Source organism: Dialister sp. i34-0019-2H8 (assembly GCF_042846925.1).
Classification (GTDB): domain Bacteria; phylum Bacillota; class Negativicutes; order Veillonellales; family Dialisteraceae; genus Dialister.
On the sequence record NZ_BAABYQ010000001.1, the window covers coordinates 1,046,374 to 1,104,044 of the forward strand.

Sequence of the window (57,671 nt, forward strand, 5' to 3'; positions counted from 1 at the left end):
TCAGGATGACCGCGTGCTCTGTCCTTTCAGCACCGTGCAGGAACGTATGCTGCACATCACCTATGTGAATAACATCGTCATCTCGGCGGATAACAGCAGCGATCTTTCACAGATCGAGTCTGATGTGACGAACCTGCTCCGCACGCGCCACCGCGTCTCCGGGACGGATGATGATTTCTCCATTCAAAATTCGCAGGATCTCATCAAGACCATGGAGTCGACCACGCAGACACTGACCATCTTCCTTGGCAGTGTGGCGGCGATCTCCCTCCTTGTTGGCGGTATCGGCATCATGAATATCATGCTCGTCTCTGTCACGGAGCGTACGAAGGAGATCGGCATCCGCAAAGCGCTGGGCGCGACATACCAGATGATCATTGTCCAGTTCCTGATCGAGTCCATCACCGTCAGTCTTGCCGGCGGCTTCCTGGGGGTCGCTCTTGGCGTCGGCATTGCGCTCGTGACGCCGCAGCTGTCACAGATCCCGACCGTCATCGCAGCGGGACCCATCGTCGGTTCCTTCGTTTTCTCGGTCCTGATTGGCCTTATTTTCGGTCTCTATCCGGCACAGAAGGCGGCGAAGCTGAATCCGATCGATGCACTGCATTATGAATAAGGCAAATAAAAAAGACCTGACAAGAGTCAGGCCTTTTTATTTTGGGGGTTCAGGGTTCAGGATTAGCCTCGGGGACGTGCTGTCTCCCTTGTTTGTGGATGAAAGCCTCTCTTGAATGAGAAATGAGAAATGCGAAATGGTGGTGCGGCGCATAAAAATCAGAAGCGCCGCAGAGGGTTGGAACCAGCGGTTTTCTCGTATCGCAAACCTAATCCCTAGCTACTAATCCCTAGTCACTAGTCGCCAGTCCCTATTTTCTCACATGAGACAGGTTCACATACAGCTCTTTTGCCTCTGCATCGAGCTTGCGATTTTTCTTCACATCCGAGAGATGATCATACTTGCTGACAGCCTTTCCTTTCGCATCATACATCGCGATGAGGGCGTGATCCATGGAGTATTCTCTTTCACGCTTATCGGCATGGAGATTGATCTTGAATTCACGAATGCGGGTCGTGAGATTTCCATCCGCGAAGTCATAGTCGCTGGGGTTCTTTTTGAGGCTTTCCACGTAGAGGGTGAAGTCTACATTTTCGATGCTTCCCGGGAAATCCATGGTCTGCATGCCGGAGAGGGACTGCATGTCTGCGTAGAAGATCTCTTCATCGTCTGCATGAATGACGCGATAACGGTCAGGATGGGCGAGGAGTGTCGCAGAATCCATCGCCATCGCAGAAGTCGCAGTAAGCATAGTGAAAGCAGCGAGTGCCAGTGCAAATTTTTTCATGATATCCTCCTTAAAATTGACTTAGGTTCATTTCGATATGATTCGATTATACTATGGAAGAGACAGAAACGCAAGCCGAATTTTCCTAGGGAAACGCTGATTAAATCGTTGTCAGATTTTACTCTTGAATTTTTATACATAGCGAGGAATAACCTGACGCGAATAGTTAAGGAAGGCTATGACGAAGCTATGTATAAAAATTCTTGTGGAATCTGACTCTGCGATTGAATCCGTGTTTCCCTAAGGGAAATACGGATTCTTTGGCTGCATCAGCATTTCCTGAGACTTGGACGCAAAAAAACCGCTGCCGTGAAATTCACAGCAGCGGTTTTTCTATTTTTATTTCGACAGCGCGAGGGCTTTTTCGAAGGTCTTCTTGATGCTTTCAGACGGCTCCTTATCCATGAGACTCACGACGACGATCGCGATGACAGAGAAGAGGAAGCCGGGGACGAGCTCATAGAGGTCAAACCAGGCAAACTGTTTCCAGATGAGGACGGTGAGGCCGCCGACGATGACACCGGCGTAGGCGCCTTTGAGCGTCATGCGTTTCCAGTAGAGGGAGAGGAGCACAGTCCCGCCGAAGCAGGCACCGAAGCCGGCCCATGCGTAGGAAACGATGGAGAAGATATAGCTGTTCGGATCTGAGCCGAGGTAGACGGCGATGCAGGAGACGAGAAGAACCGAGATACGGCTGACGCGGATCAGCGTTTTTTCCGAGGCATCCTTGCAGAGGAAGGCTTGGAAGAGGTCACGGGAGACCGCCGAGGATGTGACGAGCAGCTGCGAGGAGCTGGTACTCATGATGGCCGCGAGGATCGCAGACCAGATGATGCCCGTGATGAAAGGCGCAGAGAGCGACTCTGCCATCAGGACGAAGACGCGCTCTGCATTCGCATTCTCAAGCGGGGTCGTGAGGTATGCCTTGCCGATGACGCCCATGGCGATGGCGAAGGCGAGAGACAGGATGACCCATGTCATGGCGATGTGTGTCGATTTTTTCAGGTCTTTGGCATCCGAGATCGCCATGAATTTGACGAGGATATGCGGCTGTCCGAAATAGCCGAGCCCCCAGCCGAGGGAGGAGACCATCATGATGGCAAGAGCGCCCATGCCGGTGGAGTCCGGGAAAAAGGAGAAGAAGTCGGGCCCTTCTTTCGCCAGGATATCCATGGTCGGAGCGGGGCCGCCCAGTGCGATGGCCGCAGCGACCGGTACATAGAGGACGGTGAAGAACATCATCGTTCCCTGAATGAGGTCAGTCAGAGCGACGGCGGAGAAGCCGCCGAGGAAGGTGTAGAATACGACGACGAAGGCGCCGATCAGAAGGGACTCGAAGTAGGGCAGACCGAAGATGGTATTGAAAAGCTTGCCGGCTGCAACGAATCCGGAGGATGTATAAATGATGAAGAAAAGAATGATGAAGAGGGCGCAGATGAGGCGCAGGCCATTCTTCTTTTCTTCGAAGCGGTTCGACAAATAGTCCGGGATGGTGAGCGAATTATTCGCGACTTCCGTGTAGTGACGAAGGCGTGTGGAGACGAGGACCCAGTTCGCCCATGTACCGATGATGAGGCCGATGCCTGTCCAGAAAGCAGAGAGCCCGTGCAGGTACGCATAGCCCGGCAGCCCCATCAGCATCCAGCCGCTCATATCCGAGGCTTCCGCACTCATGGATGTCAGCCATGGTCCCAGTTTGCGGTCTCCCAGGATATAAGACGATAAATTTTTCTGCTGTCTCGAGTAATAGAGCCCGATGCACATCATGCCTGCCAGATAGAGGATGAAGGCCAGGGCGATCGGCCAGCTCCATTCTTCACTCATTTCCATATTATTTCCTCCCCTGTATAATCATTCCATTTTTTTGAAAATATCTTGAACATTATAACATAAAAAAGAAAGAAATACGATAGGAAAAGGAAATAGGAGACCAAGAGACTCATAGTCTTCCGGTCTATCCGTCTGCCAGTCTTTTAGTCCACGATCACCGGCGATGTATAGAAATCCATTTTGCCCTTCCTGTATCTTTTTTCCTTCTGGCAGAAGGACTGCACATCGCTGGCGCGGATGTCCATCTCGAGCATGGCGGCGGCTTCCTTGGGAAGCGTTTTCATTGCTTTCGCCGTGCTGGTGATGATGGGGAGGGGAAGATCTCTGAGGAGGGTACTCTTTTCTCTCTTGAGTGCGAGGAGGCGGGCGTAGGAGGGATCGGGCGGTGCGAGGAAGGGGGAGGAAAGAGCGGCGGGGGAAAGGAGCAGCTCTGCGCCAAGGCGTTTCAGACTGCTTCGAAGATAGCGTTTGCTCTTCGTGGCGGAGAGCATTTCTTCATAGGAGATCCGCTGGCTTTCCTTAGCCCATTTGTATTCGAGCCCTTCTTTGAAAAGCCCGATCGCCTGCAGGGCTTCTCGTGGCATCAGGCGGGAGAGGAGGTGGCAGCAGTCTTCATAGCGGGCGGGATCCGTGTAGTGGCCTTCTTCCATGAGCTTGGCGGCTTGCTTTGCGTCCGAAGGAGAAAGAAATGCCGTCCTTTTTTGAGACAGGAGTTCACGCCGCGCACTCGTCGCGGAGACGGGATGCTCCATGTCTCGGGGAATGACGAGGATGTCCATGTCGTAGTGCTTTCGAAGGATCGTCTCCGTGTAGCGAAATCCCAAAAGATTGTTCGGCTTCGTAAGCTCGTCAGCAAGATACGGCGAAGCGGCTGCCATCGCTTCATGGGCGGCTTCTCCGTAAGACAGACCGTCCGCAATTCTTTCGTGGAGGAGATGTTCATAGTCCTCTGAGATCGCCCAGCTGGCAGCGCTTATGAGCTCATCCTTCGTGAGAGATTCTGCGCCGAAGGCGATCATGTTCACGCCCATGGCATGGAGCATGGAGGCGGCATGGCAGGAGAAACGGTCTGCGCTCTGAAGGGCGTAGAGGGCTGGAAATTCGAAGACGGCGTCCACGCCGGAGCGGACGGCCCATCCGGCGCGCGTCCATTTATCAAAAAGGGCAGGCTCGCCCCTCTGCACGAACGCACCGCTCATGATGGCGATGAGGGAGGCTTGCGGATAGGCTTTTTTGATGATATCGATCATGGCGGAATGACCGGCATGAAAAGGATTCCACTCGGCTGTGATGCCGATGAGGGGAGAGGTGGTAGACATGGGGACTCCTTATTCAGAAATTGTAAGATCTTGAGACGCAGACATCAGGCTTTAGACGGCAGACATCAGACGTTAGGCATAAGGCACCTGACATCTGATATCTCGTCGTCTGAAGATTTTCGGTCTCTGAGTCTTCCCTATTCTATCACAAAAGTGAGCGGAAACAGGAAATCTGCCCTCCTCTATGATATAATATGAAAAATCAATGAGCGAAGTTTGATCTCGCTACTACAACCAAAGGAATGATACATATGTATAATCATTGGCAGAAAAAATGGGCGCTGTCTCTGGGCCTTCTGGCGCTCGCCATGCTGCCCGCAGGCTGCGGAAACAGCATAGACGATCAGTTTCCCTTCGGGAAGAACCGCATTCACTGTGGCGGCGAGACTATCACGGTGGCAACGCCGTTTGAGCTGATCTCTAATGGCAGGCAGGTCGATCTCGGCGATCGTCAGGCGGAGACGGTCCACGCAGAAGGACACAATGCGAATATGCAGCTCCTTGTGACCGGCACGAAAGAGGGGGAAGGAAAGGATGCGAAAACGCTGGCGGAAGAGGCGAAGAGCATCCTCGCCGATAATCCAAATCTGAAAAATGTGAGATCCCAGCAGAAGGAGATCACGTTGGGGGATGTGAAGGCACAGCAGCTTTCCTTCTCTTTCACCGAGACCGCCCGCGGCAAGAATATAGAGCTCTCTGTAGAAGAATATATTTTCCTCCGGAAGGGTGTCGTCTGGCGCGTCATTTACCAGTATCGCAGTCAGGACGAGGTGGGCAAAGCTCTCACACAAAAAGTCGCCGGACAGATCGCGATGGGGAGTACGTTCTAGGGAGACTAAGAGACTGGAAGATGTCAGAAATCATACGATAGACTTAGGAGACCATAAGTCTAATGTCTCCAGGTCTATAGTCTTTACGTCTACGCCCTCTGATTTTTTAACAACGAGGAATCTATGCGATTTTCAAAAGGATTTTTTTCACTACTTTTATTTTTAGCCGCCGGTGCTTTGATCGGCGGCATCTTGGGACAGGTGCTCGGCAGTGCGAACCTTGTGGGCCTCATGCCTTTCCTGACGGAGACCTATGAGATCTTCCATATACAGAACATCGCCCTGAATCTGGGAATCATGCAGATCCATTTTGGCATCCGTTTTGCGCCGAATCTCATCAGCATCCTCGGCATCCTTGTCGCATGGTGGCTGTATGAGAAGTTTTGAGACCGGAAGATGAGAAGATGTCTCTGCGGTCTCTGTTTCCCGATATCGGTCAATGACATTTGAAACACCGGATTTTCAGTAAAGTGAGGATACGATGATGCTCATCCGTGAAATGCGAAGCGAAGACAAGCCAAGAGAGCGTTTTCAGGAATCCCCGAAGATGGCCAGCATGACGGATCTCGTTGCGATCCTTTTGCGAACGGGGCGGCAGGGGTATTCCGTCATGCAGCTGGCGCAGGATGTCGTGGACCAGCTCGAGCAGACGGTGGGCATCAATGGCTATGAGGATCTTCACTGGCGGGATCTTACGGATATTAAAGGCATCGGCCCCGATAAGGCAGTCACCATCTGTGCAGCGATCGAGCTCGGGCGGCGTCTGACCTATATATATGATAAAAGAAAACTGGAGAATTTCAGTACGCCGGAGAATGTCTCTGCCTTTTTCATGGAGCGTCTCCGTCACGAGACGCAGGAGCATTTCCTCATCGCCTTTGTCAATGTGAAGAACCGACTTCTGGGCTACAAAGAGGTCTCCATCGGTGGGTTGAATGAGACGCCCGTCGACATCAAGGAAGCGATGAAGTGGGCGATCCGTTACAAAGCCTTCGGCCTCATCCTCCTGCACAATCACCCTTCCGGCTATCCGGAGCCGTCGAAGGAGGACATCGAGATGACGAAGACCTTCGCCAAGGCCGCGAAGCTCCTTGATATGGTGGTGCTGGATCATGTGATCATAGGAGACGGGATCTACGTGAGTCTGCATGAGAGAGGCGTGATTTGAGGCTTTTGAGACTAGGAGACGTCAGACATTAGACTTCAGATATCAGATTCAGATTTCATAAAGCAGGCGTCTCATGGTCGCTCTCAACGGGAAGGAAGAGAAGATACTTTGGCCTAGTCACCAGTCACTAGTCACCTCTAATCCCTAGCTACTAATCCCTAGTCTCCTTCGTTCCCAGATATGCTATAATATATGAGATATAGAAAATTTTAGTAAAGGACAGGTGTGAGCCATGGAAGAAATGGAAAAAGGAAAACGTTATTCCGCAGAAGACAAGGGTTATACCAGCAAGATCTATGAGATCCGCTGGATCCCCGTCACGGAAAGAGAAGAATATCAGGAAGGCCCGACCAGAGACGCGCTCCTGAAGCTCAAGGAAAAAATGGCGGAAAAGGATTTTGACAAATACATCGAAAACGGTGTCATCCGTGTGACCTATGATGAGGGCCGTCTGATGATCATCGTGAAGTCGGAGATCTACCGCACCATGCTGATGGGACCCTTCTACAATGCCATCTGTGAAGCCTTTGATGTGGGACATTTCCGTGTCGTCAGCCAGGTGAATGGGTACTGATCGGAGTGGGAAAGCGGCTCTGATCGAGAGGAAAAGGATAGGCGAGCCGGATGGCCCGCCTTTTTCTTGCGAACTTTTCCACTATTCGCTATAATTTTCATGGTTTAATGAAATACTCAGTCACCTATCCGAGGCTTCTTATGAGATTCCGATTTCTTCTTATCCTTTGTATCGTCCTTTTCACTAGCCTTCTTCCGGCAGAATGCCGCGGGGAGGCTCTTTTGCGTGCGGCGTTTCCTTACAGTCTGACGAAAGAGGCGGGCGTGGCGCATGCGGGCAGCACGCAGCTTCTTTATATTTCCGTGCAGAACTTCGGCAATGAAGAGGAAGCCGCCGAGATCACCGCGGCATTGCCGGAGGGATTCACGGCACTCGCCGGAGACGGTTGGGAGGTGGACGGGCAGGAGGTGCGTATCCACTGGACGCTTCCTGCGGACTATGGTGAGCAGTTCCTCGCAGTCCCGGTGAAATGCAGCGAAGAGGCGGGGGAGGGCGCCCTCGAGATACCGGTCTCCCTTCGGACGAAAGAGGGCGTGAAAGAGGAGAAGATCTCCTTCTCGACGGGACCGGCGGAAGAGGAGCAGGATCAGAAGGCAGCGCAGACATGGTATATCCAGTCGGTGCTGCTTCCGGTGAATGAGGACGGGGAGCGGGATGCGAGACAGGAAAAGGATACGCTCGTCACGCCGGATGTGACACTGGAGAATATGAAGAACCGCCTGACGGGCGGGCGCGGTGTGGACTGGGATGCGCTCACGGCAAAGCCGAATACGTACCTCCTTCTGGATATGAGAAATCCGAAGAAAGATGTCCGGACGATCCATCTGAGTGCTGAGCTCGTAGACAAGGAGACGGGGGAGGTGCGCCCCGGGCTCATCGCAGCAGCCGGTGAGGGAGAGTCTCTCGACCGGACGAAAATGCGAAGTGAGGCAGTGCTCTCTCTGAACGGCCATAAAATGCAGACCGCTGTGGTGCCGCTGTATGTAGATCCTTTCTCGATCGCAGAGGGAGACTATGCGCTGCGCCTCACGCTGTTTGACGGAGAGACGGAGCGTGTGACGGAGCTGCCGCTCACCGTCGTGAAGAAGCGAAGCGTGGGATTTGCGACGCTCGGCTTTGCCCTCCTTTCTCTTCTCGCGCTGGCAGCGTCCATCGGCGGACTGAAGCGCTGCATCCTCTCCATCGGGGCGAAGGGGGATATCACGGTATCGCTCTTTGCGGCGATGGCTTTCGGCGGCGTCGTCGTGCCGGTGACACTTCTGGGAGATTTCCTGCATGTCCTCTTGGGGCCTTTCTCCGGATTGGTGACGGGCCTTCTCTCAGGGGTCGTGCAGTACCTGCTTCTGGTCTCGCTGCTGGTTCTTTTCCGCAGGCCGGGGGTCTGTGCGCTCTTTTTCCTCATGCGCTGGATGCTCTCGGCGGTACTTTTTGGCCGCGTGACGCCGGTGGGGATCCTGATCTGTGCGGTGTCCATCGTGATTTTGGAAACGACGCTTTACCTCGCAGGTTTCTATCGAAAGAAGGAGCTGACGCCGCTCTACGCGATGGGGATCTCCTTCCTGATCGGGCTTTGTGATGCGGGGATCACTTTTGTGAATATGGAACAGCTGATGTTCTTTTATCGGTTATATTATGCAGACTGGTTCATCGGGCTTTACATGCTGATGAATGGTCTCTTGTACAGTACACTCGGCAGCTGGATGGGGTATCGCATCGGCAGCCGCTTGAAGCAGGTGATGGGGACATGATACTGGAGATTAGGGATCTTTCGTGTCGCTACGTATCGCGCAGGAAGGATACTCTTTCGCATGTGGATCTATCACTGGCTGAAGGTGAGATGGTCCTCATCGCGGGGCGTTCCGGCTGCGGGAAATCAACGCTCATCAAGAGTATCACGGGGCTTTTGGAACCGGGGGAAGCACGGCTCACGGGGACGATCTCTCTCGATGGACGGGACGTGAGAGAGATGAGCGCGGAAGATATCGGGCTTCTGGCAGGCACGGTATATCAGACGCCGGATGACCAGCTCTTTGCGATGACGGTAGCTGACGAGGTCGGATTTGCCCTCGAAAACCGCGGAGAGGATCCGTCTGTCATCCGGGAAGAGGTCCGGCGTGCGCTTGCAAAGACGGGGCTTTCCGGTATGGAGGCGCGGAGTATCCATGCGCTATCAGGCGGGCAGAGGCAGCGTCTGGCGCTGGCCTCGATCCTTGTGACGCATCCGAAGCTTCTTATCTTGGATGAACCGGTGAGCCAGATGAATCCGAAGGGTGTCAAGGATTTCTTGGAGCTTCTGGTTACCCTGAATCGGGAAGACCATATGACGATCCTCGTAGTGGAGCACCGTGTGAATGAGCTGGCGCGGTATTTTCCCCGCCTCTGCTGCATGTATGAAGGACGATTCATCTATGACGGAGCGACAGAGGGGGCATGGACAGCGCTCGGAGATACAGAGGCTTATGGTCTCCGCGAGCCGCAGGCGGTGAAGCTCGGCCGCCTCCTGCACCTTTCTTATCTTTCGGGGCATGTGAAAGAGACGGCGGAGGAGATCCGGAAGAGCGGTATCTCCTTTGCGCCGCATATCTTGCGAGAGAAAAAAGAAAGCCATGCACCCGTTGTACTCGAGGGAAGAGATCTCCACTATCGCTATCAGGGCGCGGAGAAGGAAACGCTTCACGGACTCTCTTTTGCGATCCGCAAGGGGACGATCAATGCGCTCATGGGCTTCAATGGGGCAGGGAAATCCACGCTGATGAACCTTTTATCCGGACTGGATACGCCGACATCGGGAGAGATCCTGCTCCTTGGGAAGCCGGCTGAAAAGCAGCGCCATCACATCGGCTATATGCGGCAGGAGGCAGATCTCATGCTGCTTACGGACTCTGTCATCGATGAGCTGACGTGGAATAACAAAACCATCACGGAAGAGGAGCTGGATCGCCTCCTTCGTCGTCTGCATGTACGGCATTACTATCATGATTTTCCACTGGCACTGTCCAAGGGGCAGCGTCTTCGTGTCGTCTTCGGGGCGATGCTCGCAAGGAAGGATAATGACCTCTTGCTCCTCGACGAACCGACGACGGGGCAGGACCAGAAGAGCCTGTCGGATATCAAAGCACTTCTCCGCTATGCGGCCTCCGAAGGACGGACGATCTTCTTCTGCACCCATGATATCGAGCTGGCAGGCGAGTTGGCGGATCAGGTGTTCCTATTGAAAGAGGGAAGCTTCCTCGCAAGCGGCACGCCGCATGCGATCTTCAGTGATAAAAAGCTGATGGAGGAAGGCGGCTTGGCGCTCCCGCCCATGCTGACATTGTCGGAAATGCTGGGCATCGAGCCGTGTATTTCTGTGAAAGAGGTGATGGATCATGTCCTATAGACAGCTTTGGGAAGGCGGGGATGGACATTCCTTCCTGATGCGTCTCGATGGACGGACGAAGCTCTCCTTCCTCTTTTGCTATGCGCTGATGATGATCATCGTGGACAATGCCAGGACGCTTTTTTTCCTCTTCACGCTGACTCTCGTTTTTCATTTTCTGGGAAAGACGCCCTTCTATAAGTGGCGGGTGCTCGCGATCTTCATCCTATTGGGCCTTTGGGGATCGATCGTCAGTCAGGCGCTCTTCTTTTCGCAGAATCCACGGACGCCCCTTGTGACTTTGATCTCTCCCGGCTTTCCTGTCCTAGGGGCGCTGACGAATGGTCTCTATATCTATCGGGAAGGCATCATCTACGGCGCCATCCAGGGGATGCGTACAGTATCCATGATCACGCTGGGGCTGCTCGTCTGCTGGACGAGCGATCCGCGCCAGCTGCTGAAGGGTCTCACTTCGTGGAATCTATCTCCGCAGGCCGCCTTCATGCTGGTAACGGCGATCCGCTTCTTCCCTGTACTTGCTGCGGAAGCAGGCGAAGTCATGGTCGCATTGCAGCTTCGAAGCGGCAGTGAAAAGGGACGGCATCAGGTGCTGATGCACATCCCGCACATGGTGAAGCCCCTCTTGGCCCGCTGCCTTCGCCGTTCCGCGACGCTGGCCCTTTCCGTCACGAGCCGCGGTCTTTTCCTCGCCAAGGGCAGAAAGGCAGAAATCTGGCGTTCTAGCGAGAAATGGGTCTGCACCGCCTTCTTCCTTTTCACACTCGCCTGCGGCAGTGCCAAGATCCTCTATGCGCTTTCCAAAGAGGGCTTCTACTACGGCGCGCTCCGCATGGTGTATGACTGCGCGAAGATGTATTTATAATGGTTTCAGGGTTCAGGTTGGCGGGTTCGGGGGAGACTTTGAGACTGATAGACTTGGAGACATCAGATATTAGACATTTGACGTTTAACATTTGAAGCAGATATGCTTCGCGGCGCTTCTGATTTTTATGCGCTGCGCTTCCCCCTTTGAACCTCTTGAACCCATAGAACCCGCTCCTCCCTCTTTCGCAAACAATCAAGGGACGGCATAACCCTGAACCCTATTCTGGTGACCAAACATGAAACGATGCAAAACAATTCTCATTTTTTTTCTTCTTGCACTGACCTGGAGCGCTCTTTTCTGGCTGACCGGGGAAAAGACACCCTGGCAGATCTTTGCGGGCAAAGAGTCAGACGCAGCCTATGTGATCTCCTTAGGCGACATGGCAGGGCGGAACTATGACCGCATGGGCTTTGACAGCGGCAAGGTGCTCTACGTGAAGTCGGACGGCGGCTGGCTCGTCGGTACAGCGAATGGCGAGCTCATCCATTTCGATGAGAAGGGAGAGGAGCTGTGGAGTCACTCTGTCGGCACAGGCCTCATCCGTGGCATCGCAGTGAGCCGGGATGAGAAGGTCGTCTATGCGGGGGAGAAAAGTCCGGAAGGAACGATGTATGCCATGGATGTGAAAAATGGCGATGTGCTGTGGACCTTCCGAGGAGACTCTCTCATAGGGGATGAGGCGGACATACAGTCCGAGCCGACGGCCATCGATATATCGACGGATGCTGCTGGACATGTATATGCGGTTTTCTATCGATTCACGCTCGATGAGAAGGGGCAGCGGACATACCTTTCCCGTATCATTTCTTTCGACGAGACCGGGAAAGAGCGCTGGCGCTATCCAGCAAAAGAGAATATGGATGCATGGGTGAATTGCGGTGCTGTTTCAGAAAGCAGCGGCCGCTTCGCCTTTGCGACAGCGAATTACGACAAAGCAAAGACCGATGGTCTTACCTATAATGAAAATCTGTATGTCCTTGACAGCCATACAGGGACACTGATCCATGCCGAAAAGATCCCGCCGGTCGAGACCTTCGGCACCACGACGATCCGGAACGGACTTTCTTACTCGGAGGATGGGAAGTACCTCGCGGTGATGGCGAGTGATGGACGCGGATTCCTTCGTGACGAGGACGGGCGTCCCATTTGGGAGCGCAGCATTTCCAGAGTCATGGAGATCGGCGGCAACTATTACTTTGCAGCGGGTCGCGATGCGCTCTTTTCCGGAGACAAAGTCCTCTTCGGTACCATCAATACATTCAATCGGGAAAATTGGCAGCTGCCGGCGCCCGTCATCCATCCATCAGGAAACAGTCTCTATGGCTTTGACAGGGACGGGAGGTATCTCTTCCGCTATACCGCGCCCGCAGAGATCGAAGCCATCGGGGTCGCCGGTGATGTAGCTGCGCTGGCGATCGGCAGAAATGTAAGAAATCATGACTACAAAGCCCATGGAGCAGCAGTCATCAGCCTTTCTGACGGGACGCTCCTTAATGAGTACCATACGAAGGGACCGCTCCAGACGCTTGCGATCTCCTCTGATGGCCGCTACGTGGCCGGCATTGAAGTCCCTGCTGTCACGGCTGAGGGAGATCTTCTCGGAGCCTATCGGCTGCACATCTGGGATCGGGAAAAGTGACCGGGAAACAAGGCGATGTCAGCGGTGAGAGGGCAGAGTTTTCACTGACCATGAGTGATGAGACCGCGGGGGTCTCCTCTCGCCTTGAAGCTATATTCCCTTTGCGTTATAATAAAGAACAAATTGTTTTTTATTGAAGATCAAGAGGATACTATGATACGAAGATTTATGAAATATTATCGTCCCTACATGCACATTCTGATCTGGGTGATCGTAGGGACGTTTGCCATGGCCGGACTGGATCTGATCTTTCCGGTCGTGGTCCGTGAGCTCATCCATGACGTACTGCCGGCGGGGGAGATGCATCGGCTGTTTATCGGCTCAGGGATCCTTCTTGTCCTTTACATTCTGAATTTTGCGATCCAGTATGCGGTGCAGTACTATGGGCATGTCATGAGTGCGTCCATTGAACACGACATGCGACGGGATCTGTTTGCTCATATCGAGAAGCTCTCCTTTCATTACTTCGATAATGAGAAAACGGGACAGCTGCTCTCCCGTATCACAAGCGATGTGACAGAGATCAGTGAGCTTTCCTTCCGCGGACCGAATGATGTTCTCCTCTGCGGTGTCATCATGGCGGGGACGCTGGTCGTGATGTTCGTCATGAACTGGCAGCTTGCCCTCCTCATCGGTGCACTGCTTATTGCGAAGAGCATTCACACCGTGAAGGTGAATAAACAGATGAAGTCCGCCTTTCGTGAGAACCGGAAGAAGGCAGGGGAAGTCTCTGCCCGCGTAGAAGAAAGCCTTTCCGGCATCCGCCTTGTGAAGGCTTTTGCCCAGGAGGCCTTCGAGCTGGACCGTTTTGAAGAGAAGAGCCGCGAGCTCCGGGATACCCGTTTTACTTCGAATAAGCTCATCGCGTATTTCTCCGGTGGTATCAATTTTTTCACCAATTTCATCAATGTGGCGGTGATCCTGGCCGGCGGATGGATGATCAATGAGGGAACGCTGGCGCTTTCTGATTTCGTCGCATTCCTTCTCTATGTGAATATCTTCATGCGCCCGGTCTTCCGTCTGACGATCCTCGCTGAGGTGTACCAGCGCGGCATGGCCGGCTTCCACCGTTTCGAAGAGATCATGCACACCGAGCCTTCCATCGAAGATCCGGAAAAGCCTGTCATGCTCTCCCATGTGAAAGGGGATATTGATTTCAGGGATCTATCCTTCGGTTACGATCCGGGGCATCTCATTCTGCATGATCTCGCCTTTAAGATCCCTGCCGGAAAGACGGTGGCTTTCGTCGGCGAGACGGGGGCAGGGAAGAGTACGCTCGTCAGCCTGCTGCTTCGCTTCTATGAACCGACAAAAGGCGAAGTCCTGCTGGACGGACATCCGCTTTCCGCGTTCCGCCAGCAGGACCTCCGAAGAAAGATCGGTATCGTGCAGCAGGATGTCTTCCTCTTCGGGGATACCATCGCAGAGAATATCGCATATGGCCGTGAGAACGCGACCAAAGAGGAGATCGAAGAGGCTGCACGTCTGGCAGCGGCGGATGATTTCATCCGACAGCTTCCGAATGGCTATGAGACGAAGGTCGGCGAGCGCGGCGTGAAGCTCTCCGGCGGGCAGAAGCAGCGTATCGCCATCGCTCGCGTCTTCCTCAAGAATCCGCCTGTCGTCATTTTCGATGAAGCGACATCTGCCCTTGATACCCAGACGGAGAAGAAAGTACAGAAGACACTCGATGAGCTTGCGAAAAACCGCACGACAATCATCATTGCACACCGTCTCTCGACCGTCAGAAATGCGGATGTGATCTACGTCCTGGACCACGGACGCCTGCTCGAGCGCGGCAGTCATGACGAACTAATGACAAGGCATGGGAAATACTTTGCCCTGTATGAAGCGCAGAAAAAGAAAAAAGAAGATGAATAGTGAGTCATGTAAAATCCTCTTCCCCATTTCGGGGGAGAGGATTTTAGTTTAGGGTTGGCGGGTTCAGATAAGAGACTAAGAGACTTTAGACATCAGACATCTAAAGTCTCTTAGTCTATCAGTCTCTCCCGTCTCTTAGTCGCTTAGTCTTTGAGCTGAAACCTGTACCTCTTTTTTTATTTATCTTCTTTACATGCCGCCTCTTCCATGTTACACTTTTCACAGTATAGAAGGAGCGCGGACGAATCCGATGGCTGCTCCAGCGGGAAGGCAGACTTTGTTTTCCTAGATTACTCGTAAATGAGGGATGTAAATGTCACTTTATGTAAAAAAATTCGGCGGAAGTTCTGTTGCGACACCGGAAAAAATGTTGAATATTGCAAACCGTGTGCTTCGCGATCGGAAGCCGGGGGACAAGATCGTGATCGTCGTATCGGCTATGGGCGATACCACTGATGATCTCCTGGCACTGGCTTCGAAGGTATCGGACATCAATCATGGACGTGAAATGGATATGCTGCTGGCTACCGGTGAGCAGATCTCCATTTCTCTTATGGCGATGACTTTCAGAAAGCTCGGCGTTCCTGCTGTATCGCTCACAGGCCCGCAGGCAGGTATCATTGCCGGAGGGGCGTATGGCAAAGCGACCATCGATGATGTGAAGCCGGAGCGGGTATTCAAGGAGCTGGAAGAAGGCAAGATCGTCATCGTGGCAGGCTTCCAGGGTCTCATGAAAAATGGCGATGTGGCGACACTGGGCCGCGGTGGCAGCGATGCGACAGCGGTGGCACTCGCAGGTGCGATGCATGCAGATATGTGTGAGATATTCACCGATGTGGATGGCGTATACTCTGCAGATCCGCGTGTCGTGAAGAATGCACATAAGATGAAAGAAATTACCAATACGGAAATGCTGGAAATGGCACGTCTGGGCGCTGGCGTCATGCAGCCTCGCAGCGTCGAACTCGGGATAAAATATCACATCCCGATCCATGTCAGATCCACATTTACGAATGATGAAGGAACGATTATCCGGGAGGTATGTATGGAAGGCTTGAACGAAACGGTCAGAGGCGTGGCACAGGATGCTCATGCAGCTAGAATTGCGGTACTGGGACTCAGAAATGTGCCGGGCGTGGCATACAGCGTCTTCTCCGCTCTCGCAGAAGACAATATCACGGTCGATATGATCGTGCAGAGCGTCAGAAATTCCAATGACGACAAGACGGATATCGTATTCACCATCGATGATACGGATATGGAAGATGCCAAGAGAGTCCTTGATAAGATGAGAGACGATGGCAAAGTGGAAGAAGTCATTTATGATGACGACACGGCCAAAGTCTCTGTCGTAGGTGCCGGCATGCTCGGCAAACCGGGAGTTGCTGCCCGTATGTTCGGCGCACTTGGCAGAGCCGGTATCAATATCGATATCGTCAGCACCTCGGAGATCAGCATTTCCTGCCTCATTCTTAGAAAAGATCTGACCAAAGCTGTACAGGCGATTCACGATGAATTTTTCCCGCAGGACGAAAAATAATAAATAGATGCTTGTGGAAAAAGCACAGGAATTTCCTGCGCTTTTTCTTGTGAACGAAAGAAAAAAGAGGCAAAGGAAATACGGATCCACTCATTGGCAGCGCTCATCCCGGGATTTTTATATAGGATAAAGCACTGCGGAGTGCTTGCACTATGGGGTGAAGCCGCTTGGGCAGCCTTTAGCACCTTTTTACGCAACAATTATCAGTAACCGATAAGGAGAGATCAAATGAAATGGAATGATGGAGACCTGGTGCACGGATTCCGTGTCAGCCGTATGTCCCATATTGAAGAAGTCAATGCCGATGCCTACCTGATGGAGCACGTGAAAAGCGGTGCCCGTCTTCTGTATCTGGACAGCGACGATGATAATAAAGTTTTTTATATTTGTTTCCGCACGACGCCGGATAATTCCAAGGGTACGCCGCATATCATGGAGCACTCGACGCTCTGCGGCTCTCGGAAATATCCGCTGAAGGAACCCTTCGTCGAGCTCGCGAAAGGCTCTCTCAATACGTTCCTCAATGCGATCACCTGGCCGGATAAGACCATGTACCCGATCGCCAGCCGCAATATGGTCGATTTCCATAACCTGATGGATGTATATCTCGATGCCGTCTTCTATCCGAATTGCCTCAAGGATCCGCAGATCCTGATGCAGGAAGGCTGGCACTATGAGCTGGAAAACAAAAAGGCGCCGCTGACGTACAATGGTGTCGTCTACAATGAAATGAAAGGCGCGCTCTCTTCGCCGGAAGCCATCATGGAAGACCGTGCGACAGAGCGTCTTTTCCCGGATAATACCTATGGCGTGGAGTCCGGCGGGGATCCGGAAGTCATCCCGATGCTCTCTTTCCGGGAATTTACTGAATTCCACCGACGCTTCTATCATCCGTCGAACAGCTATATCTACCTTTATGGTGATATGGATATCGAAAAGACGCTGGCTTATATCGATGAAGAATACCTATCTCATTTTGACCGCCGCAATGTGGACTCGGCCGTCCGCACGCAGTCCGGCTTCAAGAAAAGGGTATCGGCGACTTGCCCGTATGGGATCGCAGAACAGGAAAGCGAAAAAGGGAAGGCCATCCATGCCCTTTACATCGCAGCAAGCGACCATATGTCTACGAAGGAATCGCTCGCTTTCCGCATCCTGAACTATGTCCTGATCGATATGGACGGCGCACCGCTGAAGAAAGCAGTCTTGGATGCCGGCCTTGGAAGCGACCTGTCCGGCGGCTATTGTGACAGCTACAAGCAGCCTGTCTGGACCATCGAGGTGACAGGCTCGGAAGTGGAGAAGCAGGAGCAGTTTGCCCAGGTCATCGACGGGACGCTGCGCACGCTCGCTCTTGACGGCATCGACAAGGATATGCTCGATGCCGCACTGAACCGTACGGAATTCACCTCGCGTGAAAACGATTATCAGGGACGTCCGAAAGGACTTTTCTACGGCGTGCGCGCGATGGATCTCTGGCTCTATGACCGTGACCCGATGGCGGCACTGCGCTATATCGATGACATCAAAGAGCTTCGCGAAGGGATTCAGAATGGCTATTTCGAAAGCCTTCTCTTGAAGTACGTCATCAAGAATCCGCATCAAGTCCTGATCACCATGAAGCCGGAAAAGGGACTGACGGAGAAGAATAATGCGGCAACGGCAGAAAAGCTCGCTGCGTACAAGCTGAGTCTTACCGACGAGCAGCTCGAAGACATCATGGAGTCCACCAAAGCATTGAAGAAGCGTCAGGCATCCATGGAAACGGAGGAAGCACTGAAGACCATTCCGCTCCTGTCCCGCGAAGACCTGAAGCGGGAGATCGAGGAGGAAGTGCTTGAAGAAGAGACCGTCTCCGGGATCCGCCACTTCCACTATGATATTCACACGACGGGTATCTCCTACGTCACGATGTATTTCGATCTCTATGACCTCACCGAGGAAGAGATCCCGTATGCCATCCTCCTTGCCGGGATGCTTCGCAGCTTGGATACGGAAAAGCACAACTACACAGAACTCGCGCGAATCTCCAATGCGTATACCGGCGGCATCAGCTTCCAGATCTCCTGCATCGGCGATATCAATGACGCATCGAGATATAAGCCATTCATGGTCGCAAGAGGCAAAGCACTCACCTCAAAGGCTGAACGGCTCATGGACCTGCTGGGAGAAGTCATCAATCATACATCCTTCCGAGATACGAAACGGCTGAAGGAGCTTCTCTTGGAAGAAAAATCAGAATGGGATATGACCGCCTTCTCTCGCGGGCATAATCTTACCATGGGACGCCTCGCATCCTATTTCTCCAAGACGGCACAGTTCTCTGAGCAGGCCGGCATGACGTTCTATTATTTCCTGGCAGACCTTGTTAAGACGTATGACGGTCAGGCAGAGGATGTCGCCGAGAAGCTCTCGGCTGTCGCGAAGAAGATCTTCACGAGAAGCCATATGTTCTTTGCCACCACAGGCGAAACGGAAGAAAAGCAGGCTGTCGATCGCTGCCTCGGCCTCATCCTAGATGATATGCCGGAAGGGGAGAAGAAGGAAGCCCATCTCTTCGATTTCCCAGCCAAGGAGATCAATGAAGCCTTCCTGACCTCCGGCAAGGTCCAGTACGTGGCCAAAGGCGGCAACTTCCGTGATCATGGCTTTACCTATACCGGCGCGCTTCGTGTCATGGAAACCATCCTCCGCTATGAGTACCTCTGGAAGAAAGTCCGTGTCCTCGGCGGTGCGTATGGCGCTTTCACACAGTTCCTGCGCGATGGTACATCCCTTCTCTGCTCATACCGTGACCCAAATCTGAAGGAAACGCTCGAGACGTACAAAGACCTTCCGGAATATCTGGAAACGCTCGAATTATCCGAACGTGAAATGACCAAGTACGTCATCGGTACCATGGCAGCGGATGAGATCCAGCTCACCCCGTCCATGAAGGGCGAGCGTGCGATGCTCCACTACCTGAATGGCAATACCAGAGAAGACCGTATGCGGATCCGCAGCGAGATCATCTCCTGCGAAGTGAAGGATATCCGTGCTCTTGCTCCGCTCGTCAAGAGCATCATCGATGATCCTTATATCTGCTGCATGGGCAGCGAGGAAAAGATCCAGCGGGACAAGGCACTTTTCAGGAAAGTCCTCTCTATGCCGGAGTAAGTAAGATCAGGGATGAGGAATGAAGGCGGCAGGAGATCTCTCTGAGATGGCATTTGGCTGCTTCATCTACGATGTACCTGCAAAGCCCGCTGCACCTCACCCCAGATCCCTTATCATTTTTACCACCAAGGAGGCTCAAATGCTTGAGCCTCCTTTTGTATCATTGAGAAAACGCTGATGTGATCTGACAATGATGGGATCTGCGTTTTCCTAAGGAGACGCTATGCAGACAGCCATTCGTACCCGCTTTGCGCCGAGCCCCACGGGATATATGCATCTTGGGAATATCTGGGTTGCTTTTTTGAACTGGCTCTGGACACGCCAGCATGGAGGGGCGATCGTGCTGCGTATCGAAGACATCGACCGACAGCGAAGCCATGCGGAATACATAGAGGGGATCAAAGAAGACCTCGCATGGATGGACCTTTCCTACGACGAGGGCCCCGACGGGAGCTATTCGTATGGGACGCCCGTCCAGAGTCTCCGATTTCCTCTCTATCAGAAAATCATGGATCGGTGGAAAGAAGCGGGGGAGGTCTATCCCTGCTTCTGCAGTCGTGCCCGTCTCCACAGCATCGCCTCTGCGCCGCATGAAGGAGAGGGACTGCCGGTCTATGATGGACACTGCCGCCGTCTGAGCGCGGAAGAAGTCGCGGATAGAGAAAAGGGGAAGGCGCCCTCTTGGCGACTTCGTATGGAGGAAAGCCGCATGTCCTTCAGAGATCTTTTCTGCGGAGAGGAGACATGCGTGCTTCGTCCCGGCATCGATGACTTTGTCCTTCGGCGCGCCGATGGCATGGTCGCTTATCAGCTCGCCGTATCCGTCGATGATGCGGTGATGGGGATGACGCATGTTTTTCGGGGAAATGACCTTCTCTCCTCGACCTTTTATCAGCTCTATCTGCTGAAAAAATTGGGAGTCGCCCATGTTCCGACTTACGGACATCTGCCTCTTCTCGTTGATGCGGAGGGGGTCCGGCTCTCGAAGCGTCAGAAAGGTCTCACTCTTCGTGAAATGAAGGCAGAGGGCAAGAAGCCTTCTGATATCATCGGACTCCTTCTATATTATGCAGGCGCACTTCCAAAGCCGATGCCCATATCCGCAGAAGAAGCGGCTCGGAATGTCGGCTTTGAGGAGCTGAAGCACCTGTCTTTGCCGCATATCGTGGTGACGCAGGTCTAAAAAACGGCTATAATGAATCTATAGATGGTTATCCGGGAAAATGATGATGCGATTCGCGATGGGATCCGTACTTTCCTGAAGTAATCCGGTAAAGGAGCTGATTTCCATGATCCATATCACCTGTGAAGGCAGAAGTTTTGACTTTTTTGACGGTGCGACACCGCAAAATTTATGGAATATGGTCCGCGGTACAAGGGGCAAGGAGGCGGCGGTGCTGGCAGAGATGGATGGCGAGCTTCTTGATTTCCAGACACCGTTTCCCTCCGGCGGAAATGTGCGATGGATCCCTCTTTCGGCGCCAAAAGCGCGCCAGGCGTATGTGAGAAGTGCGATCATGCTTCTCGTATGTGCTGTGGAAGAGATCTATGGAGAAGGGGCAGATGTCCTCGTGAAGCATTCGCTGGGAAAATCGCTGTATTGTGAATTCGAAGACGGTCATGTACCGCTCAAGAAGGAGCTGGACCGGCTGGCGGCACGGATGCGTGAGATCTCCGAAGAGGGACGCGATATCACAAAGCTCGTCGTCGGAAAGAAACGTGCGATGGCCTTTCTTCGCATCAAAGGGCGGGAAGAGGATGCAGAGCTGGCAGGTGAGCTTGCCGGGAATACGATCAATGTCGACCAGTGCGGGCGCGTGATTGACTATTTCTTCGGCCCTCTTTTGCCGGATATGAGCTTCGTGCGCCTTTTTGCGCTGAAGTCTTATGCGCCGGGATTTCTGCTGCGCCTTCCGGATGAGGATTTTCATCTGGCTCAGGATGAGGAAGAGGACCCGCTCTTTGCGAAGGTCTTCCTCGAAAGCCAGAACTGGTCCGAGCTTATCGGCTGCCAGAATCTGGCGCAGCTCAATGCTTCTATCGAGAATGGTAAAATTCTCGACTACATCTCTATCGCGGAAGCGCTGCATGAGAAGAAGCTGGCAGAGCTTGCAGATGCGATCTGTGAGGCAAAGCCCAGGATCCGTCTCGTCTGTACGGCAGGGCCGTCATCCTCGGGCAAGACCACCTTCATGAAGCGTCTCATTGTCCACCTACAGGTGAATGGGGTGCATCCTGTCATGATCTCGCTGGATGACTATTTCAGGGATCGCGACGAAATGCAGGGGGAAGATTGGGAAGATATCCACGCGCTTGATCTGGACCGTTTTGAAGGAGATATCACCGCACTTTTGGAAGGGAAGCCGGTGCGGCTTCCGACTTTCAATTTCATCACTGGGAAAAAGGAGTGGAATGCGCCGCCCGTGACGCTCGGGAAGGGGCAGCCGATCCTTGTGGAAGGGCTCCATGCACTGAATCCGCGCCTCACCTATTTTGTCCCCGGCTACCAGTGCATGCATATCTATCTTTCCGCACTGACACAGATCACCATTAACCACCATAACCGTATATCGACCTCGGACACGCGGCTTCTTCGCCGTATGGTGAGAGATATGCAGTTCCGCGGAAACCCTCCGGAAAAGACGATCTCCACCTGGCCAGGCGTCCGCAAAGGAGAGGAACGGAATATTTTTCACTTCCAGGGACGCGCTGACGTTGTATTTAATTCTGCACTTCTTTATGAGATCCCCGTTCTGAAACGGATCGTAAAGCCGTTTTTAGAGGAAATACCCAAGGACAGCCCTGCCTATGGGGAAGCCCGGCGCCTTTTGGAATTTCTCGCGCCCTTCCGCGAGCTGGATGCATCGCTCGTGCCGGATCATTCGCTGCTTCGCGAATTTGTCGGCTATCAAGGGCTGGGAAGGTCGTTCCTGAATCGCTAGGGCTTTCTCACGGATCCCGAATGAAAGCTCTGCTTGCATGAGAATTGCGGGATGAGAAATAGCGGCGGCTGCGCCTGACATAAAAGACAGCCTGTGCTGAAAATCTGCTGTTTTTCCGCACGGTCAGCGTTCTCCTTACCGGGAAGGCAGATCGTCAGATCCTGTGGATTCGAATCACTTTCCCATTCTCCTACTAGCAATCTTTGGCAAGACAAGGTACAATAGAAACAGCTTTAAGACAATTCTCATTTCTATTTGGAGGTCATGCATCATGGCAGAAGAAAAAAGAGTAAACCTGAAAGCCCAGAAATTCGAAGCCTACACCAAGGCAAACAAAATGGACTTTTTCGTCAAAAATGAAATGAAAGATGACGCAGATACCGTTGTATTCCAGTCGAACCTGAAGGTCGAAGGACAGACCATTCCGCTCGGCATCATCACAGACAATACCATCTACACCATCATCCGCGTCCAGATCGGAAGCCAGCTCCTGAAAGATGAAAATAAACTCTCCCTCCTTGAATACCTGAACCAGCTGAATCGCAGTTACAAGGTCTTCAAGTATGTAGCAGCAGAAGACGGCAGCATTTTCCTCGATGCGTGCCTTCCGAGCACGAACGAGAGCTTTGACGCAGAAATCGTCCGTGTCATCCTCGATGTCATCGTCGATCATCTGAACAATGAATACAAAAACATCATGAAGCAGGCTTGGAAATAATGTCTCTTCCGCAATCAAAAACGGCTTTCCGAAAGGAAGGCCGTTTTTGATTGCGGAGGCTTCACTCAAAGAAAAGATAACGATGCCGGAGGAGCTGTGCATCCCGAATTACTTTTTCATAGCAAATTTTTTCTAAAAGCTATATAATAGAAGAAATCTATTTGCCGAAATGAAAATATAGATCTTCATTTCATGTCTAGGAGGAGATTTCATTGTTAGCATCCAAATTATATAGCCCGACCCTGAGAGAACTGCCTGCCGACGCTGTCGTCATGAGCCATAAGTACATGCTGAAAGCCGGCATGATGCGAAAGATCGCCAATGGTACCTATGCGTACCTGCCGCTGGCTTTCCGCGCTATCGAGAAAGTGAAGAAGATCATCCGTGAGGAGATCAATAAGACAGGCGCACAGGAGATCCTGATGCCGATCGTACAGCCGTCGGAGATCTGGCAGAAGACGGGACGCTGGGCCGTATATGGAGAGGAAATGTTCAAGCTGCAGGATCGTCACGGCAGAGACTACTGTCTGGCTCCGACGCATGAAGAACTGGTGACCACGCTCGTTTCCATGGATACCTCGTCCTACAAGCAGCTGCCGGTCTCTGTCTATCAGATCCAGAACAAGTACCGCGATGAGAAGCGTCCGCGTTTCGGTCTGATGAGAAGCCGCGAATTCATCATGAAGGATGGCTACACCTTCGATATGGATCAGGAAGGTCTCGATAAGCAGTACAAACTGATGTATGATGCATACTGGCGCATTTTCACCCGCTGCGGACTGAAATTCCGTCCGGTCATCGCAGACTCCGGCGCGATCGGCGGCAATGCGTCTCATGAATTCGAAGTGCTGGCAGATTCCGGCGAAGCCGATATCGTATATTGCGAAGACTGTGATTTCGCAGCGAATATCGAAGCGGTCGATCCGAAGACGATTCCCTGCGATATCCGAAATGACAAGGAAAAAGAGATCGTAGAAACCCCGGGGCAGCACACGATCGAGATGGTTTGCAACTTCCTGCATGCGGATGTGAAGCAGTCCGTCAAGGCGGTCGTCTACAAGCTCGATGATACCGTCGTCCTTGCGATGGTGCGCGGCGATCATGAAGTCAATGAAGTGAAGCTCCAGAATATTTATGGTGCGATCAATGTGGATATGGCATCGGAAGAAGATCTGGAGCGCTGCGGTCTGACGGCTGGCTATATCAGCCCGATCGGACTTAAAAAAGTGAAGAATTTCGACATCATCTGTGATAAGACGGTCATGGAAATGCAGGATGCCTGCTGCGGGGCCAATGAAAAGGACAAACACTACATCCATGTGAATCCGGCCCGCGATTTCGGTGATGTGAAGGTGGACACCATCCGCCAGATCCAGGAAGGCGATGTCTGCCCGCACTGCGGTGGCAAGATCGTCATCACGAAGGGCATCGAAGTCGGACAGGTCTTCAAGCTCGGGACCAAGTACAGCGAAGCGCTGGGGGCGACCTACCTCGATAACAATGGCAAGTCGCACCCGATGGTGATGGGGTGCTACGGCATCGGCGTCACCCGTACGGTGGCTGCCTCCATCGAGCAGAATCATGATGACGACGGCATCATCTGGCCGGTCGCGATCGCGCCTTATGAAGTGGTCATCGTCCCGGCGAATAATAAATCGGAAGAAGTCATGGATGCGGCAAAGAAGCTCTATGATGCGATGGAAGAAAAAGCGGATGAAGTGGTCCTTGATGACCGCAATGAAAGAGCAGGCATCAAGTTCAAGGATGCTGACCTCATCGGCTATCCGGTCCGTGTGACCATCGGTAAGAAATGGCAGCAGTCCGGCAATGTGGAGATCCGTCTGCGTCGAAGCGGTGAGACCATCGAAGTGCCGTATGAAGAATGCAAAGACAAGGTCATGGAGATTCTGGCAGAGCTTCATGAAAAGAACCGGTAAGGGGCGCAGATGGACGAAAAAGAACTGGAAGAGCTGCGCGCTTCGGTGCGTCGGATCGATAGCGAGCTGGCAGTGCTTTTTGAGAAGCGGCTGGAGCTGTCGAGAGGCATTGCCCTTTATAAGCTGAAAGCGCACAAGCCGATCTATGATGCAGAAAGGGAAGCGAAGAATATCGAGGCATTGTCTTCTCTCATAGAAGACGTGAGTAGCCGCCCTGATTTCATCCGTTGGTACCAGCTCTTGATGGATATCAGCAAAAAACTGCAGTCGAAACTGATACAAGGGGAAACAAAATGATCGAAGAACTCAGAGGTACCGTCAGACGATGCATCTATGCGAGCGATGATGGCAGATTCTGCGTTTTTCAGATCGAAGATAAGGAAAGCCGCAAGCTGGCCTGCGCCACATACCATGGGAAAGGCCCATACGTCGGCGAACAGATACTCATGCGGGGGTGCTGGCAGAAGCATCCCCGTTTTGGAGTGCAGTTTTCCGCCGAGAGTATGGAGATGGTGAAGCCGGAGGAAACGGAGGATATCATTCATTTTCTGGCATCGGGGATGATCGATGGCATCCGTGAGACCATGGCGCGCCGCATCGTGGCACACTTTGGCAAGAAGACGATGGATATCTTCGAGAAGAATATCGATGCCCTTCTGGAGGTCCCCGGTATAGGACCTAAGGGATTCGAGAAGATCAAAAAATCCTATGAGATGATTTCCGGGCTGAAGGAGATCATCATGTATCTCCAGTCACTGGCTATTCCCGAAAAATATGCGGCAGATATGCAGAAGCGTTACGGAGAGAATATCAAGTCCGTCTTTCAGCACGAACCCTATCGCATGCTGGAAGACATAGCCGGAATGACTTTTCTCGAGGTCGACCGCATCGCAATGGATCAGGGCGTAGCGGCGAATGACTGCGAGCGCATCACGGCAGGCGTGAAGTATATGCTGGGACTGGCGCTTTCTCAGGGGCACAGCTGTGTGCCGATCGATTCGCTGGCGAAAAATACCGTGCCGCTTCTCCATCTCTCCATCGAGATCATCAAGAAAGGCATCGAGTCTGCGATCGAGGCAGGCCTTCTGCCGTCTCTGACCTATGAAAAGACCATGTATGTGTACCTGAATTTTCTCTATGAAGCGGAAACGCAGTCGGCTGATATCCTGAAAGGCATGCTCTGCCACCAGAAGGCACTCGGAACGGCTGCACTGGCCATCGAGAAATTTGAGAGAGAGAATCATATCACGCTGGCAGATGAGCAGAAGGAAGCCGTCGAAGAGGCGATGAAGAGCCGCGTCCTCGTCATCACCGGTGGGCCGGGCACAGGGAAAACGACACTCGTGCGGGCCATCATCACGGCAGCTGAACAGCACGATCTGAAAGTCCATCTCATGGCACCGACAGGCCGTGCGGCGAAGCGCCTTGCGGTCGCGAGCCACATGGATGCGGATACCATTCATAAGGCGCTCGAGGCGGAAAAACGTGAGGATGGCGGGACGGTCTTTTCGCGGGATGAAAGCGATCCTTTGGAAGAAGACCTCATCATCGTCGATGAAGCGTCCATGATGGATATTTCCCTTTTCTACCATTTATTGTCTGCGCTGAAAGAAGATGCACGCCTCATTCTGGTCGGCGATGTCGACCAGCTCCCGCCGGTAGGACCGGGTACGCCCTTGAAATCTATCATCGCCTGGGAAAAGGTGCCTGTCACAAGGCTCAAGCATATTTTTCGTCAGAAAGAAGGGAGCGGCATCATCGAGAATGCGGCGCTCATCCGGGAAGGGAATATGTGTGTCCCGGACGAAGGCGGGGAATTCAAGATCCTTCCCGTCTGGTCGGAAGAAGAAGCCTTCGATACGGTCATAAGCCTTTGCCGCTCGCTGCACTATGGGGAGAGCAAGGAGAAAATGGCACTGCAGGTGCTTTCCCCCATGTATCGTGACCGGTGCGGGGTGGACAATCTGAATCACGCCATTCAGGAGCTGGTGCATCAGAAGCAGATTCCGCCGGGAAATCATTTCTTTGTCGGTGACAAGGTCATGCAGAAGCGGAATGACTATGACAAGGGTGTCTATAATGGTGATGTCGGCATTGTCTGGTCTGTGACAGACAAGCGCATCGCAGTCAGCTTCTATGACAGGGAAGTCGTCTATGAAAAAGAGGAAAGAAATGACCTGCAGCTCGCCTATGCGACGACGGTCCATAAGAGTCAGGGCAGCGAGTATGATACTGTCATCCTTGTCCTCCTTCCGACACAGCGCATGATGCTGAAGCGAAATCTTCTCTATACAGGAATCACCCGTGCGAAAAAGACCACGTATCTGATCACGACGGAAGAAGCATTGGCAAAAGCCGTCGATACCGTAGAGACCGGACGAAGATACAGCCTTTTCTTTCCGCTCCTGACGGGAGAAACGGAAGGATAGTCATCAGTGGACTGGTAGCTGGTGACTGGTGACTAGTAGCTAGGGATGAGTGGCTAGGGATTTGGTGCCTCAAGTGACCGGAGACCAAGAGACTAGGAGACATCAGACTCTCTCGTATTGTCATTTCGAGCGTAAGCGAGAAATCTTTGTCATTCGCGGTCAAACAGACGATGTCAGGAAACCACAAATGGGAAACCTGCTATCTGCCGACCTTCGGGCATCGTCCCGTATATATTTGAGGCGAAGCCGCCACCACAAGTTTGAAAGCAGACTATACTTATCTCCTTTTTCGAAACCTAATAGGTTAAACAGGTTCTGAGGGTTCAAATGGTTCAAATGGTTCAAATGGTTCGCAGGTTTCTCATCTTTCGTGAATACTATATATTGAAAGCTCTGCGGTGCTTTCAATTATTATGCGCCGCACCAGCACTCCTAACTGTATTCGTATATTAAGCCCCCATCTGAGATGGGGGACCCGGTGGAGCCGTAGCTTTGCCTAGAGTATAAAAAATCCTCCAGTGTTAGAATAAAGAGGGTCTAGCAAACCACTTTAGCTAACAAAGGAGGAGTCCAAATGGACAACAATAGTATAGCTCATACCAAATGGAATTGCACATATCATATCGTATTCATCCCAAAATATCGCAAGAAAGTATTCTACGGGCAAATGAGGAAAGATTTGGTTGAAATCATCCGAAAATTGTGCGAGATGAAGAAAGTGGAACTGATCAAGGGAGCTGCATGCGTGGATCATGTGCATCTGTATCTCGGGATACCGCCGAAGTTGAATATATCAGACGTAGTAGCCTATATCAAAGGGAAAAGTGCGTTAATGATATACGACCGGCATCCCGAGATAAAAGCCAGATGGGGAGAACGGCATCTCTGGGCACGAGGCTATTATGTAGAAACCGTCGGGAATATCAACGAAGAAGTTATCAAGCGTTACATTTCAGAGCAAGAAGAAAGCGATAAGTTCGAGAAGTAAGTAAGACGAATAAGCGAAAGAGCCGCCATAGGCGGCTGTAAGTACAAAGACGATTTGCTAGACCTGCCATAGGCAGGTGTCAGTACAAAACCCCGGAGGGGTTCCAAATAAACCCCCATTTGAAATGGGGGTTGCTAACTTCCTAACTAGAGCGTCGAGCTTTCATTCACAATCAGGGAGCGCACGCCCTGCGGGCTAACCCAGAAAGGACCCTGCCATGCGTCTTATCACTGATATCTTGGAGACACTCTACCCCACCTGCTGCCCGGGCTGCGGACGCGTGGTCGATCCGAACGTGCAGTGGTGCGAGGCATGCCTCCGGAAGATCTGGAATCCGAGGCTCCTCAATTCCTCTTTCACCGACCACCTCTCGGGCTGCTATACCTGCTGCGACTATGCAGGTGCGATCCGGGACTGCATCATACAGATCAAGTATGGCGGACGGCGCAGCAGGAAGCGCGTCTTTGCGCCGCTCCTTTCCCGCTTTCCCTGGTGGGACAGGATGGGGGAGTGCGGATTGGTGATCCCTATCCCGCTGTCTTCGGAGAAGAAGAAATGGCGCGGGTATAACCAGGTGGATCTGATGTTTGCCACGTGGATGAAGGAAGCAGGCTATGATTACAGGCCGGATGCACTCGTCCGCATCCGTAGTGCGCACACGCAGTCCCTCTTATCCCGAAAGGAGCGTTTTCAGAATATCAAAGGCGTTTTTCACATCGCGCGGTCTATGGATGTGAAAGGCGAAACGATCCTTGTCGTGGATGATATTTATACGACGGGGGCTACGATGGAGGCGGCCGCTCATGAGCTCATGCGAGCGGGAGCGAAAAAAGTCATGGGCATGACGATTGCGAGCGGAGCCGGCTAAGGAAGGGCTTCCCGGGTAAACCGGCTATGTATAAAAAAGGAGGCTGTATGGCTGAGATATCGGCTGATTTCCGTCCTGCCAGGATGGAGGAGATCTATGAGATCGCACGAAGACTCCATTGGAAGATCGTGCAGGAGGAAGAAAAACCATTTTTCTATCACTTTGTATACACCGGCGAGGATCTTCCTCGGATGCAAGCGGGGAAAGACTGGTCTTTTCTGGTGCTGAACGAGAAGGGGACGGCGAGTCTCATGCTTGAGCGTATCCAGTGTACGGCAGCCATTTATGAGTGTGAGAGGGTGACGACCCAGAGCGGTCTTACTGAGAATGCGTTCGTCATGCGAAGCTTTATGAATAAAGTCAAGATCCTTGATAAGACGCTGAGAAAAGAGCTTCACAGCTATGCACCGGAGATCGTGCTCCGGAGGAAATGATCCTGTGGAGCGTTTTGTCCTCCGTCGGCCTCGTGTAATTGATGAAGGAGAATATGTATGCATTTTGCCAATCCGAAAGCGTTCACCAGACCGCTTCGCAAACTGTTAAAATCCTATCTGCTATCTGTGACGGCGGGGGATATCATGCTCGGAGAGGTGGCAGACCACCTCTGCGTGAATGATCTCGACCGCGGGCTCTCGGATAAAGAGCGGATCCGTGCGGCGGCCGATATCGGATTCACGGATACGGTGGATGACGCTATCGAGAACATCTGGGAGGATCCGGAAGGCCTCATCCCATACTCTGCACTTTGTGATCTGTATGATCCGGAAGGCCTGTGGAAGGCGCTGATGAAGGAGATCGAAGAGCACACCCATTTCTATGACGCCTCTTTGGTGACGAAGAATCCCTACTACATCCATGTGCATGCACCGGAAGCGAAGTCGGGGGCGATTGAGTTGGGGACGACCGACTATCTTGGCGGGGAATTCTTCCAGACTTATCATCAGGGCTATTCGGCCAAGCGGCCTTTTGGCTATGCGGATATCGGTTTCTTTGATGAGCGCGTCGCTTTTCCTGTCATCAGAGAAAACGGCCAGGTGTGGATGAGTGTCGTCATGAGTGAGATCGAGTCGATGGAAGAGCCGCTGGCGCGCGCTCACGGAAAGGTCATCACCTATGGCCTTGGTCTGGGCTACTATGCCTTCATGGCGGCAGAAAAGAAAGAGGTGGAGTCTGTCACGGTGGTGGAAATGAATCCCCACGTGATCTCTCTCTTCAAGACATACCTTCTGCCGCAGTTTCCGCATAAGGAAAAGATCCATATCATCGAAGCGGATGCGATGGATTTCATTCGTGAGCAGAAGGATGGGGCCTATGATGTCGCCTTTGCTGATTTCTGGGGAGGGGTCAGTGATGGGCTTTCCTTGTACCTGAGATTCATGCCGCTCACCGCGCGTTTTCAAAGGACGCTGCATGAGTTCTGGATAGAAAGCTGCTTTTTGGAGTACCATTTCCGCCCTGTCATGCTGAAAGTATTGCTTGACATGGGGCTCTCCTATCCGCTGGTCTTGCCGGAAACGGGGCAATCGGAGTGGAGGATCCAGAAGGCGTTCTCCCGATTCCTGAAACAGTGGGACTATACGATCGAGACGGAAGAGGACCTCGCATACCTTCTGACGAATGACTGCCTCATCCGCCTCATGCATCAGTTTGCGATAGAATATACTGGAGACTAGTGGCCGGGGATCGGCTGTAGGGTGACTTGCTGCCTTCGGGCATCGTTTGTTTGCGTATGCGGACGGGCGCATCGCTCCCCTTGGCTTTCCGTATCTATGGGAAGACTTCCAAAGGGGCAAATCCTACATCCTGTATCCAATGACCTTATATTATTAGAATTTTCTAAAAACGAAAAGTGTATACTACATTATTTCTATAAGTATGATACAATAACGATAACTGTGAAAGAGAAAGTATACTATTGTGGAGGCATACAATGAACAGACAACTTTCAATGGAATTTGTAAGAATCACAGAACAGGCTGCACTTCTGGCTGGTCGTTTGATGGGGACAGGCGATAAGGAAGGCGCGGATCAGGCTGCGGTAGACGGCATGCACCAGCAGTTTGCCAAGACACCGGTCTCCGGCACTGTCGTCATCGGCGAAGGCGAGATTGATGAAGCACCGATGCTGTATATCGGCGAAAAAGTCGGTCAGGGCGGAGAAGAGGTCGACATCGCTGTCGACCCGGTCGAAGGGACGAACCTGGTAGCGAAGGGCAAAGATGGCGCGATCGCGGTCCTTGCTATTGCACCGAAAGGCTGCCTGCTCCACGCACCGGATATGTATATGCAGAAGATCTGCGTCGGCCCGAGAGCGAAGGGATGCATCGATATCAATGCATCTGTCACTGAAAACCTGACCCGCGTAGCGAAAGCGATGGATCGTGAAATCTCTGATCTCACCATTGTTGTCCTTGATCGTGAAAGACATGAAGGCATCATCCGCGAAGCCAGAGAAGCCGGTGCACGCATCCGTCTCATCACCGATGGGGATGTCGTACCGTCCATCGACTGCGGCATTCAGGGCAGCGGTATTCATATGGTCCTCGGCTCCGGCGGTGCGCCGGAAGGCGTCCTGGCCGCTGTCGGTCTGAAATGTCTCGGCGGTGATATGCAGGCGAAGCTGCTCCCGCACACGGAAGAAGAAGTCCGCCGTCTGCATGCTATGGGCATCACCGATCCGAACAAGGTCCTGACCTTAGATGACCTTGTCAAAGGCGATGACTGCATCTTCTCGGAAACGGCGATCACCGACTGCGCGATGCTGAAAGGCGTCCGCTACTTTGGCGGCGGTGCCAGAACCAGCACGCTGGTCCTCCGCTACAAGACCGGTACGGTCCGTTTTGTAGATACCATCCACCGCTTCGGTGAACCGGATAAGAAACCGGCTGTGAGACTTTGGTAATACGGCTCTGTTTGAAAGGGGCTGTGAAGAAATGAATCTTCATTTCTTCACAGCCCCTTTTTACTTTGCTTTCATTTGGGTCAAGGTTCAGGGCTCTCGTGGCGGCTTCGCCGCCCTTTTTTAGAAGATGGTATTCTCGTATCGCAGCCTTCCCCTCTAGGGGAAGGTGCCCAAAGGGCGGATAGGGCACTGGCGGTATGCAAACCATTGTTTGAAATCGTCAGTCGCGTTCATGCAAGTGTGCGGGAAACGCCTGCCCGCGGATGACAAAGATTTCTCGATTTCGCTCGAAATGACGATACGGGGAAGCGGCATTCTCCGTGCGTGATGGATGAAATGGGGGATAGTCCGTTCTCTCGTATAGTCATCTCGAGCGTAGTCGAGAGATCTCCACGCTGCAGCGGTATTCTGCATGCAGGCGGTTACGTAAAAATCGCTTGGGATCATTGGCTTCACGTTATCCTACGGTCATCGTTTTACCGGCGTGCAAGGAAGATTTCTCGCATTCGCTCGAAATGACGATACGGGGAAGTGGTATTCACCATGTGTGATGGGATAAAAGGAAATGGGGGGATAGCCCGTTCTCTCGTAGTTTCCTTATATGAAGCTCTGCGGCGCTTCTGATTCGCACCAACACTTCTCAATTCTCACTGGCGTGTAGAGCTTTCATTCACAATCAAAGGGCGATACGCTGTGCAGGTTGACCTTGAATCCCAATCAAAAAGCCCCTGCCAGAATTGATATGATCCCCCTAAAGCAGACAAGGTAAATAACCAAACTGCTTTAGGGGGATTTTTTTAATGGCCAAAAGGAAACATTCAGCAGATTGGATGCTTGCCAGAGTGAGAGAATATCTTTCCGGCAAAGGATCTTACCGACAAATCGCCAGAGCGAATGGGATATCCGAGCGGAGTCTTCGTGGCTGGGTAAGGAAATACGAGAAACAGGGCGAGGCCTCTTTCATGGATAGAGCTGGGAACGCAAGCTACAGCAAGGAATTCAAGGCAAGCTGCGTCCTTGCCGTGCTACGTGGCGAGGGCAGCATTGACAACATCGTAGCAAAATACAACATTTCAAGCCGTTCCGTTCTCCGGCACTGGATGAAGCAGTATAATGACCATATAGAACTTAAGGACTACGATCCAAAACGGGAGGTCTATATGGCAGGAGCAAGAAAGAAAACATCGCTTTCGGAGCGCAAGGAGATTGTGGAGTATTGTCTATCGCATGGCAAGAACTACAAGGACACCGCTGCGCACTATGACGTTTCCTACAGTCAGGTATACGATTGGGTGAGGAAATACGTCGCTGACGGGGAAGCTGGCCTTACCGACCGGCGCGGACATCATAAAACCGACGAAGAAGTTGACGAGATGGAACGTCTCCGGCGTGAGAACCGGCGCTTGAAACGGCAGCTTGAGGAACAGGAGAGGTTGGTCTATTTCTTAAAAAAATTGAAAGCCCTGGAAGGGAGGTGAAACTTGGCAGGCTGCGCCATGCCATAACCTATGAAGCAATCCAGCAGTGCCACGCAGAAAAGGGCTGGGGCATTTGCTGGCTGTGTGGTCAGGTAGGTATTACGAGAGCATCCTATTATCAATGGCTGAAGCGAGATGTCCCAAAAGCGGAAAAAGAAAACGAGATCATCGCCCAACTGATCCAAGAGTATGATGAACGATTCCACCACATCCTGGGCTATCGGCGCATGACTGATTGGATCAATCGCCTGAACCACACGCATTACAGCAGGAACCGCATTCATCGACTCATGAAGGAGCTCAATATCCATTCCGTGATCCGGTGCAAGAAGGCAAAATACAGAAGGACCACACCAGAAGCCACATCAGAGAACATCCTTCACAGGGGTTTTCAGGCAGAACGACCGAACCAGAAGTGGGCAACGGACGTGACAGAATTCAAATGGTACGAAGGATCAGTCGTCAAAAAGCTCTATTTGAGCGCCATCCTCGATCTCTATGACCGGTCGATTGTCGCCTACGTCATAAGCGGACGCAATGACAATAAGCTGGTGTTTGACACATTTGAGCAGGCGATTCGCAAAAATCCGGAAGCACACCCGTTGTTCCACAGTGACCGGGGGTTCCAGTATACCAGTAAAGCATTCCAGTTCAAGCTCTCGAAGCAGAGGATGGAGCAATCCATGTCCCGTGTTGGGCATTGCATCGACAATTGCCCAGTGGAAGGTTTCTGGGGAATTGTGAAGACAGAGATGTATTCCCTGAATAAGTTCAGCAGCGGCGGCGAGCTGCGTTCGGCCATCGACCAATACGTCCATTTTTACAATTACGAACGTTTTCAGGAACGATTTGGAGTAAGGACGCCAATGGAAGTTCGCATGGCAGCTCTGCACGCGAAGAACCCGGAACAGTTCCCGATTGCCGAGAACAAACGGATTCAGAAATACAAAGCAAAATTCGCGGCATAACAAAATGCCGCAAATCCCATGCTGATACTAAAACACCAACATGGAACTTACGGCTATAATTTTTTAGATATTTGCCATGTCTACCTTGACAGGGGCTGATCAAATGTCGGGGGCTTTTTGATGACTTACCTTAATGACTTATTAGTAGTTTTCCGCTTTGATGGCGAAGAAGCTCTGCGGATGGCCGCATACCGGACATTCTTCCGGTGCTTCTACGGATTCTACGGTGTAGCCGCAGTTAGCGCACATCCAAAGTTTCTTTTCGCCTTTCTTGAAGACCTGGCCGTTTTCGACATTAGCCAGCAGCAGTTTATAGCGTGCTTCATGCTGCTTTTCGATCTCGCCGACTTTGGAGAGCAGGAAAGCGATCTGCGGGAAGCCTTCTTTTTCTGCGGTAGCAGCGAATTCCGGATACATGGAAGTCCATTCACCGTTTTCACCGGCAGCGGCCATTTTCAGGTGTTCTGCGGTGGTCTTCTTGAGATCACCGACGAGCCAGAACCACAGTTTGGCATGGGCTTTTTCATTGGCGCCGGTTTCTCTGAAAATATCAGCGATCTGGCGGGAGATGGACGGATCCTTTTCCGCTTCTGCAGCAAACAGGTTGTATTTCACATGAGCCTGGGATTCTCCGGCGAAGGCAGCACGCAGGTTTTTTTCTGTCTGTGTGCCGGCGAGGCGTTTCATTTCTTCTAATACTTTTGCTTCTTCCATGGTAAAATTCCTCCTTTTACACTCGTAGGACTTGCATACATAAAGAATCCACATTCTCCCCGGAATGTGGAAGGGGATGAGAAATTTCTCATCTATAGACAGTATAGATGATTATCGATATTCTGTCAAGGGGAGGGGGGAGCTCTTGGGGTGGCTCCGTCCACTGATTATGAATGAGAACTATGCGCGAATTAGAAATGAGAAATGAGAAATGAGAAATGAGAAATGAAGGTGGCGGCTCCGCCGCAAGTATATATGGGGCGATGCCCGAAAGTAGTATTCCACTCACGAGTCACTAGTCACCAGTCACTTGATACTCCGAATCCCTAGCTACTAATCCCTAATCCTGAGATTACCTTTTTCCTGAGATACAATTAGATTTGTATGAACCCATTCAAAAAACGCATGATTTCAGCTATAATCAAGATAAATGATTTTCGATAAGTTGAAGATTTTGTCAAGGATTTTACACAGGCTTTACATTCATAAGATATCATAAAGACATACGTATGTTTTTGGTAAAACGGAGGACGTTAGACGTTATGTTCAGTCTGGTGAATAAGCATGAAGAGTTTTTCGATTTCCTTGTGACGAATGCAGAGTATTTCCACAAAGGCACTCTGATGGCGAAAGAGGTACTGCAGGACCCGACGAAGCTGGAAAAATACTCGAAGGAAGTGAAGAATCTGGAGCATGCGGCAGATCGCGTGACACATGACATTGCAGCGAAGATGCGCCATGTCTTCATCACACCGATCGATAGGGAAGATTTTTTTATGCTGACTTCCACACTCGATGACTGTGTCGATGACATTCAGGATGTCGTGCTTTCCATGAAGCTGTATCATGCGGGCATTGGCTCGAAGCTGCCGGTGCGCATGTCGGATATCCTGGTCGAAATGGCTGAGGAGCTGATCGTCCTTTTCCGACTTTTGAAAGACATCGACAAGAATGAGATCGAGATCGGCCAGCGTACCCGCAAGCTGAATCAGCTCGAGAGCGAAGGGGATGCGATCTATCGCCAGTCTATTTCCGATCTCTTCGATGGCAGTCACGATGTCATGGAGATCATTCGCTGGAAGGAGATCATGGAAGCGATGGAGGACACCTGCGATCGGGCGGAGAAGGTAGCAAACCTGATCAAAGAGGTGGTCATGAAATATGCCTGATATGTACCTTGTGGGGCTTGTTATCATTCTGGCACTCTGCTTTGATTTTATCAATGGCTTCCACGATACGGCTAATGCTATCGCGACTTGTGTGGCGACGCGCGCACTCAGCCCCAAGATAGCGATCATGATGTCTGCTTTTTTGAACTTTGTCGGCGCCATGATCTCTACCGGGGTGGCGAAGACCATTGGCGGGGAGATCGTCACCTCTCCGCATATGGTCGACTCTGTCGTCCTTATCGCGGCGCTTGCCTCTGCGATCTTCTGGAATCTATTCACCTGGCGTATCGGGATGCCGTCCTCGTCATCTCATGCACTGATCGGCGGCGTCATCGGTGCAGTCATCATCTCTTACGGTACAGGCGCGATCCATCTTGCCGGGGTGTTGACAATCGTCATCGGCCTCGTCTGCTCTCCGATCGTTGCTCTTGGCATGGGCTATATTATCATGACGCTCCTCTATGTTCTTTTCAGAAATGTAGGGAAGTCGCGCGTGAATTACATCTCCCGTCACATCCAGATGGCATCGGCAGCACTCATGGCGTTTTCTCATGGCTCGAATGATGCGCAGAAGTCGATGGGCATCATTACTCTGGCACTGTTGTCGGGCGGCTATATCGGAGCGCTCGAGGTGCCGTGGGAAGTCAAAGTGGCATGCGCGACGGCGATGTGTGCCGGTACCAGTGTCGGTGGCTGGCGTATCATCCGTACTGTCGGAAATAAGATCTTCCGCATGCAGCCGGTCAATGGTCTTGCGGCAGATCTGAACTCTTCCCTTATCATTTTCTCTGCGACCATGCTGCATCTCCCTGTATCGACCACGCATGTCGTCACCGGCTCCATCATGGGCGTGGGCTGGGCGAAGCGTTTCCGTGCGGTCCACTGGAGTGTTGCTTACCAGATGGTCTCGGCATGGGTCATGACGATCCCCTGTACGGCCGCTGTCGGCGCTTTGGTGTACCTGCTATTGCGACATACATTTTAAGGAAACGCTGATTCAATCGCAGAGTCGAATTTCATATGGATTTTTATACATGGCTTCGTCATCAGCTTCCTTAAATAGCTTTAAAGAAGCTGATGCAGCGCAAGAAGCAATGCCTTAAAAAAACACGGTATCCGAAAGGATGCCGTGTTTTTTATTGGGTGATGGTCTTTAATGGATAAGTCAACCGGAAGACGACCGTTGACGATAGGCTGTATACACAGTAACCATGAAGTGTATATTTATATTTTATAGGAAGCCATATTCATAGATTACGCATTCGTTTTAAGAGCGCAAGGAGAAGAAAAGTTAAAAATATGAATTGCAATCTATAGAAATAATAAAAACTTGGCATGAATAAATAATAAACATTTCAGATAATGGTGCTATAATTGAAATTGTTACAAAAAACACGAATAAGGGGGAATCAGCATGAGAAGAGTCATCAATTATTCTAAAGCCATGACTGCTTTACATGATGAATTCGCGATTAAAAATGAAGCGTTTCATTTTAGAATGATACGATGGATCGATCTCCGGTATCAAAAACGAATGGTTTGCGGGTCTAGTGGATAAGTCTGATCTGACTATCAGTCCTGTCTATGGCATCTATGTTGTTTCGGAAATCATAAGCATTCATTCAGAAGGTGAAGTCCCATGTCCAAGTTTACCAAGGGTATTTTCTATAGCATTCTTTTGACCGCTGGCTCGATCCCAGCTGTTTCCGCGGATGAAGTCTTTCATGAGGCGGTGAATCAGTCGCTTCCCTTTTGGAGCGTCATCCCATTCGTTGTCATGCTGCTCGCAGTGGCCTTTGTCCCATTGATCAATGGCTTGTGGTGGGCGAAGAATACGAAGTGGGTATCGCTCGGGTGTGCGCTCTTCTTCCTTATACCATTCTCGTATGCGTATGGTATTTCTGAAGGGATCTATCGTCTCTTGGAATCGATCCTGCTCGATTTCATTCCCTTCATTGTCCTTCTGTATGGTCTGTATGCGACGGCGGGCGGCATTATGATCCATGGCAAGCTTGCCGGGACGCCGATCATCAATTCGCTGATCCTTTTCGTGGGTACGGTCATGGCAAGCTGGATCGGAACGACGGGTGCGGCTATGCTTTTCATCCGCCCATTGATCCGTGTCAATGAATGGCGCAAGGAAAAGGCGCATGTCATGGTTTTCCTGATCTTCCTTGTGGCGAATATGGGCGGCTGCCTTACACCGCTTGGCGATCCGCCGCTTTTCATGGGCTTCCAGCGCGGTGTGCCTTTCACATGGACGTTTCATCTCTTCCCGATCCTGGTGCTGAATCTCATCCTTCTTTTTATTGCCTTCTATTTCATAGATCGCCATTACTTCAAGAAAGAACTGGCTGCCGGGCGTCAGCCAAGCGATATGCAGCTCCATGATAATTCGCCGCTGGTCAAGATCTATGGCAAAAAGAATTTCTTCTACATCCTGCTCATCATCGTGGGTGTCATGGCGAATAACTTCCTGCCGGAAGCCTTTCCATTCTTTGCCAATGGGGCAGGGATCCCGATCTTTGAGGAAATCGTTTTCCCGTATTCCACTTTGGTAGAAATCATTCTGATCCTTACGGCTGCCCAGCTTTCTATCCATACCACGCCTTCGAATATTCATAAGGAAAACCAATTCTCCATGAATCCGATCAAAGGGGTCGCTGTTCTCTTCTCTGGCATCTTTGTCACCATGATCCCTGCACTGGTCCTTCTCGAGACGCATGGCGCTGCTCTGGGCATCAATCAGCCATGGCAGATGTTCTGGATCACAGGGGCGCTTTCCTCCTTCTTGGACAATACACCGACATACCTTGTTTTCCTGCAGACGGCAGGGAGCCTCGGGGCAGCGTCCGGGGTCATCACCTCTGTCGGCACCGTGACGCCTGTCATGCTCGAAGCGATCTCTGCGGGAGCTGTCTTCATGGGAGCGAATACGTACATCGGGAATGCTCCGAATTTCATGGTCAAGGCGATCGCGGAAGACAGCCATATCCATATGCCCGGGTTCTTCGCGTATATCGGATGGTCGCTCGAAATTCTCTTCCCTGTATTCATCCTTGATACGCTGCTATTCTACCTCTAGTGGTAGTGATCGGGGCTCGGTGATCGAGCGCTTCCTATAGACGCATCTTCATCAGCCGATCGCCCCTGGCGCAAGGGCTTGTTGACTTTCCTTTCTTTCCTTATCTGTTCATTCTCGCCGCGGCTCGATCGAGCCGCGGTTTTTGCATGCTATCTATATTTTCACATATATATCATATATGATACTTCGGACATAACTTATAATCTATAGGATGACACGCGGTATACGTACGTGCTTTCAAAAAGCATAAATCCTAGACTATGATATGGCTTTGAAATGGAGACAAATAAATAATAATCATGTGCGTTAATGATTGGTATAATAAAAAGTATATTCCCCACTCATAATCTTGATGGAAGGTGAAAACTATGCGTCGATCCCTCAAAGCACTTCCGTACGCCATTTTGCTGACTGCGGGGTCTTCTCCCTTGGTATCTGCTCAAGAAGCGGTGCATCAGGCGGTGAATATGTCGCTGCCTCTTTGGAGTATCATTCCTTTTGTCGCATTGCTTCTTTCGGTAGCCCTCGTGCCTTTGGTGAATGGCCTGTGGTGGCGGAAGAATGAAAAATGGGTCGCTCTGTTTTGGAGTGTCGCATTTCTGGTCCCGTTCTCGTACATTTACGGCTGGCAGGAAGGCCTCGAGCGTTTTCTTGAAGCTGTGCTGCTGGACTTCGTGCCCTTCATCATACTTTTATTTGGTCTTTTCGCGACAGCGGGGGGCATCATGGTGGACGGACGTCTGGCGGGCACACCGAAGACGAATGCGCTGATCCTTCTTGTCGGGACGCTTATGGCGAGCTGGATCGGTACGACGGGAGCTGCGATGCTGCTCATCCGTCCTTTGATCCGCATCAATGCATGGCGCCGGCATGTTTCGCACATCATGGTTTTCCTGATTTTCCTCGTGGCGAATATGGGCGGGTGTCTTACGCCGCTCGGTGATCCGCCGCTTTTCATGGGATTCCAGCGAGGCGTACCCTTTGCATGGACATTCCAGCTGACGCCGATCCTTCTGGTGAATATGGTCATCCTTTTTGCCATTTTTTACCTGATGGATCGCCATTATTACAAAAAGGATCTGGCGGCAGGACGCATGCCGGAGGAGATCAAGGTGGCAGAAGGCGAGCCGCTGATCCACATTGATGGGAAGCGCAATTTCCTCTACATCGGCATCATCATCATCGGCGTCATTGCCAATGGTTTCCTGCCGGAATATGTACCATTCTTTAAGGATGGAGCAGGGGTAGCAGTCTTTGATGACATCGTATTCCCATATGCGACGATCGTGGAGATCGCACTGATCCTTCTGGCTTCCTTCCTGTCTCTTCACACTACGCCCTATCGTATCCACAAGGCGAATGCTTTTTCCATGGCACCGATGATCGATGTCGGTATTCTTTTCATCGGCATCTTCATCACCATGATCCCGGCGCTCGTGCTTCTCAAAGTCCATGGCACAGAGCTTGGTATCGATCAGCCGTGGCATATGTTCTGGGTGTGCGGACTCCTGTCCTCCTGTCTGGATAATACCCCGACCTACCTTGTTTTCCTGCAGACTGCGGCGAGCCTTGGCGCGACCGAAGGCATCGCGACCACCGTCGGCACGGTCACTCCGCTCATGCTGGAAGCGATCTCCGCAGGTGCTGTCTTCATGGGGGCCAATACGTATATCGGTAACGCACCGAATTTCATGATCAAGGCGATCGCGGAAGAGGATGGCATCAAGATGCCCGGCTTCTTCGCGTATATCGGCTGGGCGATACTGATCCTGTACCCGGTATTTATCATCGATACCCTGCTGTTCTATATGTAGGGAATGGGGCGGTTCTCTTTGTGGATGATCGTCTTGCGACCTGCGATGAAAGAGGCATGGCAGTCTGGTCTCTGCGGAGAAGTGTGCGGCAAAATCATTATAAAAGGAAGAGGGGCGCGGTAGGAATGCTGCGCCCCTTTCGTGTTTTTGAATCTGTTGAAACGGACAGTCCATGTTCATGGCCCAGAGATAGGGGGTTGGGGATCAAAGACAGCGAATCTCTGTTTTGCTGCCTCACAGCTTGCCTCAGCCCTAGAACTTGAATTTTTCTATTGCGTTAACGCGCATATCTATGTTACAATAATTTTCGATTTGAATATCACTCATCCAGAGCAGCAGAGGGATTGGCCCAAGGAAGCTGCAGCAACCATTCCGATGGAACCGGTGCTAATTCCAACAGCGCAAGCTGGCAGATGAGAGACTGGACTCTCCCTGCGCGGAGAGCTTTTTTAGTTTTAGGGAAACACCGATCCTGTGATTGGAGCGGTATTTCCATGGCAAAATGATTTTCCATAGAATCCCATCGTTTTTTGAGGAGGAACACTATGTCCAGAAAAGTTTTATTCACTTCTGAATCTGTTACCGAAGGGCATCCTGATAAGATCTGTGACCAGATCTCGGATGCCATTCTTGATGCGATCTTTGCAGAGGACCCGAATGGCCGTGTCGCTTGTGAGACGACCGTCACCACGGGGCAGGTGCATGTCTTCGGTGAGATCACCACCACGGCGCACATTGCTTTCCCGAAAGTCATTCGCGATACCATTCGTGACATCGGCTACACCACATCTGCCTATGGCTTCGATGCTGACAGCGTGGGGATCAATATCGCACTCGATGAGCAGTCTCCGGATATCGCCATGGGCGTCGACAAGTCTCTGGAAGCCAAATCCAATGAAGCCGACCCGTATGATATCGGCGCAGGCGATCAGGGGATGATGTTCGGCTATGCATCGAACGAAACGCCGGAATATCTGCCGATGCCGATCGCACTGGCGCACCGTCTGGCACGCCGTCTGGCAGAAGTCAGAAAATCCGGTGAACTGTCCTACCTCCGTCCGGACGGCAAGACGCAGGTCACTGTCGAATATGAAGACGGCAAGCCGGTCCGTGTGGATACCATCGTCATTTCCACGCAGCATGACCCGGATGTCACCCAGGCAGAGATCCATGATGATATGGTGAAACATGTCATCGAACCGACCATCCCGGCCAAATTCCTGCAGGATACGAAATACTTCATCAATCCGACCGGTCGTTTCGTCATCGGCGGCCCGCAGGGGGATGCCGGTCTTACCGGCCGTAAGATCATCGTCGATACCTATGGCGGCATGGCTCGTCATGGCGGCGGTGCATTCTCCGGCAAGGATCCGACGAAAGTCGACCGTTCTGCAGCGTATGCAGCTCGCTATGTAGCGAAGAATATCGTCGCTGCCGGCATCGCTGACCGTTGCGAGATCCAGCTCGCCTATGCCATCGGCGTCGCACGTCCGGTCTCCATCTTCGTCGATACCTTCGGTACCGGCAAGATCTCCGATGAAGCCATCGTCGCACTCATTCGTAAACATTTCGAACTGCGTCCGGCCGGCATCATCGACATGCTCGATCTCCGCCGCCCGATCTACAAGCAGACTGCGGCCTATGGTCACTTCGGCCGCACTGATGTGGACCTCCCGTGGGAACATACCGATAAAGCGGAAGTGCTGAAGAAAGAAGCAGGAATCTGAGAATAACAGGTTTACAGGTGCTGCGAGTGATTAGTGACTAGGGATTAGTGGCTAGGGATTAGGCTGATGATGCATCTGCCCCCTTCCTCGGGAAGGGGGATGCCCGAAGGGCAGGAGGCTGGCCGAGGGAAATGAGATTTGCGGTTTGAATACCGAAAGCGGGTATCGCCCCGTTTCGTCATCCTGAGCGGCGAGAAACGTCGTATGAGAGATAACGAATGCCAGAACAGCTGCGACCTGAGCCCTCGATCTCGGCGAAGCCGCCACCACCATTCCTACTTCCTCATTCAAGCAAAGCGTTCATCCCTGATCCAGAGGCCGCATGCCCCACGGGCTAACCCCAACCCCCTTTCCTTCATATGCTAAAATAGAGAAGACATATTCTCGTGTCTTCTCTTTTTTTGCGCCGAAAGGAGGGTGTCATGCTGATTTCCATCGCTGAGGTCTTGATCAATCGGCCGTCGAAGCACTTGAACCGCACCTTTTCTTACCGGATCCCGGATGCGCTTCTCGGGCAAGCGGATGTGGGCTATCGCTGCGTCGTACCTTTTGCGCGTCGCACGGAGGAGGGGATCATCCTGTCGGTGCGCCGCGAGGAGGAAGAGAAGATCTCCTATCGGCTGCTTCCCATCCGCTCTCTGGTCGATCCTTTCCCGTGGTTCACGGAGGAAATGCTCGCACTTGCGAGGAAGCTGTCTTCCTATTATATGTGTATGCTGATCGAGGCGCTGCGACTTTTCTTTATCGACAAGAAGGGGATCCTGACTGAGGCCGAGTATACGATCGACTGGGCGCGTGTGCCGATGGAAGCAGAGCTTCGCGGGCTCATCGATCCTTCGGTCGACAGTCTGTCAGAAAAAGATGCGAAAACCCTTCTTGGAAGTGATCTCGTGAAATGCGTCAAGGCGGCCTGGCTTGTCCGAAAGGAGCGGCTTTCCGCCGTCCATAAAGAGCCGCTGGAGAAATGGCTCGCGCCGAATGAGGCGCCCGATGAGGCACAGAAGCGGCGCAGTCCGAAACAGGCGCTCCTATGGCAGGCGCTCACGGAGAAAGGACCGATGTCCTTTCGGGAGGCGGCGGAGAAGGGCTTTTCTTCGAGTGTCGTGAAGGCCTTCTGCCTTTCCGGCTATGGAAAGGTCTTTTATAAAAGAAAGAAGACCTTTTCTCTGATCGATGAGCAGGAAAAACGGAAGGATCGAGCGCTGACGGAAGAGCAGCGAAAGGCGCTTTCCGTGATCTCCAAAGCCGTCGATCAGGAAGCATTCAAAGGCATCCTCCTGAAGGGGGTGACAGGGAGCGGGAAGACAGAGGTGTACCTGCGCGCCGCGGAGAGAGCGCTGGAACGGGGCGGATCTGCTCTCATTCTGGTGCCGGAGATCGCTCTGACGAGCCAGATGACATCCTACTTCGCCTCACTCTTAGGGGACAAGGTCGTCTTCATTCACAGCGGCCTTAGCAAGGGCGAGCGCTATAACAACCGCCAGCGCATCGCCAATGGCGAGAGTACGATCATCATCGGCTCGCGTTCGGCGATCTTCATGCCCTTTCGTCATCTGAAGCTCATCGTCGTCGATGAAGAGTATGATTCCTCGTACAAGCAGGGAGAGACGCCCCGCTACAATGGGCGTGATGCGGCCAAGATGATGGGGGAGATCTACCACTGCCCGATCGTCCTCGGCGCCGCGACGCCTTCGATCGCGACGTACCATGCGGCGAAGACGGGAAAGATCGAGCTTGTGGAAATGAAGCACCGCGTCTTTCAGACGAAGCTTCCCGCCATTCATATCTATGACCTCAAGGGCGATCCCACCGGGGAGGCGCTGTCGCATCCGATGGTGGAGATGCTCAGGGCGACCATCGCAAGGAAAGAGAAGTCCATCCTTCTTCTGAACCGCCGCGGCTTCTCGACGACGCTCATGTGTGCTGACTGCGGCTATGTCTTCAAATGCCCGAACTGCGATGTTTCTTTGGTCTATCACAAAGACACTGCGCAGCTGAAATGCCATTACTGCGAGACAGTGCATCCGCTGCCCCATGAATGTCCGAAGTGCCGCAGCCGGAAAATCCTCTACCTCGGGCGTGGTACGCAGCATGTCGAGGAGGAATTGCACGAGGCACTTGCCGAAGCACGCATCCAGCGCTTCGATGTAGACAGTACGCAGAAGAAGAACAGCGCGCGGACCATTCTGGAAAAATTCCGCCGCGGAGATATAGATATTCTTTTTGGCACGCAGATGGTGGCCAAGGGACATGATATCCCCGGCGTGCAGACGGTCGGTATACTTTCGGCAGATGGGCCGCTCAATATGCCGAGCTACCTTGCCTCCGAGCAGACCTTCAACCTCATCACCCAGTGTGCGGGCCGTGCGGGCCGCGGCCGCGAGCAGGGGGAAGTCCTGCTCCAGACGTATAATCCGGATCACTATGTCATTCAGGCGGCGGCCAGACAGGACTATGAAGGATTCTACCGGCAGGAGATCGAGTACCGACGCCTGCTGAATTACCCGCCCTTTTCCCGCATGATGAAGATCACCTGCTTCCATAAAGAGGAAAAGACGGCGACGGAAAAAGCAAACCGCATCTATCACTGGCTTTTGCAGGTGAATCCCCAGCTCGCAGTGCCCACCACCTTCACGCCGCCCTTCGATGAGCCGATCAAGAGGGTGCGGAATATGTACTACATTTCCATCCTCATCAAAGGGCGGACACTTTCTTCTTTGAAATCTGCCATGAGACAGTCTCCGATCTTTGAAGAAAATGATATAATTATCGATGTAGACCCGATGTAAAATGAGGAACCTTGAGTGACTAGGGATTAGTAGCTAGGGATTAGGTTTGCGATACGAGAAAACCGTTAGCTTCAAACCTCCTCGGCGCTTCCATAATTTTATGCGCCGCACCACCATTTCTCATTTCTCATTGCTAATTCAAGCGAGGCTTTCAAACGAAATCAAAGGGCGACCCGTCCTAGGGACTAACCCTGAAGTTTGAAAGCAGGGATGAGTAGCTAGGGATTGGGGATTAGGAGTGGCTAGTGACTGGTGACTGAAATTCCATCTTCGGGCACCACCACTCCTCACTCATATAATTTAGAGAGCAAAGCTTTCAAACGTAATCAAGGGACGGCACGCCCCACGGCTAACCCTGAACCCGACAGCCTAATCCCTAATCCCTAGCTACCAGCCACTATTTTATAAACGAAAGGAATGATCCCGTTTTGAGTGAAATTATTACTGCCGGAAACCCGATCCTGAAAGAGGTCGCAGCGCCTGTGACTTCTTTCGATAAGAAACTGAAATTTTTGATCCTTGATATGAAGAAAACGCTGTATGAAGCAAACGGAGTGGGACTTGCAGCGCCGCAGATCGCAGTCTCCAAGCGCATCTTTGTCGCAGATGACGGAGAAAGCGGATTCGAAGCCTACATCAATCCCGAATGGCAGCCGGACGGCGATGAGATGGCGACGGACTCGGAGGGTTGTCTCTCCGTGCCGGGCCTTTTCGGGGAAGTGACGCGCTATGCACGTGTCATCGTCCGCTATCAGGACATCCACGGTAAGAAGAAGGTGAAGAAAGCCTCCGGTCTTCTGGCACGCTGCATCCAGCATGAGACAGATCATCTGAACGGGATTCTTTTTATTGAAAAAGCTATTTCTTTGCACAAAGGACCAAAAGATGAAGAATAACTATCGCATCGTATTCATGGGCACGCCCGATTTCTGTCTGCCTGCTCTTTCTGCCATGGTGGAGCATGGCTATACGCCCGTCGCAGCCTACACACAGCCGGATAAGATCAATGGCCGCGGGAAGAAGATCAATTATTCTCCGGTGAAGACATTTGCGATGTCTCACAACATTCCGATCCACCAGCCGCTCTCCTTCAAAGACCCTTCGGAGGTGGAGACACTGAAAGCGCTGAAGCCGGACCTCCTCGTCGTCATCGCGTATGGCCGCATCCTGCCGAAGGCGGTGCTCGATATCCCGACCTATGGCGCGATCAATGTCCATGCTTCGCTCCTTCCGAAGTATCGCGGCGCTGCTCCGATCCAGCGCGTCATCATCGACGGAGAGAAGAAGACCGGCGTCACGATCATGCAGCTCGATCAGGGCATGGATACCGGCAATATCGTGGAGACCGTCCAGATGGATATCCCTCTTCATATGACGGCAGGGGAGCTCTTCGAGGCGCTTGGAGAGATGGGAGCAAAGGCTCTGATCTCTGTCCTGGAGGATCTTCCGGAAAAGCTCGCACGCTCCACGCCGCAGGATCATGAAAAAGCGACCTATGCGGAAAAAGTCACGAAAGAGATGGGCCGCATCGACTGGACGAAGGATGCCAAAACACTTGATGCACTCATTCGCGGCATGTATCCGAATCCCGGGACGTATACCTTCTTCCGCGGCAAGCGCGTGAAGATCCATCGCGCCGAGGTCAGCGATGGGGAAAGTAAAGAAGCACCGGGGACCATCATTTCTACGAAGGACGGCCTTACCATCGCCTGCGGAAAGGGAGCGCTTACGATCTCCTCCCTGCAGCCGGAGAACCACAAGAGAATGGCTGCCGGTGACTTTGTGAATGGATATCAGGTGAAAGTCAATGACACATTCGACTGCTAAGCCCGTACCGTCCGCGCGCCGCCTTGCCTATCAGGCGCTCTACGACGTGCTTGAAAAAGACGCCTATAGCAATATCGTGCTCCAGCGCATCCTTGCAGAGTACCCGCTCAAGGCCGAGGAGGCGCACCTTCTGACAGAGCTCGTCTACGGCGTCCTTCGGAAATACAATCACCTTCTCTGGATCATCGGGAAGCTTTCGACGCAGAAGGTGAAAAAGCTGCATCCTTCCGTGCGGATCCTTCTTTGTCTTTCCCTCTATCAGCTGCTCTTTTTGACGCGCATCCCCGAGTCGGCTGCGGTGAATGAGTCTGTCAAGATCGCCAAGAAGGTGACGCATCCGGGCAATGTCCGTTTCGTGAACGGCGTCCTTCGGAATTTCCTCCGTAAAAAAGACAGCTTCCGGATCCCTTCGAGAAAAGAAGATGCACTCCTCCATGATGCGCTCACCTATAACCAGCCGCGCTGGCTCATTGAAGACTGGCAGAACGCCTGGGGCGCAGAAAAAGCGGATGCCGTATTCTCTGCGTTCAATGAGATCCCATCGATGACCATCCGTGTGAATCCTTTGAAGCAGCCACTGACTGACTTCGAGAAACTCCTCTCAGAAAAAGGGATCGAAGCTGCGCCCATCCCCTATCTGCCGGAAGGCTTCACGATCAAGAGTGGGGCGAATCATTTCTTTGGCACAGTCCTGAAGGAAGGGCTTGCCTACGTGCAGTCGGCTTCTTCTATGGTGCCGGCGAAAGTCCTCTCTCCGAAAGCGGGGGAGACGGTCCTCGACATGTGCGCGGCCCCTGGCAGCAAGACCACACAGATGGCAGAAATGATGGGGAATGAGGGCTCGATCGATGCATGGGATCTCTATCCGCACAAGATCGCCCTCATCAAAAAGAATGCGAAGAAGGAAGGCATCACCATCATCCACGCAGGGCCGCGCGATGCGACGAAGCCCATGCCCGCCGTTTATGAGAAATATGATAAGGTCCTTCTCGACGCGCCCTGCTCAGGGCTTGGCGTCCTGTCGCACAAGGTGGAGATCCGCTGGCGCAGGACAAGAGAGGATCTGCAGGAATTTCCGCCCCTGCAGAAGGCCCTCCTCGAAGAAGCGGCCAAGTACCTGAAAAAAGGCGGCACCCTCGTCTATAGTACCTGTACGCTCAATAGCAAGGAAAATGAAGACATCGTGACTGCATTTTTAAGAGATCATCCCGAATTTACGCCGATCGATTTCCAGCTGGAAGGCCTTGGCGCATCCGAAAAGGGTATGCTCACCATCTGGCCGGATCAGGCACAGAGCGATGGGTTCTTCGTGGCGAAATTGAAGAAGCAGTCGGAGGAGTAGGGCGGCATCGCCTGTATTTCTCATCTCTTATTGAATGAAAGGAGCCTCTATGGCCTGGAATATCTGGGGACACAGTCTCCCCGAAATGGAAACATGGATCACAAGCCATGGCTTCCCGAAATTTAGAGCCAAGCAGCTGCAGGACTACCTGTATCGCCGCTATATTTTTTCTTTTGACGATATGACCCAGCTGCCGGGGCCGATGCGGGAATGGCTGAAGGAGAATGCCGTACTCGAGAAGCCTGTGATCATGAGCCATATCACATCGAATGACGGCGATACGACCAAGCTCCTCGTGAAGCTCTCAGACGGTTCACTCGTCGAGACCGTCTGCATGCACCATGTCTACGGGAATTCCATCTGCGTCTCCACGCAGGTGGGCTGTGCGATGGGCTGCATTTTCTGTGCTTCTACCAGAAACGGTCTGGAGCGGAATCTCACCGCGGGCGAGATCCTTGCTCAGGTTTACGCCTTCCGCGAGCTTTTCGATGCTCCGATCCACTCGATCGTCCTGATGGGGGCGGGCGAGCCGCTCACGAACTATGATGAAGTGCTCCGCTTCATCCGCCTTGTGAGCGATCCGGGGCTGCTGAATATCAGCCTCAGAAATATCACGCTCTCCACCTGCGGCATCGTGCCTATGATCGATCGACTTGCCGCAGAAGGTCTCCCGATCACGCTTGCGATCTCCCTCCATGCGCCGAATGACACGATCCGCAACCGCATCCTGCCATCGAGCCGTCATTTCAAGATCGAAGATGTCGTCGCTGCTGCGCACCGGTACTTCAAGAAGACGGGCCGCCGCGTGACCTTCGAGTACATCCTCATCAAGGATGTGAATGCGTCCCGCGAAAATGCGGAAGAGCTCTGCCGCCTTGTGGGGAAGATGAATTGCCATTTCAATCTCATCCCGATCAATGGCACCGAGCATATCAAGCTGTATCCGCCGAGCTGGAAGGATGTCAAGATCTTTCAGGAGATCTTGGAAAAACACGGCAAGAGCACGACCGTCCGCAGGCAGATGGGCGACGAGATCCAGGCTGCCTGTGGACAGCTGAAACGGAGATATCTGGAGAAGAAATGACTGGTGACTAGTGACTGGTGACTAGGGATTAGGGGACTTAAGTGACTGGGGGACTAGGAGACATCAGGCTCTCTTGAAAGATACATAAAAAGCGCCGAGAAATCAGTGGATTTCTCGGCGCTTTTTGGTTGAATCGGCGTTTCCTTACATATTCGGCTGACACTGGCGCGGGAGGAAAGCAAGGGAAAGTAGTCTCTGAAGTGGTAAACTAAAATTGGACACAGAGGGGGTAATCTTTAGACATACAGTGTACACTGCATAGGCAGTGCAAAATAAGCACTGGACAGAGCGTCCCCCTTACTGGACAGGAGGTTTACCATGAAGTACACGAAAGAACAAAGATTGGACATCGGTCGACGAATTTACTACAGCGAAATAAGTCGGTATGAAGCCGCGGAAGAATATGGCATTAGTGAGCAGACCGCACGGAATTACATGAGAATGTATCGGGATGTCAATCGGCTGCCGCCCAAACACGGTCAGAGATCCATCGGCGCACTCTCTTTCAAGAAAGAGCCGGTAGAGCTGGATGAACTGAAATCTATGACAAAGGAGGAATTGATCCAGGAGCTGATCAAGGCCAGGATCACAGAAGCAAGGTTAAAAAAAGGATACGAGGTGAAGGGAGATGGTACGGTAATTCTATACGCCAGCAAGACTACCAAGTGATTATGGAGCTGTCAGGAGAAATCCCAGTGAAGATCCTATGTAAAGCAATGGGCATCCAGCGGAGCAGTTTCTACGCATGGAAGAAGCATCTCTCCCATCCTTCGGAAAGAGAGAAGAACCTTGCAAGCAATGTCAGGCTGTTTCAAGAATACCACTCGAAGTATCCGTCGCATGGTTACCGCTGGCTGAATGCCAAGATACGCCTAGACAAAAACATTGTCCTGTCTGACCCCTATGCTCATAAGTGTTGCAAGATTGCGGGAATCAAGAGCAAGTCCAAGCATTACCGCTACAAGAAGGCTGGAGATCCGGCACGGATATTCCCAAATCTGCTCCTGTCAGAGATGCAGATTGACGGGCCGATGCAGTGCATCGTGAGCGATATGACAGCGTTTTATGTGAAGGGCACCTACTACGAACTGACTCTTTACATGGATCTCTGGAACAATGAGATTGTCATCTATTCCCTTTCGGCAAAGCGTGGCGACCGCATGACCTATATCAATGGGCTGAGAGATCTGATTGCATGGAAGGAGCAACATCCAGAACACCAAATGATCCTGCACACGGACCAAGGATCTGTCTACGCATCTAAGGCCTACAACGACCTGCTGCCCATGTACGGCATTACCCGGTCGATGTCACGTGCCGGAACGCCGACAGATAACGCTGCAATGGAATCTGTCAATGGATGGATTAAGGCCGAGATGTTCATGGACTTGCACGTGACCGGAGAGAAGTCCATCGCGGAAGAGGTGGATGATTACATCCATTTCTTTAACGAATATAGGCCAGCCTATACATTGGGCTACTTGACGCCGAAGCAGTACCGAGAACGCCATATTTCTAAATGCTGAACTTATTCAAGTTGTAGTTGGCATAAAGTGTCTGGCGGTTCCCGAGACGATGTTGGAAGATTCACTGTATCTTGTACAAGTATTCAATTTTTATGCCTAATTTTTTTAGTTTCGTGTCCAATTTTTGTTGACAAGTGCATCTCACATATATTTTATACCTGTACGTAGAAGGGTGCCCTTTGGGGCACATCTATCCGGCGCCTTTGGCGCGCCCCTTCTCCAAGGGTCTGCTCAACTGGAGGGACTTTCCTAATCCCTAATCCCTAATCCCTAGCCACCAACCACTAGTCACTCACTCCCCGAACATCTTTGAAAGCGGGTTATTCGTAAAGACATCCGCTTCATTGATATAGCGGCGCACCATTTCCACGGACTTGTGACGGGTCTGTTTCATGATGAGACGCTCCTCGATGCCGTGAAGCGCCGCATACGTGGCGAAGCCGTGGCGCAGGCTGTGCGCGCCATAGAGCGTGGGGTCAAGACCGATCAGTTCGGCATATTTTTTGACGAGGAGATTCACCGTATTTTCACTGAGATGCGTCGAAGCGACCTTGCCATTTTTCAGGATCTTCCTGAAGATCGGGCCGTCATGGATATCAGCAGCCTTCAGCCAGTCATAGAGCGCACGGATGCCGTCCATTTCTTCAGGTACATTCTTCAGATGGGGGATGCCGACCTGCTGTCCTTCGCCCCGCTGGTCCGTCTTCGAGCGTTTGATGTGAAGGACGATGCCCTGCGGAAATTTTCTGATATCTTCCATCGTCAGAGAGACGAGCTCGCTTCTGCGGAAAGCCCCCATGAAGCCGATGAGGAGGATCGCACGGTCGCGCAGGCCGTGAAGCGTTCGGAGATCCATGCGGGAGATCATCTCCTGAAGCTCTTCAAAATACACCGGCGTTTTCCCCTTTTGCAGCATGCCTTTCTGCCGCATGAGGCCGATCAGTGCTTCTCGTACGATCCACGCTTTTGCGGGATTCTCCTTCGTGAGGCCGGCCGCATTGAAGTTCTCTGACAGAGCGGAAATGCGGCGGCGGATGGTCGCCGTTTTCGCATAGTCCGCCAGATCATTGATATAGTTCACGATCGTTTCCGGCGTGGTCGGGAACGATTCTTTTTTATGGTACGAGCACCAGTCGCAGAAGTCATTCCAGTCCGACTCATAGGCGTCGATGGTATGCTCCGACTTCGTTTCCGACAGTGCGAGAAGGCTCTTGTCGGAGAGTGCATCGTCATGGCTGCGTTTTGAGAAATCACGGATATAGAAATGGGAGGACATGGGGCGGCCTTTCTGGGAAATGAGGGAAATGGAGGCAGGAAACGGCGAAAGATACTTGTATGACGCCATAAATAGAAAGAGGGATCTTTTCACTGTATGCTATTATAGCATGGCACATGCCGGAATGGTGCGCTTCACCCCTTGAAGGTCGTTTGTGCTCTCTTGAAAGCTGTGCCAAGCCGTTTTGTGGCTCCCTATGACTGGTTCCGCCTTCGAAACACGTGCCGCTTCCTTCCGTAGGGAGAAAACGGAGCCATGCCGTCAAAGGGCGATCTTCCCGGGCTGACTTGGCATCCCAATTCTTTTTTATTAAAGCTCGCTAAATAAAAACACTAATTTTATTTGACTTACCACCTCTAAAATGGTAATCTAAGCTTAATGTAGAAATGGCTTGCCATTATTATTTATATCAGGGGGTCTTTAGAAAAATGGATGTACTTCACTTGTTTCATGCCGGCGGTTTCATGATGTATCCGCTGCTTCTCTGCTCTATCATCGTTGTCACGATCTTCATCGAGCGTTTCCGCTTCTATCACGCGAACCGGTCGAATATCGAAAAGCTCACGAAGGAGATTCCGGAACTCCTGGCAGCCAATGATCAGGAAGGGCTGAAAGCGGCGCTCAAGGCCGATGGCGGCATTCCTGCCGGTGTCATTCTCTCCGGCGCCGAGCAGCTCTCTTCCAAAGCGAACCAGACTGCCATTCTGGAAGGCGCGGCTTCTCATGCCGCAGGCGTCTTGAAGTCGTACCTGAACTACCTTGATGTCATCGTCACACTGTCCCCGCTGATGGGGCTTCTTGGCACTGTCATCGGCATGATCGGCTCCTTCAATGTCCTTTCGGTCGAAGAAGGCCAGCCATTCGCCATCACCGGCGGCGTCGCAGAAGCACTTGTCTGCACCGCATCCGGCCTTTTCGTTGCTATCATCGCCCTTATCGCCTACACCTACCTTTCGCAGCAGGTATCTAACTTCGTTTCCCAGATGGAAAAATTGGGTTCCCTGTATTTGGCTATTGTAGAGGCGGATCAGAAATGAAACTTGAATCAATGAATGTAGAGAAGAAGCCGAAGATCATGATCATCCCGATGATCGATATCATCTTCTTCCTTCTGGTCTTCTTCATGATGTCCATGCTGACGATGGTGGTGCAGAAATCGATCAATCTGAACCTGCCGCAGACCGCCAGCGCGCAGATCGATCTACAGAAAACACTGCCGATCAGCGTGACATCCGACGGTACCATCTATGTCGAGCAGGAGAAGATCCCGAAGGACTCCTTCAAGAAACGCATGGAGATCGAAAAGAACAGAAATCCCGATATCTCTATCGTCCTGCGTGCGGATGAAAAATCGGAGCATGGTGACTTCGTTTTTGTCTTAGACCAGCTGAAATCCGTCGGGATCTCCAAGATCGGCATTGCCACTGCCTCCAAAGGGCAGTCAGACTAAAGGGGTGGTGTGATGCGTACTTTCAAGTACCGATGGTCCTCCGCTCTGGGGACCTCGCTTGCCTGTCACGTCGTCGCCTTGGGGCTCATCACGGGCTTCATGCTGCTCTTTCCGGCATCGCCTGTGAATAAAGGACCCATCGAAGTCGACCTCGTCACGATGAGCGGCGGCGGTGGCGGTGGCGGCGGTGGAAACGGGGGAGAAACACCGCAGGAAGAAAAACTCCCCGAGATCAAAGAAGCAAAAGCCACACCGACAGCTCCGCCTCCTGTCAAGACCGAACCGGATCCCGAAGCAGAAAACGATGTCCACGAAGTCGCTCCGGCGCCATCAGAGGATACCTCCTCTGCCGCAGACACCAATTCTAAGGACAGCACTTCAGAGGGGAGCACCTCTTCCGGCACCGGTAGTGGTACCGGCGGTGGGAACGGTACAGGGAATGGGCCCGGCGATGGCAGTGGGGAAGGCCCCGGCTCTGGCTCCGGTTCCGGCGGTGGGAATGGCTCCGGCTATGGCAGCGGAAATGGAGACGGCGCCGGTCCCGGAGATGGCGTCACCATGGGACCGCAGCTTTTGAGCAATCCGGCGCCTGCCTATCCGGAATCCTGCCGTAAAGCGAATATTTCCGGAACGACGGTCGTTGGTCTCACGATTTCGAGCGATGGCAGCGTCTCGAGCGCATGGGTCGTTTCCTCTTCCGGGAATGGCACCCTTGACAGCGCCGCTGTCAATGCCGTCTACGGCTGGCAGTTCGTCCCTGCCAAACAGAATGGCGTGGCGATCACCTGTAATTCACAGGTACCGGTCACATTCAATCTGAGATAATGAAAAAGCACATGTGCCGCAAGGCGCATGTGCTTTTTTGCTGTGATGGGTTCAGCGTTTCCCTTGGGAAATATGTGAGAAAGATGAATACCGATAACGGTTTCTCGGCTTCGCTCGAAATGACGATGGCGCTGAACGCAAACTCACTATAGACGTGAAGGGGGACTTGAATGCCACTTACGATATGAGAATACCGCCATCCCTCCAGCGGAGCAGGCCCTTGAAGAAGGGCCGCGCCAAAGGCGCAGGATAGAGTGCCCCATAGGCAGGGGCACAGTTCACCGTAGCGGTCAGCAGAGCACATGCGTTGACCGTTCTTCCGTCCATCTCATATTACTCGCTGGCCGTTCTGCCGTATTCTGCCTCTTCGAGGCAGTCTATCCCAGCCTTTAGCTGCCCCCTTCTCCAAGGGGGAACGCATTTTAGGCTATTCACCATTCTCCGCGGCGCTTCCCTACTTTTATGCGCCGAATCACTCCCTGCACGCTAATTCTGAACCCTGAAGTTTGAAAGCAGGGATGAGTAGCTAGGGATTAGTGGCTAGGGATTAGGAGTCTCAAGTGACTCGTGACTGGTGACTGGGAGACATCAGGTGCTCGTATCGTCATTTCGAGCGAAGCCCTCGATCTTCCTTGCAGACCGATAAACGAAGGATGTGTGAAAGCAGAAATATGTAGCACCAAGGCGTCGTTTACTTGCAGTGCCTATGTGATACTGACCGGAGTGCAAGAAAGATCGAGGGCAACGCTTTCGATGACGGCGGCGCTTCTAAATTTTATGCGCCGCACCACTACTCCTCACTCCTCACTCCTAACTGGCGAGTAGAGCTTTCACACGCAATAAAAGGGAAGCACTCCCCACGGGCTACCCTGAACCCTTGACCCCTTATCCCTTCTTCCCTTTTCCCAAATATGTTAGAATAAATGAAACGATAGCCCATTCTATTTCCATGGAGGAACCAATCATGAAAAAAGTCATTTTCGATATAGACGGCGTCCTTTTGAGCGAAGAACGCTACTTTGATGTATCTGCTCTGACCGTATGGGAGATACTCTACAGCCCTGCGTACATGGGACTTCCCGGCGATCGTGATGATTTTAATGCGGAGCGCATCACCGAAGGGCAGATCGCCGGCTGCCGCAGCGTGGTGTGGGGGAATGATGCTCTGCTTTCCTGGCTGAAAGCGCGCGGCATCAATTCGAACTGGGATATGGTACACGCCGATCTCATTACCATCCTCTGGCTGATGGCAGAAACCTATAAAAAACGCTCCGGCGGAGAAAAAATGTCTTTTACCTTCCACCAGCCACAAGACTTGAAGCGCGCCGGGCAGGAGCTCATGGGACTACCCATGCCGAAAGCAGAAGACGTACTCGATCGCTGGGAGAGTGCCGTCCCCGAAGGCCTTCAGGGCGAAGAGGTCTTCCATGCCCTCAAGGATGCCATGGCGGATACAATCGATGGCGATCTCTCTTGGGGCGACCTACGCTCCGATTTCTGGAAGATCCATACCGAAGCCTTTCAGGCATGGTACCTTGGAGATGACACCTTCATTTCCCTCCTGCATCACATGCCCTACAGCGCAGGAAAACCTGGCTTCCTCTCCCGTGAAGTCCCGCTTGCGCCCGCCGCTCACATCCTTTCCCTCTTCCGCACACTGAAAGAGCGCGGCTATGACATCGCCATCGCGACCGGCCGTGCCAGAGAGGAGATGGAGATCCCCTTCAAGCTGTTCCACTGGCACGAGGAATTCGATCCCTACACCATGGCGACTGCCTCCGATGCGGAAGAATCAGCCGATAGGCTCGGTGGCCCCGTCCTCGACAAGCCGAATGCCTTCATCTTTTCCTGCGCCATCTTCGGAAGAGATCCAGACAACTACAAGGCCTACTCCGAAGAGACCATGCAGCCCGCCAAGGAGGATGAGATCTACGTCTGCGGCGACTCCTACTCCGACGTCATCGGCAGCCGCCGCGCCGGCGCAAAATGCATCGGCATCCTGACCGGCCTTGAAGGCAAGGACGCGATCCCGATGTTTGAGAAAGAAGGCGTCCCATATGTGGATCGCGTGACGGATGTGCTCGAAATCATTCGATAAATCACTGCTTCATTGCCATGTGATTTTTTCAAGGCTTTTTTGGGAGAATAAAAATGGCTTATTTGACGATTGATCAGCTTATGCAGCATCTTTCTTCTCATGGAATTGCGATTTCTGGTGATGTGCAGAAAAGACAGCTTACAAACATGGGGTATTTTCATGGTTACAAGGGATATCGTTTCTTTCAAACT

47 protein-coding genes and 1 riboswitch (2 of these 48 only partly in view) are annotated in these 57,671 nt (G+C 52.2%); of the genes, 42 read left to right on the top strand and 5 right to left on the bottom strand.

The genetic code is table 11. The features are described from left to right. Window positions 1–616, top strand: partial view of an ABC transporter permease gene (locus ACGG9R_RS04375; RefSeq protein WP_022105236.1) — the 3' portion only. 596 nt of this gene lie to the left of the window's left edge; 616 of the gene's 1,212 nt are visible here — the last part of the coding sequence; its start codon lies beyond the left edge, outside the window; it ends in the stop codon at window positions 614–616. A gap of 250 nt (window positions 617–866) precedes the next feature. Here ACGG9R_RS04375 and ACGG9R_RS04380 read toward each other — a convergent pair whose 3' ends face one another. The 3 genes from ACGG9R_RS04380 to ACGG9R_RS04390 form a co-directional block, all read right to left on the bottom strand. Continuing rightward, a complete protein-coding gene (locus tag ACGG9R_RS04380; RefSeq protein ID WP_390151943.1) occupies window positions 867–1,343 on the bottom strand; it encodes a hypothetical protein in 477 nt (158 codons plus the stop codon). 339 nt (window positions 1,344–1,682) lie between these two features. Continuing rightward, window positions 1,683–3,167, bottom strand: coding sequence for a sodium/proline symporter PutP (gene putP / locus ACGG9R_RS04385; RefSeq protein ID WP_390155077.1), 1,485 nt, complete (start codon window positions 3,165–3,167; stop codon window positions 1,683–1,685). Window positions 3,168–3,316: 149 nt separating this feature from the next. Beyond that, window positions 3,317–4,492, bottom strand: coding sequence for a nucleotidyltransferase family protein (locus ACGG9R_RS04390; RefSeq protein ID WP_390151945.1), 1,176 nt, complete (start codon window positions 4,490–4,492; stop codon window positions 3,317–3,319). Between the two features lie 251 nt (window positions 4,493–4,743). On the opposite strand from ACGG9R_RS04390, the gene ACGG9R_RS04395 reads away from it, so the two are divergent. The 24 genes from ACGG9R_RS04395 to ACGG9R_RS04510 all read left to right on the top strand — a co-directional run bounded on the left by ACGG9R_RS04395 (window position 4,744) and on the right by ACGG9R_RS04510 (window position 34,754). Further along, complete coding sequence (locus ACGG9R_RS04395; protein WP_390151948.1) at window positions 4,744–5,322, top strand: hypothetical protein; 579 nt, start codon at window positions 4,744–4,746, stop codon at window positions 5,320–5,322. Between the two features lie 123 nt (window positions 5,323–5,445). Next, window positions 5,446–5,709, top strand: coding sequence for a DUF4321 domain-containing protein (locus ACGG9R_RS04400; protein WP_022106564.1), 264 nt, complete (start codon window positions 5,446–5,448; stop codon window positions 5,707–5,709). 94 nt (window positions 5,710–5,803) lie between these two features. Further along, window positions 5,804–6,490 carry a DNA repair protein RadC gene (gene radC / locus ACGG9R_RS04405; RefSeq protein ID WP_390151951.1) on the top strand — a complete coding sequence of 229 codons (687 nt, stop codon included), beginning with the start codon at window positions 5,804–5,806 and terminating at the stop codon, window positions 6,488–6,490. A gap of 232 nt (window positions 6,491–6,722) precedes the next feature. Beyond that, entirely contained in the window at window positions 6,723–7,064 is a 342-nt protein-coding gene (locus tag ACGG9R_RS04410) for a hypothetical protein (protein WP_022106562.1), read from the top strand. 140 nt (window positions 7,065–7,204) lie between these two features. Continuing rightward, window positions 7,205–8,812, top strand: a complete 1,608-nt coding sequence (locus tag ACGG9R_RS04415) for a hypothetical protein (protein ID WP_390151954.1) — start codon at window positions 7,205–7,207, stop codon at window positions 8,810–8,812. Then, the gene (locus ACGG9R_RS04420) at window positions 8,809–10,443 is read left to right on the top strand and encodes an ABC transporter ATP-binding protein (protein ID WP_390151956.1); all 1,635 of its coding nucleotides are present in this window, start codon (window positions 8,809–8,811) and stop codon (window positions 10,441–10,443) included. The genes ACGG9R_RS04415 and ACGG9R_RS04420 overlap by 4 nt, the downstream gene beginning before the upstream one ends. Continuing rightward, window positions 10,433–11,305 (top strand): energy-coupling factor transporter transmembrane component T family protein, encoded by an 873-nt coding sequence (locus tag ACGG9R_RS04425; protein ID WP_390151959.1) that lies wholly within the window; start codon window positions 10,433–10,435, stop codon window positions 11,303–11,305. Before ACGG9R_RS04420 ends, ACGG9R_RS04425 begins: the two co-directional genes overlap by 11 nt. A 238-nt stretch (window positions 11,306–11,543) precedes the next feature. Beyond that, window positions 11,544–12,947 carry a PQQ-binding-like beta-propeller repeat protein gene (locus tag ACGG9R_RS04430; RefSeq protein ID WP_390151962.1) on the top strand — a complete coding sequence of 468 codons (1,404 nt, stop codon included), beginning with the start codon at window positions 11,544–11,546 and terminating at the stop codon, window positions 12,945–12,947. A 153-nt stretch (window positions 12,948–13,100) separates the two neighbouring features. Then, window positions 13,101–14,828 carry an ABC transporter ATP-binding protein gene (locus ACGG9R_RS04435; RefSeq protein ID WP_390151966.1) on the top strand — a complete coding sequence of 576 codons (1,728 nt, stop codon included), beginning with the start codon at window positions 13,101–13,103 and terminating at the stop codon, window positions 14,826–14,828. Between the two features lie 313 nt (window positions 14,829–15,141). Then, complete coding sequence (locus tag ACGG9R_RS04440) at window positions 15,142–16,368, top strand: aspartate kinase (protein WP_022106555.1); 1,227 nt, start codon at window positions 15,142–15,144, stop codon at window positions 16,366–16,368. 228 nt (window positions 16,369–16,596) lie between these two features. Beyond that, window positions 16,597–19,524 carry an insulinase family protein gene (locus tag ACGG9R_RS04445; RefSeq protein WP_390151970.1) on the top strand — a complete coding sequence of 976 codons (2,928 nt, stop codon included), beginning with the start codon at window positions 16,597–16,599 and terminating at the stop codon, window positions 19,522–19,524. A gap of 223 nt (window positions 19,525–19,747) precedes the next feature. Beyond that, on the top strand, window positions 19,748–20,707 hold the full coding sequence (gene gluQRS, locus ACGG9R_RS04450; RefSeq protein ID WP_390151973.1) for a tRNA glutamyl-Q(34) synthetase GluQRS: 960 nt from the start codon (window positions 19,748–19,750) through the stop codon (window positions 20,705–20,707). Between the two features lie 106 nt (window positions 20,708–20,813). Continuing rightward, window positions 20,814–22,466: a nucleoside kinase gene (locus tag ACGG9R_RS04455; protein WP_390151975.1), complete on the top strand. Its 1,653-nt coding sequence runs from the start codon at window positions 20,814–20,816 to the stop codon at window positions 22,464–22,466. Between the two features lie 271 nt (window positions 22,467–22,737). After that, window positions 22,738–23,184, top strand: a complete 447-nt coding sequence (locus tag ACGG9R_RS04460) for a histidine kinase (RefSeq protein ID WP_390151978.1) — start codon at window positions 22,738–22,740, stop codon at window positions 23,182–23,184. 212 nt (window positions 23,185–23,396) lie between these two features. Then, complete coding sequence (locus ACGG9R_RS04465; RefSeq protein ID WP_390151981.1) at window positions 23,397–25,121, top strand: proline--tRNA ligase; 1,725 nt, start codon at window positions 23,397–23,399, stop codon at window positions 25,119–25,121. 9 nt (window positions 25,122–25,130) lie between these two features. Further along, window positions 25,131–25,418 carry a chorismate mutase gene (locus ACGG9R_RS04470; RefSeq protein WP_390151984.1) on the top strand — a complete coding sequence of 96 codons (288 nt, stop codon included), beginning with the start codon at window positions 25,131–25,133 and terminating at the stop codon, window positions 25,416–25,418. Continuing rightward, the gene (locus ACGG9R_RS04475) at window positions 25,415–27,550 is read left to right on the top strand and encodes an ATP-dependent RecD-like DNA helicase (RefSeq protein ID WP_390151987.1); all 2,136 of its coding nucleotides are present in this window, start codon (window positions 25,415–25,417) and stop codon (window positions 27,548–27,550) included. Before ACGG9R_RS04470 ends, ACGG9R_RS04475 begins: the two co-directional genes overlap by 4 nt. Window positions 27,551–28,124: 574 nt before the next feature. Then, the gene (gene tnpA / locus ACGG9R_RS04480; protein ID WP_045172396.1) at window positions 28,125–28,538 is read left to right on the top strand and encodes an IS200/IS605 family transposase; all 414 of its coding nucleotides are present in this window, start codon (window positions 28,125–28,127) and stop codon (window positions 28,536–28,538) included. Between the two features lie 217 nt (window positions 28,539–28,755). Then, window positions 28,756–29,406 carry a ComF family protein gene (locus ACGG9R_RS04485; protein WP_390151990.1) on the top strand — a complete coding sequence of 217 codons (651 nt, stop codon included), beginning with the start codon at window positions 28,756–28,758 and terminating at the stop codon, window positions 29,404–29,406. A 47-nt stretch (window positions 29,407–29,453) separates the two neighbouring features. Continuing rightward, the gene (locus ACGG9R_RS04490) at window positions 29,454–29,840 is read left to right on the top strand and encodes a hypothetical protein (protein WP_390151993.1); all 387 of its coding nucleotides are present in this window, start codon (window positions 29,454–29,456) and stop codon (window positions 29,838–29,840) included. 57 nt (window positions 29,841–29,897) lie between these two features. Beyond that, a complete protein-coding gene (locus ACGG9R_RS04495) occupies window positions 29,898–31,079 on the top strand; it encodes a hypothetical protein (protein WP_390151996.1) in 1,182 nt (393 codons plus the stop codon). Window positions 31,080–31,336: 257 nt separating this feature from the next. Further along, the gene (gene glpX, locus ACGG9R_RS04500) at window positions 31,337–32,308 is read left to right on the top strand and encodes a class II fructose-bisphosphatase (protein ID WP_022106542.1); all 972 of its coding nucleotides are present in this window, start codon (window positions 31,337–31,339) and stop codon (window positions 32,306–32,308) included. An 800-nt stretch (window positions 32,309–33,108) separates the two neighbouring features. Continuing rightward, window positions 33,109–33,786, top strand: a complete 678-nt coding sequence (locus ACGG9R_RS04505; RefSeq protein ID WP_390151395.1) for a helix-turn-helix domain-containing protein — start codon at window positions 33,109–33,111, stop codon at window positions 33,784–33,786. Next, entirely contained in the window at window positions 33,783–34,754 is a 972-nt protein-coding gene (locus tag ACGG9R_RS04510) for an IS3 family transposase (RefSeq protein WP_390151397.1), read from the top strand. The genes ACGG9R_RS04505 and ACGG9R_RS04510 overlap by 4 nt, the downstream gene beginning before the upstream one ends. Window positions 34,755–34,895: 141 nt before the next feature. Here the strand turns inward: ACGG9R_RS04510 and rbr are convergent, their stop codons facing one another. Next, a complete protein-coding gene (gene rbr, locus ACGG9R_RS04515) occupies window positions 34,896–35,468 on the bottom strand; it encodes a rubrerythrin (RefSeq protein WP_390151999.1) in 573 nt (190 codons plus the stop codon). 542 nt (window positions 35,469–36,010) lie between these two features. On the opposite strand from rbr, the gene ACGG9R_RS04520 reads away from it, so the two are divergent. The 12 genes from ACGG9R_RS04520 (at window position 36,011) to ACGG9R_RS04575 (ending at window position 51,831) form a co-directional block, all read left to right on the top strand. Then, complete coding sequence (locus ACGG9R_RS04520; protein ID WP_390152001.1) at window positions 36,011–36,637, top strand: DUF47 domain-containing protein; 627 nt, start codon at window positions 36,011–36,013, stop codon at window positions 36,635–36,637. Next, window positions 36,630–37,622 carry an anion permease gene (locus ACGG9R_RS04525; protein WP_390152004.1) on the top strand — a complete coding sequence of 331 codons (993 nt, stop codon included), beginning with the start codon at window positions 36,630–36,632 and terminating at the stop codon, window positions 37,620–37,622. The genes ACGG9R_RS04520 and ACGG9R_RS04525 overlap by 8 nt, the downstream gene beginning before the upstream one ends. 654 nt (window positions 37,623–38,276) lie before the next feature. Beyond that, complete coding sequence (locus ACGG9R_RS04530) at window positions 38,277–39,722, top strand: sodium:proton antiporter (RefSeq protein WP_390152006.1); 1,446 nt, start codon at window positions 38,277–38,279, stop codon at window positions 39,720–39,722. Window positions 39,723–40,090: 368 nt separating this feature from the next. After that, window positions 40,091–41,536, top strand: a complete 1,446-nt coding sequence (locus ACGG9R_RS04535) for a sodium:proton antiporter (protein ID WP_390152009.1) — start codon at window positions 40,091–40,093, stop codon at window positions 41,534–41,536. Between the two features lie 320 nt (window positions 41,537–41,856). After that, window positions 41,857–41,956: riboswitch (SAM riboswitch) on the top strand. 125 nt (window positions 41,957–42,081) lie between these two features. Beyond that, the gene (gene metK, locus ACGG9R_RS04540) at window positions 42,082–43,263 is read left to right on the top strand and encodes a methionine adenosyltransferase (RefSeq protein WP_022106534.1); all 1,182 of its coding nucleotides are present in this window, start codon (window positions 42,082–42,084) and stop codon (window positions 43,261–43,263) included. 422 nt (window positions 43,264–43,685) lie between these two features. Beyond that, complete coding sequence (gene priA / locus ACGG9R_RS04545) at window positions 43,686–46,052, top strand: primosomal protein N' (RefSeq protein ID WP_390152013.1); 2,367 nt, start codon at window positions 43,686–43,688, stop codon at window positions 46,050–46,052. Between the two features lie 428 nt (window positions 46,053–46,480). Next, complete coding sequence (def, locus tag ACGG9R_RS04550; RefSeq protein WP_390152016.1) at window positions 46,481–46,948, top strand: peptide deformylase; 468 nt, start codon at window positions 46,481–46,483, stop codon at window positions 46,946–46,948. Beyond that, window positions 46,938–47,879, top strand: coding sequence for a methionyl-tRNA formyltransferase (gene fmt / locus ACGG9R_RS04555; protein WP_390152019.1), 942 nt, complete (start codon window positions 46,938–46,940; stop codon window positions 47,877–47,879). Before def ends, fmt begins: the two co-directional genes overlap by 11 nt. Beyond that, a complete protein-coding gene (rsmB, locus tag ACGG9R_RS04560; RefSeq protein WP_390152022.1) occupies window positions 47,860–49,221 on the top strand; it encodes a 16S rRNA (cytosine(967)-C(5))-methyltransferase RsmB in 1,362 nt (453 codons plus the stop codon). Before fmt ends, rsmB begins: the two co-directional genes overlap by 20 nt. Window positions 49,222–49,270: 49 nt before the next feature. Continuing rightward, the gene (gene rlmN / locus ACGG9R_RS04565; protein WP_390152025.1) at window positions 49,271–50,305 is read left to right on the top strand and encodes a 23S rRNA (adenine(2503)-C(2))-methyltransferase RlmN; all 1,035 of its coding nucleotides are present in this window, start codon (window positions 49,271–49,273) and stop codon (window positions 50,303–50,305) included. A 318-nt stretch (window positions 50,306–50,623) separates the two neighbouring features. Continuing rightward, window positions 50,624–50,974, top strand: coding sequence for a hypothetical protein (locus tag ACGG9R_RS04570; protein WP_287835597.1), 351 nt, complete (start codon window positions 50,624–50,626; stop codon window positions 50,972–50,974). A gap of 2 nt (window positions 50,975–50,976) precedes the next feature. Beyond that, a complete protein-coding gene (locus tag ACGG9R_RS04575; protein ID WP_390152028.1) occupies window positions 50,977–51,831 on the top strand; it encodes an IS3 family transposase in 855 nt (284 codons plus the stop codon). A 292-nt stretch (window positions 51,832–52,123) separates the two neighbouring features. Here the strand turns inward: ACGG9R_RS04575 and ACGG9R_RS04580 are convergent, their stop codons facing one another. Continuing rightward, window positions 52,124–53,107 carry a site-specific integrase gene (locus ACGG9R_RS04580; RefSeq protein WP_390155080.1) on the bottom strand — a complete coding sequence of 328 codons (984 nt, stop codon included), beginning with the start codon at window positions 53,105–53,107 and terminating at the stop codon, window positions 52,124–52,126. Between the two features lie 428 nt (window positions 53,108–53,535). On the opposite strand from ACGG9R_RS04580, the gene ACGG9R_RS04585 reads away from it, so the two are divergent. The 5 genes from ACGG9R_RS04585 to ACGG9R_RS04605 form a co-directional block, all read left to right on the top strand. Next, complete coding sequence (locus ACGG9R_RS04585) at window positions 53,536–54,144, top strand: MotA/TolQ/ExbB proton channel family protein (protein ID WP_390152031.1); 609 nt, start codon at window positions 53,536–53,538, stop codon at window positions 54,142–54,144. Then, complete coding sequence (locus ACGG9R_RS04590; protein WP_390152033.1) at window positions 54,141–54,557, top strand: ExbD/TolR family protein; 417 nt, start codon at window positions 54,141–54,143, stop codon at window positions 54,555–54,557. Before ACGG9R_RS04585 ends, ACGG9R_RS04590 begins: the two co-directional genes overlap by 4 nt. Window positions 54,558–54,569: 12 nt before the next feature. Further along, window positions 54,570–55,382, top strand: a complete 813-nt coding sequence (locus ACGG9R_RS04595; protein WP_022106023.1) for an energy transducer TonB — start codon at window positions 54,570–54,572, stop codon at window positions 55,380–55,382. A 964-nt stretch (window positions 55,383–56,346) separates the two neighbouring features. Beyond that, window positions 56,347–57,480 carry an HAD family hydrolase gene (locus ACGG9R_RS04600; RefSeq protein WP_390152038.1) on the top strand — a complete coding sequence of 378 codons (1,134 nt, stop codon included), beginning with the start codon at window positions 56,347–56,349 and terminating at the stop codon, window positions 57,478–57,480. 53 nt (window positions 57,481–57,533) lie between these two features. Next, window positions 57,534–57,671, top strand: the 5' portion of a protein-coding gene (locus ACGG9R_RS04605) for an Abi family protein (RefSeq protein ID WP_390152041.1). 864 nt of this gene lie beyond the right edge of the window; the window shows 138 of its 1,002 coding nt (coding positions 1–138); it begins with the start codon at window positions 57,534–57,536; its stop codon lies beyond the right edge, outside the window.

Coding starts and splice junctions, on each gene's coding strand:
- ACGG9R_RS04380 (WP_390151943.1), bottom strand. CDS start 1,343: ATGAAAAAATTTGCACTGGCACTCGCTGCTTTCACTATGCTTACTGCG.
- putP (WP_390155077.1), bottom strand. CDS start 3,167: ATGAGTGAAGAATGGAGCTGGCCGATCGCCCTGGCCTTCATCCTCTAT.
- ACGG9R_RS04390 (WP_390151945.1), bottom strand. CDS start 4,492: ATGTCTACCACCTCTCCCCTCATCGGCATCACAGCCGAGTGGAATCCT.
- ACGG9R_RS04395 (WP_390151948.1), top strand. CDS start 4,744: ATGTATAATCATTGGCAGAAAAAATGGGCGCTGTCTCTGGGCCTTCTG.
- ACGG9R_RS04400 (WP_022106564.1), top strand. CDS start 5,446: ATGCGATTTTCAAAAGGATTTTTTTCACTACTTTTATTTTTAGCCGCC.
- radC (WP_390151951.1), top strand. CDS start 5,804: ATGATGCTCATCCGTGAAATGCGAAGCGAAGACAAGCCAAGAGAGCGT.
- ACGG9R_RS04410 (WP_022106562.1), top strand. CDS start 6,723: ATGGAAGAAATGGAAAAAGGAAAACGTTATTCCGCAGAAGACAAGGGT.
- ACGG9R_RS04415 (WP_390151954.1), top strand. CDS start 7,205: ATGAGATTCCGATTTCTTCTTATCCTTTGTATCGTCCTTTTCACTAGC.
- ACGG9R_RS04420 (WP_390151956.1), top strand. CDS start 8,809: ATGATACTGGAGATTAGGGATCTTTCGTGTCGCTACGTATCGCGCAGG.
- ACGG9R_RS04425 (WP_390151959.1), top strand. CDS start 10,433: ATGTCCTATAGACAGCTTTGGGAAGGCGGGGATGGACATTCCTTCCTG.
- ACGG9R_RS04430 (WP_390151962.1), top strand. CDS start 11,544: ATGAAACGATGCAAAACAATTCTCATTTTTTTTCTTCTTGCACTGACC.
- ACGG9R_RS04435 (WP_390151966.1), top strand. CDS start 13,101: ATGATACGAAGATTTATGAAATATTATCGTCCCTACATGCACATTCTG.
- ACGG9R_RS04440 (WP_022106555.1), top strand. CDS start 15,142: ATGTCACTTTATGTAAAAAAATTCGGCGGAAGTTCTGTTGCGACACCG.
- ACGG9R_RS04445 (WP_390151970.1), top strand. CDS start 16,597: ATGAAATGGAATGATGGAGACCTGGTGCACGGATTCCGTGTCAGCCGT.
- gluQRS (WP_390151973.1), top strand. CDS start 19,748: ATGCAGACAGCCATTCGTACCCGCTTTGCGCCGAGCCCCACGGGATAT.
- ACGG9R_RS04455 (WP_390151975.1), top strand. CDS start 20,814: ATGATCCATATCACCTGTGAAGGCAGAAGTTTTGACTTTTTTGACGGT.
- ACGG9R_RS04460 (WP_390151978.1), top strand. CDS start 22,738: ATGGCAGAAGAAAAAAGAGTAAACCTGAAAGCCCAGAAATTCGAAGCC.
- ACGG9R_RS04470 (WP_390151984.1), top strand. CDS start 25,131: ATGGACGAAAAAGAACTGGAAGAGCTGCGCGCTTCGGTGCGTCGGATC.
- ACGG9R_RS04475 (WP_390151987.1), top strand. CDS start 25,415: ATGATCGAAGAACTCAGAGGTACCGTCAGACGATGCATCTATGCGAGC.
- tnpA (WP_045172396.1), top strand. CDS start 28,125: ATGGACAACAATAGTATAGCTCATACCAAATGGAATTGCACATATCAT.
- ACGG9R_RS04485 (WP_390151990.1), top strand. CDS start 28,756: ATGCGTCTTATCACTGATATCTTGGAGACACTCTACCCCACCTGCTGC.
- ACGG9R_RS04490 (WP_390151993.1), top strand. CDS start 29,454: ATGGCTGAGATATCGGCTGATTTCCGTCCTGCCAGGATGGAGGAGATC.
- ACGG9R_RS04495 (WP_390151996.1), top strand. CDS start 29,898: ATGCATTTTGCCAATCCGAAAGCGTTCACCAGACCGCTTCGCAAACTG.
- glpX (WP_022106542.1), top strand. CDS start 31,337: ATGAACAGACAACTTTCAATGGAATTTGTAAGAATCACAGAACAGGCT.
- ACGG9R_RS04505 (WP_390151395.1), top strand. CDS start 33,109: ATGGCCAAAAGGAAACATTCAGCAGATTGGATGCTTGCCAGAGTGAGA.
- rbr (WP_390151999.1), bottom strand. CDS start 35,468: ATGGAAGAAGCAAAAGTATTAGAAGAAATGAAACGCCTCGCCGGCACA.
- ACGG9R_RS04520 (WP_390152001.1), top strand. CDS start 36,011: ATGTTCAGTCTGGTGAATAAGCATGAAGAGTTTTTCGATTTCCTTGTG.
- ACGG9R_RS04525 (WP_390152004.1), top strand. CDS start 36,630: ATGCCTGATATGTACCTTGTGGGGCTTGTTATCATTCTGGCACTCTGC.
- ACGG9R_RS04530 (WP_390152006.1), top strand. CDS start 38,277: ATGTCCAAGTTTACCAAGGGTATTTTCTATAGCATTCTTTTGACCGCT.
- ACGG9R_RS04535 (WP_390152009.1), top strand. CDS start 40,091: ATGCGTCGATCCCTCAAAGCACTTCCGTACGCCATTTTGCTGACTGCG.
- metK (WP_022106534.1), top strand. CDS start 42,082: ATGTCCAGAAAAGTTTTATTCACTTCTGAATCTGTTACCGAAGGGCAT.
- priA (WP_390152013.1), top strand. CDS start 43,686: ATGCTGATTTCCATCGCTGAGGTCTTGATCAATCGGCCGTCGAAGCAC.
- fmt (WP_390152019.1), top strand. CDS start 46,938: ATGAAGAATAACTATCGCATCGTATTCATGGGCACGCCCGATTTCTGT.
- rsmB (WP_390152022.1), top strand. CDS start 47,860: ATGACACATTCGACTGCTAAGCCCGTACCGTCCGCGCGCCGCCTTGCC.
- rlmN (WP_390152025.1), top strand. CDS start 49,271: ATGGCCTGGAATATCTGGGGACACAGTCTCCCCGAAATGGAAACATGG.
- ACGG9R_RS04570 (WP_287835597.1), top strand. CDS start 50,624: ATGAAGTACACGAAAGAACAAAGATTGGACATCGGTCGACGAATTTAC.
- ACGG9R_RS04575 (WP_390152028.1), top strand. CDS start 50,977: ATGGAGCTGTCAGGAGAAATCCCAGTGAAGATCCTATGTAAAGCAATG.
- ACGG9R_RS04580 (WP_390155080.1), bottom strand. CDS start 53,107: ATGTCCTCCCATTTCTATATCCGTGATTTCTCAAAACGCAGCCATGAC.
- ACGG9R_RS04585 (WP_390152031.1), top strand. CDS start 53,536: ATGGATGTACTTCACTTGTTTCATGCCGGCGGTTTCATGATGTATCCG.
- ACGG9R_RS04590 (WP_390152033.1), top strand. CDS start 54,141: ATGAAACTTGAATCAATGAATGTAGAGAAGAAGCCGAAGATCATGATC.
- ACGG9R_RS04595 (WP_022106023.1), top strand. CDS start 54,570: ATGCGTACTTTCAAGTACCGATGGTCCTCCGCTCTGGGGACCTCGCTT.
- ACGG9R_RS04600 (WP_390152038.1), top strand. CDS start 56,347: ATGAAAAAAGTCATTTTCGATATAGACGGCGTCCTTTTGAGCGAAGAA.